We start from the raw sequence: 57,671 nt of genomic DNA on the forward strand, positions 1-57,671 counted from the left end.
GAACGGAACTACAGTGCGCACAGAGATTATGGCCGGTTTGACCACATTTATGGCAATGGCCTATATCCTTTCGGTTAATCCCGGCACTTTGACTGCTTTTGGCCGCATCGATATGGGCTGGTACTCCGTATTTTTGGCTACAGCACTAGCAGCGGGTATTTTCACCATTGCTATGGGCCTGTTCATAAATTTTCCGGTGGCTTTGGCTCCGGGCATGGGACTTAACGCATACTTCGCATCCGTAATCTTGTCTTCCGCAACCTCGGAAAACCCGTTTACTTGGCAAATGGGTCTTACAGCAGTCTTCATTTCCGGTTTGATCTTTATCATCTTGACGATTACCAGAGTACGGCAAATATTGCTCGACGCCATTCCTGACAGCCTGAAGCATGCGATTACAGTAGGTATCGGCTTGTTTATTACCATTATCGGCCTTAAGAACAGCGGCTTGATGACCATCGGCGTTGAAGCCGGCAGCGACATCAAAGCGAACACTTTTACAGATGTACTTTCCTTTGAAACGGTTATTCACATGGGCAGCCTGGAGAATACCAACGTTCAATTGGTAATTATCGGCCTGCTTCTCATTGCCATTTTGATGGTGCTGAAGGTTCGCGGCGCAATCCTGTTCGGTATTCTCGGCACAACGGTTGCCGGTATCCTGATGGGCGCAGTAGATTTCAGCAGTTTGTCCAATCCGCAAACACCTTGGGTTCCTGATTTCACCCAATTGAACTTTATGGAGTTTGACTGGGATGGTATCCTGCACACAGGTATTATCTCGGCCATCGCTACCTTCACCTTTGTAGAGTTGTTTGATACGTTTGGTACGCTGGTAGGTACAGCACAGCGCGCAGGAATTATGGATAACCCTGAAGAAGGCAAAAAACGTGTAGGTAATGCAATGTTCGTAGATGCGGTTGCAGTTGCAGGCGGTGCTGTTCTGGGTACTTCCACTACTACTGCTTATATTGAAAGCGCCGCTGGCGTAGCGGAAGGCGGACGCACAGGTCTTACCGCTGTAACGACCGGATTATGCTTCCTGCTTGCTCTCTTCCTTGCTCCTGTTGTGGCCCTGATCCCGGGTTCGGCTACGGCGGCTGCACTGATCATCGTCGGTGTGCTTATGGCGCAATCGATTCGTAAAATTGATTTTGACGATATGGTTGTGGCCATTCCGGCATTCCTGACCTTTGTAATTATGCCGTTTACTTACAACATCGCTAACGGCATTTCCTTCGGTATCGTTACCTATGTAATTCTTGCTTTTGTGGCTAACCTTGCCGGCAAGAAGAAATACGACATCCACTGGATGATGTGGGTACTCGCTATTCTGATTATCCTTCGCTATGTGCTGATTGGCAGCCAAGGTTAAGCAATTATCCATTCAATATTTGCGGCTCCTTCTATTAGAAGGGGCCGTTTTTTTGATTGCTGAGGATTACCTTAATCTATTTGCCACAGGGAACCGGACTTTTCTTCACCTGGTATTTAGATTATATTGTTGAAGAGGTGGTCAATGACTCCCGACTAAAGTCGCGAGCTTGTAACGACCCAATAGTCCAAACGGCGGTAGACGCCTCCTATCTTTTTTCGCTTGGTGCACGCGTGGTGTTACATTTGTAAGCCAAGGCTTACGCGGGAAGATTGACAGCTCCCCAGCGGCGAAAGCGCTGCTTACGCCGTTTCTTCAGCGATGTACTGGATTCCAAGGCGCTGAAGATTCATGCCGCCAATGCGGTCATCGTTCGATTGATAACGGCAATTTTGGCAGCAAAACAGATGTTTCTTTTTATTGCGGTTTTCTTTGGCCGTGTGCCCGCACATCGGACACATTTGCGAGGTGTATTTGGGATCGACGGCGATCACTTTGGCCCCCCTCAACTGGGCTTTGTACGTGATCATCTGGCGAAGCTGATAAAAGGCCCACGATACCGTTTGATAGCGCTGGTGGATATGCACACGCTCAGTCGCCTGGCGGACGCCTGTTAACTCTTCAAGTACAAACAGCGTGTTTTTGCCGTAAGAATCGACGAGTGCCTTTGATACCGAATGATTAACATCCGACATCCAACGGTTTTCTCGTTGACCGATTTGTTTGAGGCGTCGGCGCGCAGAAGGCGTTTGTTTTTGCTGAAGCTGTTTACGCAGCGCTTTAAAATGAGCACGTTTGTGCTTGGCTTTGCGGCCGTTAAAAAATAATGTTTTTCTTTTCGAATCAAACGTTGTGGCTAAAAAGTTCACTCCTAAATCGACACCGACGACTTCGCGAATGGCGGAAAGTTCCGCTTCCTCAACCTCTTTAGTCATCGGAATATGCAAAAAGAATTTGCCGTGTTTGTAAACGAGCTTCGCGGTGCCAAACGACCATTTCCCGCGAAAGTAGTGTTCCATACCCTTCGTTTCAAACGGCACTTTGATCCGTCCTTCCAACGTATTGACGGAAAATAACCCTTTTACCAGCGAATAATCGCGGTTCCAGACCAGGTCATACTCAGGACGTTTAAACTTGACACGTGTCCAAGGATGCCCGTTGCTTTGATTGGTTTTGTAGCGGGCGATGACGGTTTTCATCACCGATTGGGCCATTTGCGATTTGAGTTCCCAATCTTGACGGAGCACTTCGTAGGTCAGGCGGTGCAGCACAGGCTGCTGAAGCTGATGCGTCAAAAAGACCGTTTCTGACACCGCATTACATCCTGCCCGGTATGCCGAAAAGGTTCGCAACAACTTCTGTTGTTGCTCTTCGGTGGGATTGATTTTAAGTTTTGCAGTTACTGTGAGCTGCATGATTTTCCTCCTTTCTTTACTAAGAATAGTATACTCTTATTTTTCAGTTAAAAAATAAGAGCCTAAGAAAAAAATAGCGATCTCCTCCCATGACTAAAGTCACGGGTCTCCGATCGCTTAAGATGATGAAGTTGTGGAGCAGGTTAAATAGAGGGTATAACTACTGCAGACACAATCCCTGGCCGGTTGTCCTGTTTTTGCTGGGAGCTGCCATTCGTATTCTATACATAGGTTCAATTCCCGGAGGGCTGAATCAGGACGAAGCATCCATTGGGTATGATGCGTATGCCATCCTGCATTATGGAATCGACAGAAACGGGATTCATCTGCCGGTTCACCTGATCTCCTGGGGAAGCGGACAAAATGCGCTCTATGCCTACCTTTCGATGCCGTTTATTCTTCTGTTCGGCTGCTCGGCATGGTTATATTTTATCTTTTTTCTAAAGCTGCCTTTGAATCCAGACATGCGGGAACGGCAGCCATGTTCTTTATCGCCATTAATCCGTGGCATATCATGATGTCAAGATGGGCACTGGAATCCAATCTGTTCCCTACGCTGGTATTGCTCGCTGTGTACAGTTTGCTGAAATCTTTACATTTTCCTAAATGGTCGTATGGCTTTACCGTTCTTGCAGCTCTTTCGCTGTATGCTTATGGGACTGCCTATTTTTTCGTTCCTGTCTTTACCCTGGGCGCCGCTGTTTTTCTACTATATAAAAAAGTACTGAGCCCCCGGACATTCCTATGGAATGCGGTGTTATTTGCGCTACTGGCTCTGCCTATTCTATTATTTATAATAATCAAACATTGGAAACTGTGGGTGCCCATTTCCGGAATTTCCTGACGCTGCTCCTTAGCGGGAGTGACGGCCTGCAATCGAATACGATCTCACCGTATGGGTTTTCTTATCCGATTGCACTGCCTTTTGCCGGTATAGGCCTCATTGTTATGCTGCGCTCCTTGCGGAAAAGCGGACGGACGGCTATCCCCAAGACTCTGGTGCTGCTTTGGATTGCCGCTGCCGTTCTGATGGCTTTGATTACAAATGTAAATGTTAATCGGATTAACATTATTTTTTACCCCATTCTTTTGCTTGTTGTCGAGGGCTTTCTGTGGCTGGGCCGCAAGGTAAAAGCTGCAGGAATCGTCTCAGCTGCTCTATTCAGTGTTTTCTTTGTTCTGTTTACTACGGCTTATTTCCGTGATTATCCTGAAACGATCGGACCGGCCTTTTATGAATCCATCGGTGAGGCGGTACAATATGCTTCTGCAAAGAGCGAAGGGAAGATTTACGTTACAGATCAGGTGAATATGCCTTATATATATGTGCTCTTTTATGAAAAGATCAGCCCTCATGATTTTCTAGAGACGGTCCGTTATAAGAACCCGGGGGCTCCGTTTCAAGAGGTGTCTTCCTTCGGAAGATATGTTTTTGGCCATCCGGGCATAACCTTGGGGGAGAATGCAGCCTACATCTTTTGGAATGGTGATCCCATCCCTGCGGAGAGCAGAAATTATTCGATCACAAGATTTGCCAATTATACTGTGGTTATTCCACATTAGTGAGGTGAGGATTGAGCTATGAAAACAAATAAACCTATAGCCGCAATTATTGTGTTGATGCTGTTTTTATTTATTGTTCCTGTTTCCGGAGCTTTTGCCGAAGGGAATCTTGTGCAGAATCCGGGTTTTGAAGAAGGGGAGGCAGATGCTCCTTCCAGTTGGGCACAGGATGCCTGGATTGCCGGTAACGCCTCAGGACTTATATCCGTACAATCCGAGGAGGTCCATACGGGAAGCAAGGCGGCCGTAATTGAGAACCTCGAACCCAATCACTTGAAATGGGTACAGACTATTGCCGTCCAGCCTGACAGCTATTACAAAATCTCCGGTTGGGTAAAAGTCGTGGGCACCGAGGGCGCGGGAACAGGCGCCAATATCTTCATCGTGGGCATTGCCGGCGGATATCCAAATGCAGTGGATACGGCGGGAGAATGGCAATATCTTGATTTTTTCGGTCAAACCGGACCAGAGCAGAGTGAGCTTGGCATAGGCGCAAGCCTTGGCGGATACTCGAGTCTGATTAAAGGCAAGGCATATTTCGATGATTTGTCGGTAGAACAATTGGACGCCGCACCCGTTGATAAGGACATTATCTCGCTGGACAGCGGGGTAACCAATCAGGAGGGGAGCGCTGATCCTGCAGCTGCGCCACATAAAGTGTCACCCGCCAAGCTGCTGCTGCTGTCGTCGTTGTTCACCATTTTTTTCGCCTTCCTCTATACTAGAGCCTTCCGCAGTCAAGGGTTGTTGAATCAGCCTGCGGTTTTCTATTCAAGAGGGTTATATGTTGTTTTCGGAGCCGCCCTTATCCTGCGGATATGGATTGGATTGACCGCACAGGGATATGAGAATGACATGAATACGTTCATAGCCTGGGGTCAGCGTCTGGTTGATTTGGGTCCGGGGAAATTCTATCAGGAAGGTTATTTTGCCGACTATCCTCCAGGGTATCTATACATATTGTATTTGCTTAGTCTTGTACGGGGCATATTCGGCTTTGCGCATGGATCGGCGGGTGAGACATTGCTCTTCAAGCTGCCTGCCATCCTTTCCGATCTGGTGCTTGGATACTTGATTTATCGAGTAGGCCGTAAGAAATTAGGCTCAGGGCTGGCGTTTGGATTAATGCTGCTCTTCTTATTCAACCCGGCGGTGCTCATTAATTCGGCTGCGTGGGGACAAGCGGATTCCTTCTTTTTGATTTTCCTGCTCCTCAGTATCCGCGGGGCTGTAGACAAGGCTTTTGTGCGATCAGCTATTTGGTTCGCTCTTGCGGTAATAATCAAGCCGCAGGCGCTGATTTTCACACCGGTTCTGCTGTTTGCCTTCTATCATCACCGGGCCTGGAAGCAGCTGGCAGTCGGTGCCCTCTACGGGCTTGGCTTGTTCGTTATGTTGGCCGCTCCATTTTTCTGGAACAACGGCGGGATAAGCGAGATTATTCATCTGTACAAAAACACCTTATCCTCTTATCCGTATTCGTCAGTCAACGCGTTTAACCTTTATGCACTGACGGACCCCTTGTGGTCCTCCCTGGACCTGACATGGCTGGGAATAACCTATCGTATATGGGGCTTTATCTTTATTCTGACGGCGGTAGCGTTGGCAGCACTCTATTCTTTTAAAAGAGACCGCCTGAATCTGTCCAAATCCTACTTTATCGGAATGGTCTTAATTGTGGTTGTGTTTGTGCTGGGAACCAAAATGCATGAGCGTTATCTCTTCCCGGTCCTGATTCTCTGTCTATTCAGTTTTATAGAAAGCAGGGACCGCCGTTTCCTGACCTTGTTCCTGGGATTCAGCTTGACCCAGTATCTCAATGTCGGCTACACGCTGGCCCATCTGAATGCCGGCATTAATCCGGGATCGGATGGAATTGTGCTGACAACGGCCATCGCCAATCTCGGGCTCCTGTTATATATGCTCTGCATTGGATACCATGTGTATATCAAGAAAGTGACGAAGCCTCTTCTCCCGCCGTACACAGCGGCAGAAAAAAGTGCCGGGGATATGAAGATCATAGAAGACATCCGGCCGTTTGCGGAAAGTGGACACGGGTTCCGGCTGAAGCTTCAGCGCAAGGACTGGATATGGATGGCTGCGATCACAGCCGTTTATGCCGCACTGGCTTTATTTCATTTAGGTTCATCCAAATCACCGGAAACACTTTGGGAGCCGGCCACCCACGGCGAGAGCTTTTACGTAGATTTGGGTGAGAGCAAGCCATTGGAGCGCGTGAACCTATTCGGAGGTGTGGGAACAGGCAAGTTTAAGCTGGAATTCGGCCAATCCCCGGATGCGTGGAATAACCAGGTCGATGTAGACGAGGAAGTCGGCAATGTATTCGTGTGGAAAAGCCAACCCCTGAACGTCACTGCCCGCTACGTGAAGCTTACAGTGAATTCACCGGGATTTTCGCTGTATGAGATGGCTTTTTACGAGCAGGGAGGCGGAAGAACTCCGCTTCCGGTTGCCGGTGTGACTCCCGAGCCCGGAGCCGTTCCCAAACACGGAACCCCGGCCCATTTATTTGATGAGCAATCCATGATTCCGGAGTATTCCGGGTTCATGAATGGAACCTATTTCGACGAAATTTATCATGCGCGTACGGCTTATGAGTATGCACACGGCATTGTACCTTACGAGAATACGCATCCACCGCTCGGCAAGCTGCTCATAGCTGTAGGGATGGAGCTTTTCGGTGTAAATCCCTTCGGGTGGCGGATTATCGGCACGCTGTTCGGTATTGCCATGCTGCCGCTTATCTATATGATGGCTTTTCGTTTATTCAGTAAAAGCAGATACGCCGCCCTTGCAGCGGGATTATTCGCACTTGATTTCATGCATTTCACCCAGACCCGGATTTCAACCATAGATGTGTACGGCGTCTTTTTCATCATGTTAATGTTCTACTTCATGCAGCGCTATTTCACACTTAATTTCTACCTCGTTCCCCTAAGGAAAACGCTGGTGCCGCTGTTCTGGTCAGGACTATTCTTCGGCATCGGAGTTGCTTCCAAGTGGATCGTGCTGTATGGTGGTGCAGGGCTGGCGATTATGCTGGCACTGGTATTATTCGAGCGTTATAGGCAGTACCGGGCGGCGGGACGTGTTCTGGCCGAAGGGAAGCTGGGTGATCTGGAACTGAGAAATGCCAGTCAGAAGGCCGTTAAATCCTTTTGGAAGAATACGATTCTTACCTTGTTAAGCTGCATTGTATTCTTTGTGCTAATTCCTATCCTCATATACAGCCTTTCCTTTATTCCGGTCCTGACAGTAACGCCTGAAGGATTTACGGTAAAAGGTTTGATTGATGCCCAGATCAATATGTATGACTATCACAGCCAGCTTGTAGCTACCCATCCTTTTTCTTCATCCTGGTGGCAGTGGCCGTTTATGAAGAGACCTGTCTGGTTCTTTAGTGGCGGAGAAGGCCTCCCGGAGGGTCAGGTGAGCAGTATTGTGACTATGGGCAACCCGCTGATTTGGTGGACAGGGATTTTCACTATGCTGGCTGCTCTATGGCTGACGGTCAAACGCAAGGACAAAAATCTGTACATGATCTGGATTGCCTTCTTCTCACAATACGTGCCCTGGATGCTTGTCCCGCGCGAGACGTTCCTTTACCATTATTTTGCCATGGTGCCGTTTCTGATTCTTGGTATTGTTTATGTGATGAAGCTCCTGGACAGCAGGTCTCCAAAAGCCCGTTTTGTACGTTATATTTTTGTGGCGGCTGCGGCGCTGCTCTTTATCGGATTCTATCCGGTGCTGTCGGGTATGGTGGTCAGAGGGGATTACGTAACGAACATCCTGCGCTGGTTCCCTACCTGGGTTTTTTAAAATTATAAATAGTTAACTATGCTTGAGGAGGAACGTAATGAAGGCCAGATACAGCGTAATTATTCCTATGTTCAATGAGGAAGAAGTTGTTGCCCATACGTACGATCGATTGAAAAAAGTAATGGACGGCTGCGGTGAACCCTATGAGCTTCTATTCGTTAATGATGGGAGCCGTGACCGTACCGTAGAAATCATGCGGGAAATCAGCAGCCGCGACGAGAATGTGAAGCTGATTGATTTCTCCCGTAACTTCGGACATCAGGTAGCTATAACCGCAGGCATGGATTATTCGGAAGGCCAGGCGGTTGTTGTCATTGATGCCGACCTTCAGGACCCGCCGGAGGTAATATTACAGATGATTGCGAAGTGGAAGGAAGGTTATGAGGTCGTGTATGCGAAGCGGCTGAAGCGCCATGGAGAGACTCTTTTCAAAAAAGTGACGGCAAAACTCTTCTACCGGCTTCTAAGCAGCATGACGAGCGTGGATATTCCAACAGATACAGGGGACTTCCGCCTGATTGACCGGAAAGTGTGTAATGTTCTTAGAGGATTAAAGGAGAAAAACCGTTACGTCCGGGGACTGGTGAGCTGGGTGGGCTTCCGCCAGACGGCGGTCGAATACGTGCGTGAGGAGCGTTTTGCCGGGGAGACAAAATATCCGCTAAAAAAAATGATCCGCTTTGCGCTTGACGGAATCACCTCTTTTTCACATAAGCCGCTGAAGATCGCGTCCTATATTGGTTTCTTTCTTTCCTTAACCAGTTTTATTTACCTGTTCTTTGTATTGTTTCAGAGGCTGTTCACATCATGGACCGTTCCGGGCTGGACTTCAATAGTAGGTGTCAATTTGCTATTTAACGGCATTGTGCTTATGCTGCTTGGGATCATTGGTGAATACATCGGCCGGATTTACGACGAATCCAAAGACAGACCGCTCTATATTGTGCGTGAGACGGCGGGGTACCGTAATGGAGAATTTGAGGATGACCGGAAGGACGATATTTATGCCCGATAAAAGCCTCCGCACCGGATTCATTCAATTTCTGAAGTTCAATGCGGTCGGCCTGCTCAACACGCTGATTGATTTTGCTGTATTTACACTGCTGCACTCCATAGGGATGCTCTATCCGGTGGCTCAGGTCATTTCCTACAGTGCAGGTACGGCCAACAGCTTTATTCTTAACAAAAAAGTGACCTTTCGGGATCGGGAACGTGTCAGTCAGGAAGGGTTCGACCGGACGCAGCTGCTGAAATTTATTGCGCTGAATCTGGCCGTGCTGGGAATCTCGCTGCTGCTTATGCGTCTTTTGACAGATCAGCTCGGGGTTCAAGTTTTGATGGCTAAAGTTATGGTTACGTTTATTACAGTAATTATTAACTTCTTCGGAAGCCGGAAATGGGTTTTTTGAAAGGATAGTATGAGCTTATGAATAGAAGGGAGTGCGAATTATGCGTAAGTTTTCCTATCTGCTTATACTTGGCGGTATTTTGATCTTGCTCTATCCGAAGGCTAATGAGTGGTATAACGATTGGCAGCAAAGCCAGCTGTTGAAAGACGCGGAACAGAGCTACAATGATAGTGCAAATCCCACGGCTGATGCTGATCTGGAAAGCAGATATGCCAAGGTTGCTCAGTTGCTTGCGGATGAATCGGCTCTGGACGAGCAAGCCCAGACTGCAGGGGACAGTCCAACCGCAGCCGGGCCGGAAATGGGCGATAACGTTATTGCACTCCTTGAAATTAATAAAATAAACCTGAAGCTGCCTGTGCTGGAGGGGGCTACGAAAGCCAATATGAAGCATGCCGCCGCACATATGCAGGAAACAACCCCCCTCGGTCAGATCGGCAATGCAGCTATAGCTGCACACAGGGCCAGAACGACCGGAAGATTATTCAACAGATTGAATGAAGTAGCCATTGGAGACATTATTACTGTAAAAACAAAGAACCAAGTCTATGAGTACGAGGTTTATGATATTTCAGTGGTGGAGCCAACCGACGTTTCTGTTCTGAACGGCAACAATAAAGATAAGATTCTTACCCTTATAACATGTGATCCGCTCGTAAATCCGACACATCGGCTTATAGTGCATGCCAAATTGTCCTGAAAGATATGATAAATTTGAACTATCATAATTTTAATAATATGAAAATAAATCTATCTACTTTACTATTGAGTAATTGCGAAAATATGGTAATATATTAACTATAAAAGCTAAGCACGATAACGGCAAACCTATTGAAAAGTAGGGACGCAAAGCTAAAGGGCCTTCCCGTAAGGATGGCAGCCAGCTACCGAATGAAGGGCTTTTTTTTGTTTGTTCAAGTCTATTTCTATCAGACTCTACTAAATAGTACAAAGATAGAGCTTATACGATAATAGCAAACCTGACGAAAGTTAGGGACGCAAAGCTAAAGGGCCTTCCCGTAAGGATGGCAGCCAGCTACCGAAAGGAGTTTTATCCTTGAAAAAGGTTTATTTTATGTTATTAACGCTATTTGTAGTGGCCACTTCTGTTCAGGTGACTACAGCAGATGCTGCAACTACCGATTCCAGTTGGTTGAATACCTCGAAGCTTACGGAGGGTGTAATCGGAATTGAATACGAAGTGCCGAAAGACAAACGCACCAAGCTGATGATTACTAAGGACAATAATAGCTACACCTATAATCTGTTCTCTTCTCAACAAAATGAACGTTTTCCACTTCAACAAGGAAATGGTTCCTATAAGGTTACTGTTCTTGAGAACACTACGGGTAACAAATACAGAACGGTCTACTCTGCAATGGTACAGTTGTCCTTAAGCAACACTAATGTTGTATATCTGAATTCCGTTCAGAATATTAAATGGAGTTCCTCGGATAAAGCCATTCAAAGAGCTCAACTGCTGACACAAGGAAAGAAAACAGATGAAGAGAAAGTGAAAGCCATCTATAACTACATCGTTAAGAACGTGCAGTATGATTATGGTTTAGCGAGTTCAGTATCCAGTGATTACATCCCTAATATAGATAATACTCTTACGGACAAAAAAGGTATTTGTTACGATTATTCCTCCTTATTTGCCGCAATGCTTCGCAGTGTAGATATTCCAACCAAACTGGTTATGGGGAACACGAGCTATGTCAGTCAGTATCATGCCTGGAATGAAGTGCTGTTGAATGGCAAATGGGTAACCATTGACACGACTGTAGACGCTGGATTGATCAAGAACAAGAAAACTGCAACGCTGATCAAAAGCTCGAATAAATACACGACTGCTAAAGTTTATTAATACTTGTTGAAATTTAACTCAATTAATGGACAACCTGCTTAATAATTAAGCAGGTTGTTTTTATTTTGCTGATAGGGTTGCTTTTACCCCTGAGGATGGGGTATTATAAGTAAGCGTTGTTGGAGAAGAAATAAGCGAAGTGATTAGCGAAATAAGTTATTTCGAAAAAAAAGCTTGCACTCCTCAATACAATGTGATATATTATAAGAGTTGCTGGTGAGGCATTAATGACCGACAACGAGAACTTGATCTTTGAAAACTGAACAACGAGTGAGTGGGATTTTATGAAAGTGAAATCCAAAAATGAGAATGTAAATTCTCGTCAGATGTTTCAAAATGAGCTATCGCTCTTTCTAAATACCAATTTGGAGAGTTTGATCCTGGCTCAGGACGAACGCTGGCGGCATGCCTAATACATGCAAGTCGAGCGGAGTTTTATTGGGAGCTTGCTTTCAATAGGATTTAGCGGCGGACGGGTGAGTAACACGTAGGCAACCTGCCCCTTAGCCTGGGATAACTACCGGAAACGGTAGCTAATACCGGATAATTTCTTTGTTCTCCTGAAGAGAGAATGAAAGACGGAGCAATCTGTCACTGAGGGATGGGCCTGCGGCGCATTAGCTAGTTGGTGAGGTAACGGCTCACCAAGGCGACGATGCGTAGCCGACCTGAGAGGGTGAACGGCCACACTGGGACTGAGACACGGCCCAGACTCCTACGGGAGGCAGCAGTAGGGAATCTTCCGCAATGGGCGAAAGCCTGACGGAGCAATGCCGCGTGAGTGATGAAGGTTTTCGGATCGTAAAGCTCTGTTGCCAGGGAAGAACGTCTCATAGAGTAACTGCTATGAGAGTGACGGTACCTGAGAAGAAAGCCCCGGCTAACTACGTGCCAGCAGCCGCGGTAATACGTAGGGGGCAAGCGTTGTCCGGAATTATTGGGCGTAAAGCGCGCGCAGGCGGCTATTTAAGTCTGGTGTTTAAACCTTGGGCTCAACCTGAGGTCGCACTGGAAACTGGGTGGCTTGAGTACAGAAGAGGAAAGTGGAATTCCACGTGTAGCGGTGAAATGCGTAGATATGTGGAGGAACACCAGTGGCGAAGGCGACTTTCTGGGCTGTAACTGACGCTGAGGCGCGAAAGCGTGGGGAGCAAACAGGATTAGATACCCTGGTAGTCCACGCCGTAAACGATGAGTGCTAGGTGTTAGGGGTTTCGATACCCTTGGTGCCGAAGTTAACACAGTAAGCACTCCGCCTGGGGAGTACGGTCGCAAGACTGAAACTCAAAGGAATTGACGGGGACCCGCACAAGCAGTGGAGTATGTGGTTTAATTCGAAGCAACGCGAAGAACCTTACCAGGTCTTGACATCTGGGTGAAAACACTAGAGATAGTGTCCCTCTTCGGAGCACCCAAGACAGGTGGTGCATGGTTGTCGTCAGCTCGTGTCGTGAGATGTTGGGTTAAGTCCCGCAACGAGCGCAACCCTTAACTTTAGTTGCCAGCAGGTAAGGCTGGGCACTCTAGAGTGACTGCCGGTGACAAACCGGAGGAAGGTGGGGATGACGTCAAATCATCATGCCCCTTATGACCTGGGCTACACACGTACTACAATGGCCGGTACAACGGGAAGCGAAACCGCGAGGTGGAGCCAATCCCAGCAAAGCCGGTCTCAGTTCGGATTGCAGGCTGCAACTCGCCTGCATGAAGTCGGAATTGCTAGTAATCGCGGATCAGCATGCCGCGGTGAATACGTTCCCGGGTCTTGTACACACCGCCCGTCACACCACGAGAGTTTACAACACCCGAAGTCGGTGGGGTAACCCGCAAGGGAGCCAGCCGCCGAAGGTGGGGTAGATGATTGGGGTGAAGTCGTAACAAGGTAGCCGTATCGGAAGGTGCGGCTGGATCACCTCCTTTCTATGGAGAATCGTCACCTGCAATGGTGACATTCAAATCTGGAAGCGTAAGCTTCTATAAGAACCTTAGGTTCGAACACTCACTCGTTGCTCAGTTTTGAGAGTTTAAGCTCTCAAATGCAAGAAACTTGATCCTTGAAAACTGGATACCGAAACGAATTTGCGTTTTAGAACATCTTTTAGCTAAAGCTTGTGTCAAGCAATTGATCAAGTTTAAAACTATTAGTGGTCAACTATTTTCCCTAGCGGGAAAAAGTTTGGTTAAGCTAATAAGAGCACACGGAGGATGCCTAGGCGCCAGGAGCCGACGAAGGACGTGGCGAACAACGAAACTGCCTCGGGGAGCTGTAAGCAAGCTTTGATCCGGGGGTGTCCGAATGGGGAAACCCAGCTGTGGTAATTCGCAGTTACTTCTCTCTGAACACATAGGAGAGATAGAGGCAGACCAGGGGAACTGAAACATCTAAGTACCCTGAGGAAGAGAAAACAATAGTGATTCCGTCAGTAGCGGCGAGCGAACGCGGAACAGCCTAAACTTGGGCGATTTATCGCCTGGGGGTTGTGGGACGTCTCCCATGGAGTTACAAAGGAATTCAGTAGGTGAAGAGGTCTGGAAAGGCCCGCGATAGAGGTAAAAGCCCTGTAACCTAAACTGTGTTCTCTCCGAGACGGATCCCGAGTAGTGCGGGGCACGTGAAACCCCGTATGAATCCAGCAGGACCATCTGCTAAGGCTAAATACTACCTGGCGACCGATAGTGAAACAGTACCGTGAGGGAAAGGTGAAAAGCACCCCGGAAGGGGAGTGAAATAGAACCTGAAACCGTGTGCTTACAAAAAGTCAGAGCCCGATCTATGGGTGATGGCGTGCCTTTTGTAGAATGAACCGGCGAGTTACGTTTAACATGCAAGGTTAAGGTGAGAAGCCGGAGCCGCAGCGAAAGCGAGTCTGAATAGGGCGACATAGTATGTGGACGTAGACCCGAAACCGTGTGATCTACCCCTGTCCAGGGTGAAGGTGCGGTAACACGCACTGGAGGCCCGAACCCACGCATGTTGAAAAATGCGGGGATGAGGTGGGGGTAGCGGAGAAATTCCAATCGAACTCGGAGATAGCTGGTTCTCCCCGAAATAGCTTTAGGGCTAGCCTCGGCATCAGAGTAATGGAGGTAGAGCACTGATTGGTTGCGGGGCCCGCAAGGGTTACCAAGATCAGTCAAACTCCGAATGCCATCTACTTATTGCCGGGAGTCAGACAGTGAGTGCTAAGATCCATTGTCAAAAGGGAAACAGCCCAGACCATCAGCTAAGGTCCCCAAGTGTGTGTTAAGTGGGAAAGGATGTGGAGTTGCACAGACAACCAGGATGTTGGCTTAGAAGCAGCCACCATTGAAAGAGTGCGTAATAGCTCACTGGTCGAGTGACTCTGCGCCGAAAATGTAACGGGGCTAAACACACCACCGAAGCTATGGCTAGATACGGTTGTATCTGGGGTAGGGGAGCGTTGTGTATACGTTGAAGGTGTACCGTAAGGAGCGCTGGAGAGTACACAAGTGAGAATGCCGGTATGAGTAACGAAAAGATCAGTGAGAATCTGATCCGCCGAAAGCCCAAGGTTTCCTGAGGAAGGCTCGTCCGCTCAGGGTAAGTCGGGACCTAAGGCGAGGCCGAAAGGCGTAGTCGAAGGACAACAGTTTGAAATTACTGTACCACCGTAATCCGCTATGAGCGATGGGGTGACGCAGGAGGGTAGTGACGCGGACTGATGGATGTCCGTCTAAGCAGTGAGGCTGATGTGTAGGCAAATCCGCACATCATTAAGGCTGGGCTGTGATGGGGAGCGAAAATTACAGTAGCGAAGGTCATGATCTCACACTGCCAAGAAAAGCCTCTAGCCAGGAGAAGGTGCCCGTACCGCAAACCGACACAGGTAGGCGAGAAGAGAATTCTAAGGCGCGCGGAAGAACTCTCGTTAAGGAACTCGGCAAAATGACCCCGTAACTTCGGGAGAAGGGGTGCCCCGGTAGTGTGAATAGCACGAGGGGGCCGCAGTGAAAAGGCCCAAGCGACTGTTTAGCAAAAACACAGGTCTGTGCGAAGCCGCAAGGCGAAGTATACGGGCTGACGCCTGCCCGGTGCTGGAAGGTTAAGGGGAGCGGTTAGGAGCAATCCGAAGCTGTGAACCGAAGCCCCAGTAAACGGCGGCCGTAACTATAACGGTCCTAAGGTAGCGAAATTCCTTGTCAGGTAAATTCTGACCCGCACGAATGGCGTAACGACTTGGGCGCTGTCTCAACGAGAGATCCGGTGAAATTTTAATACCTGTGAAGATGCAGGTTACCCGCGACAAGACGGAAAGACCCCATGGAGCTTTACTGCAGCTTGATATTGAATTTGGGTACGATCTGTACAGGATAGGTGGGAGCCAGGGAAGCAGGAGCGCAAGCTTCTGCAGAGGCGACGTTGGGATACCACCCTGATCGTATCTAGGTTCTAACCTGGCACCCTAAGCGGGTGCGGGGACCGTGTCAGGCGGGCAGTTTGACTGGGGCGGTCGCCTCCTAAAGAGTAACGGAGGCGTTCCAAGGTTCCCTCAGAATGGTTGGAAATCATTCGAAGAGTGCAAAGGCATAAGGGAGCTTGACTGCGAGACCAACAAGTCGAGCAGGGACGAAAGTCGGACTTAGTGATCCGGTGGTACCGCATGGAAGGGCCATCGCTCAACGGATAAAAGCTACCCTGGGGATAACAGGCTTATCTCCCCCAAGAGTCCACATCGACGGGGAGGTTTGGCACCTCGATGTCGGCTCATCGCATCCTGGGGCTGAAGTAGGTCCCAAGGGTTGGGCTGTTCGCCCATTAAAGCGGTACGCGAGCTGGGTTCAGAACGTCGTGAGACAGTTCGGTCCCTATCTGTCGTGGGCGCAGGAAATTTGAGAGGAGCTGTCCTTAGTACGAGAGGACCGGGATGGACGTACCGCTGGTGCATCAGTTGTTCCGCCAGGAGCATGGCTGAGTAGCTACGTACGGACGGGATAAGCGCTGAAAGCATCTAAGCGTGAAGCCCCCCTCAAGATGAGATTTCCCAAGTCAGTAAGACCCCTTGAAGACGACGAGGTAGATAGGTTGGAGGTGGAAGTGCAGCAATGCATGGAGCTGACCAATACTAATCGGTCGAGGGCTTATCCAATATCTATAACGCAGATTTGTTTCGGATTCAGTTTTCAGGGAGTCAAATTCCTGAAGTAGCTATAAGCTGCATGTCTTTTCTAGTGTTGGTTATTTTCCTGGAGAAATTCGGGGAGTGATACGACCGGAAAAAACCTGTTTGGTGGCGATAGCGGAGGGGTTCCACGCGTACCCATCCCGAACACGACCGTTAAGACCTCCAGCGCCGATGGTACTTGGACCGAAGGGTCCTGGGAGAGTAGGACGTTGCCAAGCACATGAGAGCCACTGTTGATTCATTTGACAGTGGCTTTTTTGTGTATACTAAATACGCGGGGAATTGTGGATAAGTCTTGGAAAACAGAGCTTACCTAAAACTTACTAACATGTGGATAAAAATTTAAATTGCAAAGCACTCCCCAGAACATGTGGATAGAGCAGATATTTTTGTGGATACGCAGTCAAGGCTAATCAAATTAAAGATCTTAAGGGGGATAATAGAATGGACGACAAGACTCATCTTATATGGACGGAAGATCATAAAGTTCATGCCAGCGATACAGATTACCGTTCACAGGGTAAACTGTCTTTTATCCTGGATATAATGCAGCGTGCGGCCGATTCGGCTGTTACCAGTCTGGGATTTAGTCTGGAGCAAATGATGCAAGCCGATATGGGCTGGATGATGATTACGTTGGATCTGGAATTTAGCCGTTCTCCGCGTCAAAACGATATTCTCAGTCTCCGAACATGGAGTAAGGGAACCAAAGGCGCACTTTGGCAGCGGGATTACAGGATATTTGACAGCAGTAGCACAGAAATCGGGGCAGCAAGATCGATATGGGCATTGGTGGATATTACGAAAAGGAAGATTTTGCGGCCCAATGCTTTGCCTGGAAACGTGGAACATTACACTGGGGATTCCGTGGGATTGATGCCAGATAAAGTTACCATTCCTCTGGAAGTTTCTTTAAATGAAGCCTATCGGTATGAGGTAAGATACAGTGGATTGGATAATAACGGACATTTGAACAATGCACGTTACGGAGACCTATGCTGCGATGTCTTACCGTTAGCGGAATTCGAAGGCAAGAACTTACGACGATTCAGAATCACTTATCTGCAGGAAGCCACATATGGAGACGAAATGGTGGTATCGTCTTCAGCCATGACAGAAGAAGGGATATACATACGCGGGGAAGGTAACGGTATTGTCTATTTCGAAGCCTGCCTGCAACTAGAAACGGAATGATATTTAAAGTAAAAGAGTCTGTATGAATGGGGCGGGTGATTTTGTGGCGGTGCAACAGCAAGCGGGTCAGGTAAAAGCGGTTGAAACCTCAGAGAGTAAGGGAAGCAGCCGTTTCTTCTTTTTGGTTATTGTCTTTCTGTTCTGGTTCTCTTCATATATTTATGTTCCGGTGCTTTCGCCTTATGTGGAGCATTTGGGAGCCTCGTATATTATGGTGGGCATGGTGCTCGGCGTTTATGGACTCATGCAAATATTATTTCGTTTGCCTATCGGTATCGGCTCGGATTATATCAACCGGCGGCGGCCGTTTATTTTTCTGGGTCTGATCGCCAGCGGGGTGAGCTCTTTCCTTTTTATGTGGGGCTTACAGCCGGGGTGGGCGCTGGCCGCTCGTGCCGTATCCGGAATTGCCGCTTCTGCATGGGTGGTGTACTCGGTGATGTTCGCGGGGTATTTTCCAAAAGAGGAAGCGGGAAGAGCAATGGGTATGCTGCAGTTCACTACAGTAATCGCACAGCTCACGAGCATGATGATCAGCGGTTATATGGTGGAACACTGGGGCTGGAGTGCACCTTTTTTTATCGGAGGAATCGTTGCCTTTGGGGCACTGTTGCTTGCCCTGCGCCTGCCTGAACAAAGACCCGGGAAACGCGAGAGTGCGATACAGATTAAGGATCTTACCGCTGTAATGAAGGAACCGCTGCTGGTACGGGTATCGCTGCTGTCTGTGCTCGCACACTGTGTACTATTTATTACGATGTTCGGTTATACCCCGAATCAGGCGCTGAATATCGGCGCAAGCAAAGAAAGTCTCGGCTGGCTTACGCTGGCCTTTATGGTTCCCCATGCGGTTGCGACGCTGTATGGATCGCGTTTTTTTGGAAAACTGCTGGGGGATCGGGGGACGCTTATTCTTGGTTTTGCCGGGAGTGCGTTGTTCACGCTGCTTATTCCGTCGATGACGACTCTTGGCGCGTTATGTGCGACACAGCTGGGAAACGGCTTTATGCAGGGATTGATTTTTCCGCTGCTTCTGGGTAAATCGGTATCGGGTGTGGCTCCTTTTAAACGGGCGACGGCCATGGGCTTCTACCAGGCGGTATACGCGATAGGGATGTCGGGCGGACCGTTTGTGGCGGGCTGGATGAGCTCTGTATACGGCTTGACAGGTGGCTTTTGGCTGGGAGGAATCGCGGCTGCACTCGCTGCTGTTTTGTCGTGGTTTTGGATAAAGGATCCGAATAAATAATACGGGATGTAAGCGTGAATAAGGGTCATCTAATGTAAGGATAATTGGTTTTTTGCCAGAAAAGGTAATATAATATGAAGTAGATGGGATGCAAGGAGGAGGGGCCGGAAGGAATGGTCAAGGTTGTGATGCTATGGTTCGTGGTTACCAATATTATCGGGTATGTGGTCATGTCCGAGGACAAGAACAAAGCCCGAAGAAGGCGGGAACGTGTGCCGGAGAAGACACTGTTTGTGCTGGCGGCCATGGGCGGGGCGCTGGGTGTGCTGATCGCCATGTACCGCAAGCGCCACAAGACGAGGCATACATCCTTCAGGATCGGAATTCCGCTGCTGCTGCTGCTGAATGTCCTGCTCTACAGCTATTTCTTAAGATGATGGCCCTTATAATTATTATTGCAAGACAAAACCAAAAAAGAGGTGGCGTATATGTTATTCTCTAAAATTTTGCTCGCCTATGACGGTTCTAAGGCTTCCAATCAGGCATTGGAGCGCGCGATCGAGCTGGCTAAGGTAACGCCGGATTCTACGCTTCATGTCGTACACGCATTTGAATTCCCACGGTTTTTTATCGGGGAAGCTCTCGCGCCTCTGCCGGCTTCAGTGAACAAGGACTACTATGATTTGGCAGTGCAGACGACGGAGGAAGTGAAAGGCCGTTTGAAGGCTGAAGGGCTTAATGCTGAAGTAGAGCTTCTGCAGGGTTCGCCTGCTGAGGTTATTTTAAAATATGCCAAGCAGCAAGATGTGGATGTAATTGTTATCGGCAGCCGGGGACTCGGCGGGATTCGTGAGTTTGTTCTGGGCAGCGTAAGTCATAACGTAGTGCAGAGTGCCCGTATTCCGGTGCTGGTTGTGAAATAGTATAGATTATTTAGAAGAGGGACGCTGACGGCGTTCCCTTTTTTTCTTTAGAGAGGGCTTGGTCAATATAATCGAACTGCGCAGATCAAACTTTTTCGTCCGGTTATAAGGCATTATTAAGAATTTGAAGGTGCCAAAAAGCGAACATTTTATAGAGAGTATTTGACAATGTTCGTGTTTAAGTTGACATGGAGTGTAGGGCATTGTTAAACTAAAGCTATGAGCAGCTCGTATAAAACCGGGGATAAGGCCCGGAAGTTTCTACCCGGGAACCGTAAATTTCCGGACTACGAGGAGATAGGATGAACAATTGCGACAGCGCCGCCCGGGAATCGGGTTGTAGAACTGTTCGCTTTTCCGCGCTTGATCCGCCGGGTTAACCGGTATGAGTGCAGGCTCTCTCCTAATTCCTTAGTAGTCCGATCCTCCCGCAGCAGAATGCGTCTGGAAATCGGGCTTTTTTTGTCGGATTTAGGGAAAACTAAGCGAGTGGATATAAGCTAGAACGATTAAAATATAAATTCAGTGAACAGAAGGTAGGTCGAATCATGTCTGTGCAGGTGGCTGTCATCATGGGCAGTAAATCGGATTGGGAAACGATGGAGCATGCTTGTGCGGTGCTGGAGGAGCTGGGCTTATCCTATGAGAAAAAGGTAGTATCCGCACATCGTACACCGGATCTCATGTTCCGCTATGCGGAGGAAGCGGCGGGCCGGGGCATCCGTGTTATTATCGCAGGAGCGGGCGGGGCAGCGCATTTGCCGGGTATGGTGGCAGCGAAGACGATTTTGCCGGTTATCGGTGTGCCTGTACAATCAAAGGCGCTGAACGGCCTGGATTCGCTGCTCTCCATCGTGCAAATGCCGGGAGGCATTCCGGTGGCAACCGTGGCGATTGGCCGCGCTGGGGCCGTCAATGCGGGCCTGCTGGCCGCGCAGATCATCGGGGCCTTTGATCCTGAGGTGCAGAGCCGGGTGCAGCAGCGGCGTGATGCGACCCGCGATGAAGTGCTGGAAAGCAGCGACAGCCTATGAGCCGGGAGGAGCTGAAGCTGGCCGGGGACACACCCCGGACACTGGCGCCCGGTTCGACGATCGGCATGCTGGGCGGCGGTCAGCTCGGGCGCATGATGGCGCAGGCCGGCAGCGCCATGGGCTACCGCTTCGTGGCGCTGGACCCCGCGCCGGATGCGCCCTGCGGGCAGGTGGCGCCGCAGATCATCGCGGCGTACAACGACCGGGACGCAGCGCGGCAGCTTGCACAGCGCTCGGACGTCATCACGTACGAGTTCGAGAACGTCGACGCGGGCGTAGCCGCCCTGCTGGCGGAGGAATCGTACGTGCCGCAGGGCAGCGCGCTGCTGTATACGACGCAGCATCGGCTGCGCGAGAAAGCCGCCATCCGGGCGGCGGGCGTCCCGGTCGCCCCGTACCGGAAGGTGGGCAGCCTTGCGGAGCTTGAGGGCGCGGCTGCCGAGCTGGGGCTGCCCTGCGTGCTGAAGACAGCCACAGGGGGCTATGACGGCAAGGGACAAGCCGTCATCCGGCAAGCGGAAGAGCTGGAAGCAGCCTTCCGGCAGCTGGTGCCGGATTCATCGGCTGTTATTTTGCCCGAGCTGGTGCTTGAGAAATTCATTTCTTTTCAATGTGAAATATCTGTCATTGCCGCAAGGAGTGCATCCGGGGAGGTTAAGAGCTTCCCTCCGGCGGAGAACATTCATGTGAATAATATTTTACATCTATCGATTGTCCCCGCCCGGGTGCCGGAGGAGATACAGCAAAGAGCGTGCCGGTTGGCCGAGACTTTGATAGACGGGCTTAACGCTGTTGGGCTTTTGGCGGTGGAAATGTTTGTTACGGAGGATGGAGAGCTGTTCGTCAATGAGCTGGCACCCCGTCCGCACAACTCGGGTCATTATACGATGGACGCCTGCGTCACCTCGCAGTTCGAGCAGCATGTGCGGGCCATCTGCAATTTGCCTCTGGGCGATACCTCGCTGCTGACCCCCGTGGTCATGGTGAATGTTCTGGGGCAGCATCTGGATGGAGCCGTTGAGCGCTTCTGTAGAGCAGATGAAGAAGCAAACAGGCTGGGTATTGCACCCAAGCTTCATATATATGGCAAGACTGAGAGCAAAACAGGCCGCAAAATGGGCCATATCAACCTGCTGTGCAAGGATACCGGAGACGGATTGTCCTGGGTAGAGCAAACTAACCTTTGGAGGAACTGACAAACCATGATTGAACGTTACAGCAGACCTGAGATGCGGGCCATTTGGACCGAAGAAAATAAATTCAACGCGTGGCTCGAAGTTGAACTTTGTGCGTGCGAAGCGTGGGCGGAGCTGGGAGTCATCCCGCAGGAAGACGCCGCCAAGCTGCGCAAGGATGCCAAATTCGATATCGCGCGCATTGATGAGATTGAGCAGGAAACGCGCCATGATGTGATCGCTTTTACCCGTGCGGTTTCAGAGAGCCTTGGAGCAGAACGCAAATGGGTGCATTACGGACTTACTTCCACAGACGTGGTAGATACGGCGCTTGGATACCTGCTTCGTCAGGCGAATGAGATTCTGGAGAAGGACATTGTCAACTTTATTGAAATTTTAAAAGATAAAGCAGTAGCGTACAAAGATACTCCGATGATGGGCCGGACACATGGCGTGCATGCCGAGCCAACGACTTTTGGACTGAAAATGGCCCTGTGGTACGAGGAAATGAAACGGAATCTGGAGCGTTTCCGTCATGCTGCGAACGGCGTGCAGTTTGGTAAAATCTCCGGCGCGGTCGGCACTTACGCCAACATCGACCCATTCGTGGAAGAGTTCGTGTGCCGCAAGCTGGGTACAAGCCCTGCTCCGATTTCTACACAGACACTGCAGCGTGACCGTCACGCCGAATATATGGCAGCACTTGCTTTGGTCGCCACTTCGCTGGACAAGTTCGCCACAGAGATCCGCGCCCTGCAAAAGAGCGAGATCCGCGAGGTGGAAGAAGCTTTTGCCAAGGGACAAAAAGGCTCGTCTGCTATGCCCCATAAACGTAACCCGATCGGCTGTGAGAACATTTCCGGCCTGTCGCGCGTCATTCGCGGCCACATGGTGACGGCCTATGAGAACGTCCCGCTGTGGCATGAACGAGATATTTCGCACTCTTCAGTGGAACGGATTATCCTGCCGGATGCGACCATGCTGCTCAACTATATGCTGAACCGTTTCGGCAACATTGTGAAGAACCTGACGGTATTCCCGGAAAATATGAAGCGCAACATGAACCGCACGTTCGGCGTGCCGTTCTCCGGACGAATCCTGACCAAGCTGATCGACAAAGGCCTTAGCCGTGAGCAAGCCTACGATACCGTCCAGCCGCGCGCCATGCAGGCTTGGGAGGAGCAAATCCAGTTCCGTGACATCGTTGATGCTACACCTGAAATTACTAACGTGCTCAGCGCGGAAGAGATCGAGGACGCGTTCAATCCTTCCTGGCACCTGAAGCATGTGGATACTATTTTCCGTAAGCTGGAACTTATCTAAAAAATGGGTAAGTAATTGGTGAAGTAAGGAAAGCGATAAAAGATAAGCGGAGAGTAGCGGAAAGGGCGGAATTGTTCTGGAGAAGCGTCAATTGAAAGGTTGGAATAGGGGTTTTTGGTAAAAGAGAAACGAAGAGAAATTTTGGAACTGGAGAAGCGTTAGCGTTCGCCTTTATCCTCGGATTTCAACCGATAAAATCGGTTCAATTAAAGAAATCTGAGGATAACAGCGATCGGAAGTCCAAATATTTCTCGCAGTGGCCCAAATAACCAAGAGCTTATTACAATCTTCATCTCCGCTAAAAAGAATAATCCGCACTTGGAGCGGCTTTTACGCAGAAATTAATAGAGATCATTAGTTCAAGGGAGGAAAGGTCATGACATCACCGGCAGTATCCACAGCCGTGGAACTCATCAATGCGCCGCTTCTTTATAAAGGTAAGGTTCGTGAGCTTTACGATTTGGGGGAACATGTACTGATCGTGGTCACGGATCGGATATCCGCATTCGATTATGTACTGGAACCGGCAGTCCCGGAGAAGGGGAATGTGCTTAACCGGCTGAGCGCTTTTTGGTTCGGACAGACGAAGGATTTGATAGAGAATCATGTGGTGCATATCGATGTGGATCAGCTCGGAGACGTCGTTGTAGACAGGGAAGCTCTTAAGAACCGTGTTATGGTCGTACGCAAAGCTGAGCGGATTGATATTGAATGCGTTGTGCGCGGCTGTATAACTGGCGGCGGCTGGCGGCAATATGAAGAGACAGGCAGTGTAAATGGCATTAAGCTTCCTGTAGACTTGCGCAAAAACGCGCTGCTGTCACAGCCGATCTTTACCCCGGCGGCTAAAAACGATGTAGGCCATGATGAGGATATCCCGTTTGAGAAGATGCAGGAGCTGATCGGTGCGGAGCTTGCGCTGGAGCTGAAGGAGAAAAGCCTGAAGCTGTTCGCTTTTGCCAGAGAATACTGCGCCGAGCGGGGCATCATTCTTGCGGACTGCAAATTCGAGTTCGGTCTGCTGGACGGCAAGGTGATTCTGATCGACGAGATTTTTACGCCGGATGCTTCACGCTTCTGGGCCAAGGACAAATACGCTCTCGACATCGAGATTGACAGCATGGATAAGGAGCCGGTTCGGACCTACCTTTCTGCATCGGATTGGGATAAAAATAGCACGCCCCACCCGCTGCCCCTTGAGGTAGTAGAGGAAACCACACGCCGGTATCTGGACATTTATCATCGCCTTACCGGTAAGTCTTTGTAACTCAACTCACATGCTATTTTGATCTTAATTGCAGTTTGTTCAGCTATTGAGGTCAGAAAAGTCGTTAATTGGACTTTAAGTGTATTTTGTACAACTAAAACCGAGCAGGGAGCTGTTTTCGGCTGATTCGCGGGAATATAGCTGCACGGAATACAACTAAATCAAAATTGCTGCAAAAACGGGAGTTTTAGTTGCACTTTGTGCAGCTAAACGGCATTTATTCGTTAACCGGCATTTTACCAAATAGAGTGTCCGCTCACGGGCAGGAATTTAAGCGTATGCTTTCAAAATGAGCTTTTGTAACAGTGGTTTCAGGAAGGTATGCTCATAAAACTTTTTAGGAGGAACTACAAACGTATGTTAAAAGCGACAGTGTATGTAACGATTAAAAAAAGCGTGCTCGATCCCCAGGGTGTAGCGGTTCAAGGGGCGCTGCATTCGGTAGGCTTTCAGGAAGTCGAAAGCTTGCGCATCGGCAAGTATATGGAGATGACTTTGGATACGGACAACCGCGCTGAAGCGGAAGGACGCCTTAAGGAAATGTGTGAAAAGCTGCTGGCCAACACGGTGATCGAGGATTACCGATACGAATTGGAGGACTAAACATCATGAAATTTGCTGTACTTGTCTTTCCCGGCTCCAACTGTGATATTGACTGCTACAAGGCGGTAGAGGACAGCCTCGGCGAACCGGTTGATTATGTGTGGCACACGGCGACGGACTTGTCTGCGTATGATTGCATTCTGGTTCCAGGCGGTTTCTCCTATGGAGATTATCTGCGCTGCGGGGCGATTTCCCAATTTGCTCCGGTGATGGCTGAGGTTGCCAAAGCGGCTGAACAGGGCAAATTCGTGCTCGGTATCTGCAACGGCTTCCAGATTTTGACTGAAGCAGGATTGCTGCCAGGCGCACTCCGCCGCAACATGTCGATGAAGTTCCGCTGCCATGATACAGTACTTAAGGTAGTTAATAATGAGACTCCGTTTACAACCGATTATGCCAAGGGTGAAGAGATTGTCATTCCAATCGCCCACGGTGAGGGCAACTATTATTGTGATGAAGAGACTTTAGCAGAACTGCAAGCCAACAATCAGATCGTGTTCACATACAGCGACAATCCTAACGGCTCTGTGGCCGATATTGCGGGTGTCAGCAACGTACAGGGCAACGTAGTCGGCATGATGCCTCACCCGGAGCGTGCGGTTAACAGTCTGCTCGGCTCGGAAGACGGCAAGCGGATGTTTACATCCATACTGAAGACATGGAGGGATCGTCATGGCGCAGCAAGTATCCGTTAAGGAACCGACCGCAGATCAAATCGCGGAGCAAAAAATCTACAGCCAATTCGGCGTGTCGGACAGCGAATACGAGCTGATCACGTCGTTCATGGGACGGCGGCCGAACTATACGGAAATCGGCGTATTTAGTGTCATGTGGTCCGAGCATTGTGCTTACAAGAATTCGAAGCCGCTGCTGCGGCGTTTCCCGGTCACCGGGCCGCGTGTCCTGATGGGACCTGGCGAAGGTGCGGGTATTGTAGATATTGGTGACAACCAAGCGGTTGTTTTCAAAATAGAGAGCCACAACCATCCGTCGGCGGTTGAGCCATATCAAGGTGCAGCAACAGGCGTGGGCGGTATCATTCGTGATATTTTCTCCATGGGAGCAAGACCTGTAGCACTGCTTAATTCCCTGCGTTTCGGGAAGCTTGAGAGCGACCGGGTAAAATATTTGTTCGAGCATGTAGTGTCCGGTATCGCGGGGTATGGTAACTGTATCGGGATTCCAACCGTGGGCGGCGAAATCATGTTCGATGACAGCTATGACGGCAATCCGCTCGTCAATGCTATGTGCATCGGCTTGATCGATCATGATAAAATTCAGCGCGGTGTCGCTAAAGGGGTAGGCAATCCGGTCTTTTACGTAGGACCACCTACCGGACGTGATGGCATTCACGGCGCGACTTTTGCCTCGGTAGAACTGAGTGAAGAAACCGAAGCTAAACGGTCCGCCGTTCAGGTGGGCGATCCTTTTATGGAGAAGCTCGTTATGGAATCCTGCCTGGAGCTGATCGACAGCGGCATCGTAGTGGGTATTCAGGATATGGGCGCAGCAGGTCTGACCTGTTCCAGTGCCGAGATGGCCAGCAAGGCGGGCAATGGACTGGAGCTGTATCTGGACCAGGTGCCGCAGCGTGAAGATGGAATGACCCCTTACGAAATGATGCTCTCTGAATCCCAAGAGCGGATGCTCTTCGTAGTAGAGCCTAAGGATGAGGCGCAGGCCCAGGAGATTTTTGACCGCTGGGGTGTCATTTGCTGCAAAGTAGGCAAGGTGACGGATGACGGACGCCTGAAGCTGTTCCATCACGGTGAGGTTGTCGGCGATATGCCGGTAAATGCGCTGGTGGATGAGTGTCCGGTGTATGACAAGCCATCTGCAGTTCCAGCTTACTATGAAGAAAATGCAGGGGTAGATACGCTGCGTTATGAGGAAGTTACGGATCTGGGCGGCGCGCTTCGTACTGTTCTCGGTTCCCCAACCGTAGCCAGCAAGGCATGGGTCTATAACCAGTACGACTACATGGTTCGCACCAGCACAGCAGTTCGTCCGGGTTCGGATGCGGCGGTGGTTACGATCCAGGGTACACGAAAAGGTCTCGCGATGACAACGGACTGCAACGGCCGTTATGTCTACCTTGACCCTGAAGTCGGCGGACGTATTGCGGTCAGCGAAGCGGCACGCAACATTGTCTGCTCCGGTGCACAGCCGTTGGCGATTACGGATAACCTGAACTTTGGCAGCCCGGAGAAGCCGGATATTTTCTGGCAAATGGAACGTGCGGTGGACGGTATGGCCGAAGCCTGCCGCGTGCTGGATACGCCTGTTATCGGCGGGAATGTCAGTCTTTATAATGAAAATGCCTCCGGCGCGATCTATCCGACACCGGTTGTCGGCATGGTAGGTCTTGTGGAAGATACGGATCATATTACGACCCAGGCCTTCAAGCAAGAGGGCGATGCCATCCTGCTGCTTGGCGTGACGAAGGCAGAGCTGGGCGGCAGTGAATTCCAATATGCCGTGCATGGGGTAACGGAAGGACGTCCTCCGGCTTTGGATCTGGCAACAGAACGGAAGCTTTTGGACGCTGTTCTTGCTTCCATCCAAGGCGGTCTCGTACGCTCGGCGCATGACCTGTCCGAAGGCGGGCTGGCAGCAGCGCTGGCGGAAAGCTGTATAAGTGGCGGTGTGGGTGCGGATGTAGAGCTTTCTGCGAACGGACTGCGCCCTGATGTGGCATTGTTCAGCGAGAGCCAATCCCGTATTGTGCTGACAGCAGCACCAGATCGGGCAGAAGAGTTGAAAGCAGCTATGGTTGCCGCTGGCGTGCCGGTGGAAATCATCGGAACCGTAGGCGGAGACAGACTGCGGGTGAATCTGGACGGCGCGGCCGTTTTGGATGAGCCTGTAGCAGAATTAAAATTCATTTGGGAGGATGCCATTCCATGTCTTATGAAATAAAGACCGGGAACAAGCAGGCGGCCCCCCTCCTGTGGACCGGCGACTTTTACAACGAAGGAACGGGCTCGGGAGATATTTTTGATACGTTAAAAGAAGAATGCGGTGTCTTCGGGGTCTTCGGACACCCGGAGGCTGCTTCTATGTCTTATTATGGTTTGCACGCCCTGCAGCATCGTGGAGAAGAAAGCGCGGGTATCTGTGTTGCAGACGGACGCGATTTCAACTACCACCGCGGCATGGGTCTGGTCAAGGAAGTATTCGATAAAGACAAAATCGCCTCCCTGATCGGAGATATGTCCATCGGACATGTGCGCTACTCCACCAGCGGTGACAGCAGATTAACCAATGCGCAGCCGCTTGTGTTCAAATACCGTGACGGCGATCTGGCGATAGCCACGAACGGCAATATTGTTAACGAGCCATTGATCCGTAAGCAACTGGAGCAAAGCGGCTCGATTTTCCAGACAACAAGCGATACCGAGGTGCTTGCGCATCTGATTGCGCGTTCACCGAAGGATTTTGTCGAAGCGGCCAAGGATGCGCTGCGTCAACTGGTTGGGGGCTTCGCTTTTCTGCTGATGACAAATGACAAGCTGCTGGTCGCATCCGATTCACACGGTCTGCGTCCAATCGTTATGGGACGTGTCGGCGAAGCTTATGTATTTGCTTCGGAGTCCTGTGCGCTGGAGACTATTGGCGCAGAGTTTGTGCGCGATATTGAGCCGGGCGAGCTGCTCGTGCTGGATAAAGACGGTCTGCTGGAGGACCGGTTCACCGAACCGCAGCGCAAGGCGCTGTGTGCGATGGAGTATATCTACTTCGCGCGTCCCGACAGTGATCTGAACGGCTCCAACCTGCACTCCGCCCGCAAGCGGATGGGCAGCCGGATGGCGCTTGAGGCTTTTGTCGATGCTGACATTGTAACCGGCGTGCCGGATTCCAGTATTTCGGCGGCCATCGGGTATGCGGAGCAGACAGGCATTCCTTACGAGCTTGGACTAATCAAGAACAAGTACACGGGCCGGACGTTCATCCAGCCAAGCCAGGAGCTGCGCGAGCAGGGTGTGAAGATGAAGCTGAGCGCCGTGCGCCGCGTGGTTGAAGGCCAGCGTGTCGTTATGATCGACGATTCCATTGTGCGAGGCACGACTTCGCGCCGGATCGTCAATCTGCTGCGTGAGGCCGGAGCTGTAGAGGTGCACGTGCGGATTACCTCGCCGCCATTCAAGAATCCTTGCTTCTACGGCATCGATACGCCGGACCGCCGCGAATTAATCGCCTCTTACCAAACGATAGAGGAAATGCGAATAGAGATCAACGCCGATTCTTTGGCTTTTCTGTCACCGGAAGGATTAATCGGCTCTATCGGCGGCAATAACAGCGGCGATTACAAAGGCGGACTATGCCTGTCCTGCTTTGATAATGATTACCCGACCCAGGTTGATTTTGGCGGGGAAGAGAAGGATGGCTGCAGCTGTTAAGCAGCTATCATTATCCCGTCTAGGTCTGTTATCTTTCCTCGCGTCGGGTGATCCCGGAGGGCTCCGCCCTCCGGCCACCCAGAGCCTGGGTTTAAGGTTTTGGGGTTTAAGGTCTTGGGGTTTAAGGTTTTGGGGCTAAGGTACCTGTTTTTTAGGTTCCTTGTTGTATGTGTTGGTATTGCGCTGTTAGGGGGAGAGGCCGCCGGCGAAGCCGCGGCCGAGGGGTTGCTGCCTTGGGGCAAGCGCGAATTGCGGCTTGCAGTTGGTTTGACCTGGTGGTTGCGGGAGTCATGGAGAGGAATTTTGGAACTGGAGAAGCGCCAGCGTTCGCCTTTATGCTCGAATTTCAACCGCATAGCGGTAATAAATTCAGGAAATTCGAGCATAACAGCGATCGGAAGTCCAACATTTATCGTAATGACTCCCCCTAAACCACCATCAATCCACCGCACCCCCGCAAACGCGCAAAAATTATAAATGTGAGGTGTCCAATAGTGTCGGAAGCTTATAAAAATGCCGGAGTGGATATTGCGGCTGGAAACGAAGCGGTAGAACGCATGAAGAAGCACGTGAAGCGCACCTATCGTCCGGAGGTAATGACAGAGCTGGGCGGATTCGGAGCGCTGTTCGGTCTCAATAAGGACAAGTATGAGGAGCCGGTGCTGGTATCGGGAACCGATGGCGTGGGCACCAAGCTGAAAATCGCATTCGCGGCTGACCGCCACGACACGATTGGTATCGATGCGGTGGCCATGTGCGTGAACGACATTGTCGTACAAGGCGCGGAGCCGCTGTTTTTTCTTGATTATCTGGCCTGCGACAAGGTCGTGCCGGAGAAAATCGAGGCTATTGTAGCCGGAATTGCAGAGGGCTGCCACCAGGCAGGATGCGCGCTGATCGGTGGCGAGACAGCGGAAATGCCGGGCATGTATTCGGCGGGCGAGTATGATATCGCCGGGTTTACGGTTGGCGTAGCCGACAAAGCTAAGCTGGTCACCGGAGCGAACATTGCACCGGGGGATATGGTAATTGGCCTTGCTTCCAGTGGTGTTCACAGCAACGGCTTCTCGCTGGTGCGCAAGCTTTTGCTGGAGGAAGATGGTTATGAACTGAACGATGTGGTGCCTGAACTTGGAGCCCCGCTTGTAGATGTGCTGCTTGCACCAACCAAGATTTATGTAAAGCCGCTGCTGGCACTGCTGGAGCAGCTTCCTGTGAAGGGGATGGCTCATATTACCGGCGGCGGGTTCATCGAGAACATCCCGCGTGTGCTGCCGGAGGGTGTCGATGTGGAGATCAATTACGGCTCATGGCCGATTTTGCCGATCTTCGGTTTGCTCCAAAATAAAGGAAACGTAAGCAACCGTGATATGTTTACCACCTTTAACATGGGAATCGGTCTTGTGCTGGTGGTGGATGCTGCTGATGGAGAGCGTGCGCTAGAGCTGCTGAAAGCTGGCGGGGAAGAGGCATATCTGATCGGCAAAGTGACGGAAGGGGAACGCAAGGTTACCTTTACTGGAGCTGAAGTGTGATGCAGTGGAGTCGAATCGCTGTTTTTGCCTCCGGGCAGGGCAGTAATTTCGCTGCACTGGTGGAAGCGCAGAGAGCGGGCCGGCTTGGCCCCGGAAGCATTGATCTGCTTGTATCCGACAAGCCGGAAGCGCCTGTGGCGCAGCGTGCGGAGGAAGCGGGGATCTCTACCCTCCTGCTGAGGCCGAAGGATTTTGCAAGCCGTGAGCTCTATGAAGCAGAAATTGTGGCCGAGCTGCAGCGCCGGGAAATAGGGCTGATTGTGCTGGCTGGTTATATGCGGCTCATTACACCGGTGCTGTTGACGCCATACGCCGGACGGATTATCAACATTCACCCCTCGCTTCTGCCGGCTTTTGCGGGCAAGGATGCGATTGGCCAAGCGCTGGACTATGGGGTGAAGCTGACGGGAGTGACGGTGCATTTTGTCGACGGAGGCATGGATACCGGTCCGGTAATTGCACAGCGCAGCGTTGTTGTCGAAGACAATGACACTGCCGGTTCCCTGGCGGAACGAATTCACATGGTGGAGTACGGGCTGTATCCCGAAGTGGTCGGCGCATTGGCTTCCGGAAGGATTGAGCTGGACGGCAGAAAGACGATTATTCGACATTCGTAAAACAGTCCCGGCCATTTCCGATATTTCTCGGGAAATATTGCACAGGCGTCTACAGATGTCGCATGATCAGGACTGGAAAATCTCCATCTATATCGATCATTTTGACCAAAAAGTCAGAATCGGGCTGGATTAACGGGAACATTTCCAACTCGAGAGTTATATTTCAAACAATTAGGCTTCACCACAATAAACCGCAAGTATCCCGGAGGAGGACAATTCAAAGTGAGTATCAAAAGAGCGCTGGTCAGCGTATCGGATAAACAGGGAATCGTGGATTTTTGCCGCGAGCTGTCTGCATTGGGCGTAGAAATCATCTCCACAGGCGGAACAAGCACACTTCTGGCAAAAGAAGGCGTGCCGGTCATCGGTATTTCCGATGTGACAGGCTTTCCGGAAATTATGGACGGACGCGTCAAAACGCTGCATCCCGCTGTACACAGCGGACTGCTGGCAGTTCGTGACAACGAGGAGCACACACGGCAAATGACGGAGCTGGGATTGGACTATATCGACCTTGTCGTGGTTAACTTGTACCCGTTCGCGGAGACGATCGCCAAACCGGATGTATCGTACGAGGAAGCCATTGAGAACATTGATATCGGCGGACCGACGATGCTTCGTTCTGCTGCGAAAAACCACGCGTTCGTGAGTGTGGTCGTGGATGCTAACGACTATTCTGCAGTGCTTGAAGAAGTACGCGCAGGAGGGGATACCACCCTTGAAACCCGCAAACGGCTTGCGGCAAAAGTATTCCGTCATACGGCGGCATACGACGCCCTCATTTCCGATTATTTGGCTAACGTTACCGGCGAGCCCTTGCCGGAGCGCTATACGGTGACTTACGAGAAAATCCAGGATCTCCGCTATGGCGAGAATCCGCATCAAAAGGCTGCTTTTTACCGCAAGCCGCTGGCTGCTCAAGACACGCTGACGGCTGCTGAGCAGCTGCACGGCAAAGAGCTGTCTTACAACAACATCAATGATGCCAACGCGGCGCTGCAAATCGTCAAGGAATTTGAAGAACCGGCTGTGGTGGCAGTCAAGCATATGAATCCTTGCGGCGTAGGTGTAGGCGCCAGCGTGTATGAAGCTTACCAAAAAGCTTATAACGCTGATCCAACCTCAATCTTCGGGGGTATTGTAGCGGCAAACCGGATCGTCGATGCCGATACAGCTAATCTGTTGAAAGATATTTTCCTGGAAATCGTGCTCGCACCGGGCTTCACGGAGGAAGCGCTGGAAATTCTGACGAAGAAGAAGAATATCCGGTTGCTCAAAATCGGCAATCTCAGTGCGGCATCAGCGCGTCAAAGCAGCTTTGTGGTCACCTCCATTGATGGCGGCATGGTCGTACAGGAAAGCGATGTGCATTCCGTGAATCCGGAGGAGCTACAGGTGGTAACAGACCGCAAGCCGACGGAGGAGGAGCTGAAGCAGCTGCTCTTCGGCTGGAAGGTTGTTAAGCATGTGAAGTCTAACGCCATTGTGCTTGCTGCAGAGGATATGACGGTGGGAGTGGGTGCGGGCCAAATGAACCGGGTCGGCGCAGCCAAAATCGCCATTGAACAGGCTGGAGACAAGGCGAAGGGGGCAGTTCTTGCGTCGGATGCATTTTTCCCGATGGGCGATACGCTTGAAATGGCTGCTAAGGCAGGCATCACGGCTGTTATTCAGCCGGGCGGCTCCATTAAGGACGAAGAATCAATCAAGGTTGCTAATGAGTATGGCATTGCTATGGTCTTCACCGGCGTCCGCCATTTTAAACACTAGAACGCTGGGAGGATCTTATTCTTATGGATATTTTAGTGGTTGGCGGCGGCGGCCGGGAGCATGCGATTATCTGGAGCCTGTCCAAAAGCGCCAAAGCAGGTAAAATCTATTGCGCACCCGGCAACGCCGGGATTGCGACGCTTGCGGAATGCGTGCCGATCGGTGTATTCGAGTTCGACCGGTTAACGGCTTTTGCGAAGGAGAAGCAGGTTGGCCTTGTCGTAATCGGGCCGGATGATCCGCTGGCGGCGGGCATTGTGGATGCTTTTGAAGAGCAGGGCATCCCTGTGTTCGGGCCGCGCCGCAATGCGGCTGAGATCGAAGGCAGCAAAACCTTTATGAAGGATCTGCTGCACAAATACAATATTCCGACAGCAGCTTATCAGAAATTCAGCAACTATGAAGCGGCTCTTTCCTACTTGTGTGAACAGCCGCTGCCCATCGTCATCAAGGCGGACGGTCTGGCAGCTGGCAAAGGCGTTACGGTAGCCTATTCGCGTGAAGAAGCAGAGCAGGCATTGCGTGATATTATGGTAGCCAAGGTGTTCGGAGATGCCGGCTCACAGGTTGTCATTGAGGAGTTCCTGGCGGGACAGGAAATGTCGATTCTGGCCTTTGTGGACGGGGAGACCGTGCGTCCGATGGCCGCCGCCCAGGATCATAAGCCTGTGTTTGATGGTGACAAAGGACCTAATACAGGCGGAATGGGTACGTATTCCCCGCTGCCGCATATCGACGATTCCATTATTCATGAAGCGGTGGAGACGATTATTATCCCGACTGCGAAGGCCATGGTGGCCGAAGGCCGGCCTTTCAGCGGCGTGCTGTTCGCCGGATTGATGATTTCCCCGGACGGAAAGCCCAAAACGATTGAGTTCAATGCCCGCTTCGGCGATCCGGAGACTCAGGTGGTACTTCCGAGACTGAAAAGCGATCTGCTGGAGATATTCCTGGCTGTAGTAGAGGGAAGACTGGCAGATATCGATATCCAGTGGAGCGACGAGGCGGCTGTGTGCGTGGTGCTGGCTTCGGGAGGTTATCCCGGCCCATATCCCAAAGGCGTACCTATTTCCGGCCTTACAGAGAGTGAGGATGAACTCATCTTCCACGCAGGAACGGCGCGTGATGAGAAGGGCCAATGGATTACGAACGGCGGACGGGTGCTCGGTGTGGTTGGAATGGGCAGGAATATCGCCGAAGCGCGGTCTGCCGCCTATGACAGTGCTGCCGGTATTACTTTTGCAGGAAAGCAGAATCGGAGTGACATTGCTGCGAAAGCTCTGGTGTAAGGACAAAGAACCGGAATTTTTTTAGTATTAAGTCCTAAAAAGGGACTGACAAGTAGTATAAGAAGTGTTATACTACAAAACGTACGGGGGAAAATGTGCGGATATATACAGATAAAAGGCCTTTCCGATCATGGAAAGGCCTTTTTAAAGATTTTAGAAGGCTTTCGATGTCCCTGCAAAGGTCCTGCGGTGCGTTGAAGTATTACGGTTAGTCATAGATTTAAGGGGGAATAAGTTTTGTTAAAGGTCGGAAGAAATGATTTATGCCCATGCGGAAGCGGGAAAAAATATAAAAAATGCTGCCTCGGCAAGGAATCTTCCATGATGGAATCTTTGCTGCGGCTTGTAACTGCTGAGGAAGCTGCAGCCCATGAGTCAGAGATCTATGAAGAAGTTATAACTGAACCGGCAGCGCCGCAAAGTGCGGAGCGTTCCGAAGGCAAGCTTACATTGGCCAAGCTTAGAAAAATGGTTTCCAAGGACATGAATTGGGACAGCCCGGCGCATGAGCAGCTGGCGCTGCATCTTATAGAGAGCATGAGATATGCATATGAGAAGGAGCTTATTGCTGAGGCACTGCGGCTCTGGAACGGTTATTCACTCCATGCCAAGCCTGCTGTGAAGAAAATGGGCTCCTACTGCGCGGCAATCGAGTACTTGCTGTCTGAAGAATACGGATTCCTCATTACGCAGACCGATCTGGCACAGAAATATGAAGTAACGACAGCAACCGTATCGCGCAATTTCAAGGAACTTCTTGGCTATGTAGAGCAGCATGGAATGGGCGATGAGCAGGCTGAGCTTCTCTCCATAATCACTGGGTCAGGCAGCGCCAAGGAGAAGGAACAGCAGCTCTTGCTTAAAGCGGGAGAGGAAGCTTCCCCTAAGCGGCGTGTTCAACTGGCTGAAGCGGTACTGGAGATTTATCCTGACAGCTCCGATGCCTACCTGATTCTGGCCGAAGAGGCAGAGAATGAGCATGAAGCACGGGCTTTTCTGAAGGCTGGTATGGACGCCGGAGAGCGTGAGCTGGGCGATTCCTTTTTTGAACAGAATAAGGGGTATTTCTGGGGACTTACCGAGACCCGGCCTTATATCCGAATTTGCAAAAGCTATGCAGAGTCCTGCTGGTTTGGCGGTAATGGCGATGAAGCGGCTAAAACCCTTGAGCACATTCTGGAGCTTAACCCTGGCGATAATACAGGCGCGCGCTACCTGCTGGCGGCAGTGTATTTGTATACCAACCGCCTGAATGATGCGGACCGCCTGCTGAAAAAGTACGGCAAGGATGATGCTGCGGCTGCTTTTGCCTATGACCGGATTGTGCTGGAATACAAACGGAACGGAATTACCTCCCAGCTAAAAATGCTGTACCGTGTTGCGCGGAACGTGAACAAGCATGTGCCGGACTACCTTCTGGGCGGAAAAAGGCTGCCACACAACCTGCCTGATTTCATCGGTATGGGCGATACCAACGAAGCTGTCGAGTACGTGATTATGCATTCACGCCTATGGGCGAGTCTGCCGGATCTGCTGAAGTGGATGCTTAAGCAATAATAGGTCACACCCGTAAATATACAAGGTGTAGGAGATTTTTCTCCTGCGCCTTTTTGCTTATCCTTTTTTGGGAGGAAATCTAACATGATATAACATTCACCTTTACTGGTTCCGATAAAATAAGAAGAGAAGCGGCTTTTTACAGAAAAAAAGTATATTTAATAGTGTGTTTTTCTGAAAAAACCTGGCATAGACACAGTTAATTCACATGTCGAAGTGAAACATTAAAGGGATAAAGGCATATTTTGCAGAAATAAGTCGAAAATGAACGAAAATTTTCATGGTAACGCATTTTGTTGCCTATATTTTATTAAAGGCGGGGACCCCTATGACACAAGGAAAGTTTGACAAAGAGAAGATGAAGTCCGAACTCAGGTCGAGGCTTCAGAAGATGATGCAATCCATTAAGGAGTTCCGGCCGCAGAAGGCTGTCCATTCCATTTCCAATATGGGTATTCGCGGCAAGCTGTTTTTGTCCGTAATTTTGTCTGTAGTTTTTATTTTTATGGTAGTATCCATTGTTATTTACAGCAATGCCAAGAAGATCATCATTGAAGATTTGAACAGTTCTCTGACGTATGAGAAGGGGCAGATTGCTACTAAGGTTCATCAGCTGCTTCAACCTGCTTCCGATAGTGTGGAGCTGCTGAACGCCAATGCCTATGTCCGCGATTTTATCACAGGGGTAAGCTCCGCGGAGACGGTTAAGACTTCCTCCGGCTATAGCGAACTGATTCGAACACTGAATTTGATCAAGAATAATAATAAGAATTTGCTTAATGTGTACATAGGTATTGATTCCGTCAACAAGGTGATCACCCAGGATGAGTTCGAGCCTCCGGCTGACTACAATATGAAAGAACGCAGCTGGTATGCAATTACGGCCCAGAATAAACGCCTCACGGTAACAGATCCTTATATTGATGCGGGTTCAGGCAAAATGGTTGTCAGTCTCAGCGCACCGATTCTGGATGATAGCGGTAAGCTGATCGGCGTCGCGAGTGCGGATATTTCAACCGAGGAGATTACGCAGGCGCTCAGCGCCTTTAACTACAAAGGCAGCGGGTTTGCAACACTGATTGATAAGACGGGAACGTTTATCTATCACCCGAACAGTGATTATGTTTTGCTGCAAAAGATGAGTGATCTCGGTGAAGACTGGAAGGCTATCGGAGAAACCATGGTGCAATGGGGCAATAATGTAGTCAAAACGGATTTGGACGGTCATTCCAACTATGTATCCTATGCCCCTGCGGTGGATAATCAGTGGGCGATTGCACTTATTGTGCCTGCCGGAGATGCGGAAAGTTCGCTGAGATTGTTCCAGACTATTTTTGTAATCTCAATTTTGGCCTCTATTATCATTATGGGTGTCCTCCTGTACTTTTTATCCAACAGCATATTGAAGCAGATACCCATTCTAACGGAATCCTTCCGTACGGCAATGACCGGTGATCTGTCGGTACGGGCGAAGGTGACGTCCAAGGGAGAAATTGCTGTACTGGCTGAAGGCTTCAACGATATGATATCTTCACAGCAGAATCTAATCAGAGAGATTATGACTAATTCAAACAGTATTTCAGGTTCGGTGGAAAATACGGAGAAAAATGTGTTCGCACTCGACGAAAGTATTACCGATGTATCTGCAACTACTGAAGAATTGTCGGCAGGCATGGAGCAGACGGCGGCTTCCATGCAGGAGATGAATGCCAGTACGATCGAAATCGAGAATGCGATAGAAAGCATTGCCAGGAAAGCACAGGAAGGCGCTCAATCCGCCAGGGAGATTAACGAGCGTGCTGAACGTCTCAAAGAAGGCGCCATTCAATCCCGGCAGCAGGCGGATGAAATGTACGGGCAGAGCGAAGCGAAGCTGCGCGGTGCGATTGAGCAGTCGAAGTCTATAGCCAAGATCACTGCATTGTCAGGGGCGATTCTGGACATTGCCTCTCAGACGAATCTGTTGTCGCTGAACGCTTCCATTGAAGCGGCCCGGGCCGGGGAAGCCGGCAGAGGCTTTGCGGTGGTTGCTGACGAAATCCGCAAACTGGCCGAGAACTCGCGTGATACCGTATCCGAAATCCAGGAGGTGACGAAGTCGGTTGTCGGGGCTGTCGCGAACCTGGTGGAGGGTGCGGAAAGCATTCTGCGGTTCGTGGACCGGCAAGTGCTTAAAGATTACGATGCGATGCAGGAAACCGGCCGCCAATACAGCGAGGATGCCAAATATGTAGATGATTTAGTAACAGATTTCAGCGCGACATCAGAGGAACTTCTGGCATCCATTCAAAATATGCTGAACGCGATTAGCGAGACAACCATTGCCACGAGCGAGGGAGCGGAAGGTGCAGGCAGCATTGCCGTTAAGGCAGAGCATATTATCAAACAGTCCGGCAGTATCGTAACAGAGATGGAAGAAATCAAAAGCAGTACGGCTAAGCTGCTGGAGACGGTATCCCGGTTTAAAGCTTAGAATTAAAGAGTCCTATACAGCCGGTCCTGGGCATTGCAAGCTGCCATGGCCGGTTTTTGTGTTGAACTGAGATGGCAAGCTTGAAAAAATGCCCCCGGAAGAGTATGTTACAAGAAGCGAAAATAAACACAGTGAGGCGAGAGTTCATGAGAGAAGGCGAAGACCGGATTGTAGGGATGGAAGATATTGTACGTGCGCATCATATGCTGCGGGAGGTTATAGTCCGGACTCCGCTACAGCGGGACGCGGTGCTGTCGGCCAAGTACAATTGCAATGTATATTTGAAGCGTGAAGACCTGCAGATCGTTCGTTCATTCAAAATACGCGGCGCTTATCATATGATTCGCAGCCTGTCCGCAGAGGACCGGGAGAAAGGAATTGTCTGCGCAAGTGCAGGAAATCATGCACAAGGTGTAGCTTACTCATGCAAGGCACTTGGAATTAACGGTAAAGTCTATATGCCAAGCACCACACCGAACCAGAAAGTGAAGCAGGTACGGCGATTTGGCGGGGAGTATGTTGAGGTTATTCTAAAAGGTGATACCTTCGATGACGCCTACGAGGAAGCGCTGCAGGCTTGCATTGATCATGGCATGACGCTGATTCATCCGTTTGATGAGGCCAAAATCATCGCCGGAAACGGCACGATTGCAATGGAGGTCATGGAAAGCCTCGATAATCCGGCCGATTACGTATTTGTAACGATTGGCGGAGGCGGTCTGGCGGCCGGGGTGGCCACTTATGTGAAAACAGTGAGTCCTTCGACAAAGGTGATTGGTGTGGAGCCGCTGGGCGCGGCCTCCATGAGTGAAGCGCTGCGGCGCGGAGAAGTGGTTACGCTTGAGGAAATCAACAAATTTGTGGATGGCGCAGCGGTAAAACGCGTTGGCGGACTCACCTTCGATATTTGCTCACGACATCTGGATGACGTTGTCAAAGTACCGGAGGGCAAGGCCTGCACAACAATTCTCGAGCTGTATAACGAGAATGCGATTGTTGTGGAACCCGCAGGCGCTCTGCCGATAGCGGCACTGGACATGTACCGGGAGCAGATTGCCGGCAAAACGGTCGTCTGCATCGTCAGCGGCGGCAATAACGATATTGACCGGATGCAGGAGATCAAGGAACGGTCGCTCATTTATGAAGGCCTGAAGCATTACTTCATGGTCAACTTCCCGCAGCGGGCGGGCGCTTTGCGTGAATTCCTCTCCGATGTGCTTGGACCCGATGATGATATCACCCGATTCGAATACACGAAGAAGAACGACAAGGAGAACGGCCCCGCTCTGGTGGGCATCGAGCTGCTCTCCAAGGAAGCGTACGCTCCGCTTATCGAACGGATGGAGCAGAAAGGCGTAAGTTATCTGGAGATTAACAAGGATCTGAACTTGTTCAATATGCTTATTTAGTTTCTACTTTTTCATAAAAAAGAATTTTAGTCCGAGCATTCCGGCGCAGAATATGGACAGACTGGCCCCGGTTGATAGCGGGATGAGCGGAAATAGGCGGCTCAGGTACAAACCGGCAAATACAATGACCACAGCAATACCAATATAGATGCCGAGAGCCTTGAATTCGAATTTCCCGATTTGGGGAGCGTCCGTGTCGGACAAGGATGACAGCCATCTCATGATCAACTCAATGAGTACAATGGATCCCGCGCCAACCGCAATTAGCGTGAACAGACTGATCTGGCCGAACATACCGGGTGATCCGGTGCTCCATTGTGAGATTAGTCCGGCTATGGCCAGGAGACCAAATAAGCAGGTGAGCGCTGTCCAAGGGATCATGAGGTAGTAATTGAGTTTACTGCGGACAGGAGGTGCAGGTGCATTCTCCATAACTTCCTTGAAATAACCAGCCGGATCGTCACCGAAGATTTGCTTTGCATTCTTGCCTTTTTTTTGCGCCTGCAGCAGCTGTTGTGCCGCTTCCAGCAGAAGCTCTTCGGCCCGCAGAGAGTCGACACGGCTTGCCCGCATGGATATAATTATATCTTCCATATAAGACCTGTTGAACGGTGTCATTTGCTCCCGCAGGATGTTGTTTTCCTTAATCATATCTTTTACTTTCATAGTGTAAGAGTAAACCTCCAGTATCGTTAATCAAATATTACAGTCTTTATACGAGTATACGGTTGCCTGACAGACCTGTGCAAGGACAAGCTCTGCTAATGCATAAACTTGCCTGAAAAGTGAACACTAAAAGGAGAGTGTCACAAATTAGCAGCAGCTATCAGAGAGGCAGGATCCATCATGGAGTATGAGGGAAAGGGTACATTCGCCGGTGACGGCTTCACTCCTGATTTCGCCGAAGGCGATCCCGTTGAGGAACCCGGCAGTTCAGTTGAGGAGTCCGACGCTACAGAAGGCATGAACGAATCGGGGTTATGGGAATGTGCTCCCGGGAGTCCGGAAGAGTGGCTGAAGGAATGGGAAGGCAGACAGAAGACACATGAAATGTTTCATAGAAGCTACGATTAGGTTCAGTGCAGGAAGATGACCTCTTTTGTTCCATGTGAACGAAAGGGGTCTTTTGTATTGACAATAATCGTTATAAACATATAAGATGAGAATATAATCCTTACTAATTTAATCGGAATAATTATAATTTTAAGCAAGGGGGAATCGGCAATGGAACGGGCAATTGTAATTCGGCACAACCATGAAGAGCTGACAGCAAGCATACATTATCCGGCAAAAGATAAAGGATCATCGGGGCGCTGCAAAGACCGCGTGCCTTTAGCTGTAATTTGCCACGGCTTTGTGGGCAGCCGGATCGGTGTGGACCGTATCTTTGTTAAAGCTGCACGCGAGCTGGCCCAGGATGGATATATGGTCATCCGTTTTGATTATGCGGGCTGCGGAGAGAGCACAGGTAACTATGGCAGCGAGGATATGGAGTCTATGATCGCCCAGACCAAGGCGGTGCTGGACTACGGACTCAGTGCCGGAGATGTGGATCCCACCCGTGTGACGCTTATCGGTCACAGTTTGGGCGGCGCGGTTGCCTTGTTGACAGGAGTCCGGGACCGGCGTGTGAAGAATCTCGTGCTGTGGTCTGCCGTAGGCTATCCCTTCAATGATATCGTCAAAATTGTGGGGCGGGAGGCGTACGACACAGCGGTGAAGAGTGGCTCGGCTGACCATGCGGGTTACGCCTTTACACCTGTCTATTTCAATTCCCTGGCTGCATTCCAGCCGTTCCAGGAAGCCGGTAAATTTAGCGGCGATGTGCTGGTTGTTCACGGAACTTCCGATGACGTTATTCCAGTGGATTATGCTTTTCTGTATCAGAAGCTGTTCTGGACCCGTCTTGAGGGACGATGCGACAAAGAAATCATCTTTCAGGGCGATCATACCTTCTCTTCAGGGGTGGCGCAAGAGCAGGTGCTCAAGCGGACAAGGGAATGGATGAACCACCAGGAGCATCTGCAGCAGGAGTGGCAAAATTGGATGATTTAAAGGCCTGTCCTCCACTCGCAATAATGGAAAAGAAACGGTAAAATATAGATGCAGGCCATAAAATGGGTTATGGAGGTTGGCACCCTATGAAATTACCGTCTTTTTTTATCGCGCATGGTTCCCCGCTGCTTGCCCTAGAGGATAACGAATATACCCGTTTTCTTACGAGGCTTGGTCAAGATCTTCCATCGCCCCGCGGTATTGTTGTATTCTCTGCTCATTGGGATAGCCCACAGCAGCTGGTTTCGGTGGATGGACAGCATGAGGCACTGCATGATTTCTACGGATTTCCTGATGAAATGTACAGACTGACCTATCCGGCGCCGGGTGATCCTCTTCTTAGCCGCAGGATTTGCGAAATGTTCAAGCACAATAATCTTGCTCACCAACCTGTGCTTGGGCGGGGACTGGATCATGGAGTTTGGGTTATTTTGAGTAAAATGTTCCCGGACGCCGATATTCCGGTTGTGGCTTTATCCGTTGACTCGCTCCGTTCCCCCAAAGAGCAGTATGAGATCGGGCGCATGTTATCCCCGCTGCGGGACGAAGGCATATTGTTCATTGGCAGCGGCGGACTAGTTCACAACTTGAGGCTGCTGAGTGAAAAGGATCAGCCCGAGGAGTGGGCACTGGACTTCGATGCATGGATTGCAAAGGCCTTGGAGGCATGGGATTTATCCGCTCTGTTCGCCTACGATAAGAAAGCCCCGCATGTCCGTGAAGCGGTCCCTTCTTACGGTAGAGAACATTTCGTACCGCTCTTCTATGCCATGGGGACAGCGGATGAAGGAAGACGGGCGCAGCTTATGATTCAGGCCTATCAATACGGAACACTGAGTCTGAACTGCTGGATGCTGGATTAACTTGATGATACAGGGTATGGCCGGAATTTCAGAGGCCATACCCTTTTTTAGTACTGTAATCAAGACAAAAGGGACAGGCTGTGATTAAATGGAAACAAGTGCAAAACCAATAAAGGAGGAACAATCCGTTTATGAATTTGACCCGCTATTCTTCCCGCCTGCTTCCCGGCATTCTTCTTGCGGCGACGCTGCTCACCGCTTGCTCATCCGGGGATGCAAGCGATAATACCGCTCCAACAATAGAACCTTCTGCAGCTCCCTTGCCGGTGGTTTCTCCACTGCAGACACCACCCATTGAAGCTTTCGCAGGGATTGTATCTGGCTTGACAGGCCTGCCGGTAACCGAAGCCATTCTCCCCAGGCCTTTAGCTGTCATGATTAACAATGCGCCTGCCGCCCGGCCCCAGTCGGGCGTGAGTGAAGCCGATATTTTATATGAAGTGCTCGCTGAAGGCGGGATTACGCGGTTGATCGGTATTTTTCAAAGTCATACAGGAGTCGTAAAGATCGGACCAATCCGCAGTATCCGGCCATATCTGATAGATATTGGTGAAAGCTACAGCGGGGTGACCGTGCATGCCGGCGGCAGTCAGGCTGCCTATGCTATTTTGCAGAAGGACAAGAAAGAGGATATGGACGAGATCGGGAATGCGGGAGCCTATTTCTGGCGTGACAAGAACCGGAAGGCGCCCCATAATCTATACAGCAATGCGGCCAAGCTGCGGGAAGGGGCGGACAAGCTGGGTTATTCAGATCGTACTGAAGTTCCGGCCTACCTGTTCACCAATCCGGATTATATGCCGCTGGGCGGGGAGGCTGCTTCCGAATTCAGCGTTAATTTTCAACTCAAAAGCTATAAGCTTGACTATAAATATGATCCTGAGCGGCGGACATACCTGAGATGGGTAAACGGAAAGCCTCATCTGGATCTGAACAACAACGAACCGGTAGAGGCTGCAAATGTAATCGTAATGGGTGCAGATCATAAGGTGCTTGATGATATAGGCAGACTCCAGATCGATGTGGAATTGGGCGGGGAGGCGCTGCTCTTTGAGCGCGGTCAGGTAATCAAGGGCAGATGGGTTCGTAAGCCGAATGATATCATCCGGTTTGTCAAGGACGGGGAAGAAGCGCCATTATATCCGGGCGTGACACATTTTCTGATCGTGCCGAATACGCCTTCCTTCAGCAGCCATGTCACGTACGGTCAAGCTCAAAGTTCAACCTAGGGAATAAGAAAACGGTGAAAAGTAAACAGTATCTTCATGGAAAAAGCATAGTGTAAATAAGTTCCAATATTTCCATCGTTTATGGATTATTTTCGAAGAAGATGCAGATTTATGTTAACGCAGTGTAAAAAAGTTCGCTTCTTTTGCTTCTATCCCTCTATCGGATATGTTAAGATAACAAAGGTTGTCATTCATTTTCATGCGGTTTACATATGGATGAGCCTGTGTTTTCAAGGTAACTTTACGTAAAGGGGTTTAAATGGATGAAGTTAAGAAAAAAGGACATTTTTTTTGAGACGCTCGAGAATATGGCGGATACGATTGTCCAGGCTGCGGACTACTTCGCTCAGAATATTACCACTCTCAAAGACAATGTGGAGAAATTTGCCGGAGAGATGAAGAAGTACGAATCGCAATGCGATTCTTACACGCACACGATTATTAAAGAATTGAACAAAACATTCATTACGCCACTCGAACGTGACGATATAATGGATCTTACTACAAGCATGGACGATGTTATTGACGGCTTGGAGTCTTCAGCCTCACGTTTCTATATGTATAATCTGCTCGAACCGGACGAGTATATTGTACAGTTTGCAGAAATCCTGCGTCAGTCCGCCTATGAAATTCAGAAGGCCATTCATCTGCTGTCCCATAAGAAGCTGCTGGCTATTCGCGAATATACAATCCGTCTGAATGATCTGGAGAACCAAGGGGATGAAGTGCTGCGTATTTGTACGAAAGCATTGTTCGAACAAGTGAAGGACCCTATTGAGCTGATCAAGCGCAAAGAGCTTTACGAGCGGCTGGAGACAACCACGGATAAATGTGAAGACGTAGCCAACATGCTGGAATCGATCATCATGCGCAACTCATAAGGGGCTCTATAAATATGGATACATCATTATTCGTGCTTGGACTTGTCATATTTCTCGCGCTTGCGTTTGATTTCATCAACGGCTTTCATGACACAGCTAACGCAATCGCTACCTCTGTCTCTACGCGGGCACTAACCCCGCGGACAGCTATCGTATTGGCAGCATCCATGAACTTTATTGGAGCTTTGCTCTTTACTGGCGTAGCTAAAAAAATCGGCGGAAGCATAACCGATCCGGCCAAGCTGGATAACGGAATTCAGATCGTTATTGCGACTTTGATAGCTGCGATTATCTGGAATCTGGTTACGTGGTGGTTCGGTATTCCTTCTTCCTCCTCCCATGCACTGATCGGTTCTTTGGCTGGTGCCGTGTATATTGGAGCGGGATCGGATCATATTAAATGGAGCGGTTTCATCGAAATCGTGGAAGGACTTATTCTTTCTCCGCTGCTTGCATTTGCTATCGGTTATATCGTCATGATGATTCTGAAATGGATATTCGCCAAACGCAGCCCGCATACAGTTAATAAAGGCTTCCGTTCCATGCAGATCATCACCGCTGCTTTTCAATCCTTTACCCACGGTACGAACGACGCCCAGAAGGCGATGGGGATTATCACCTTTGCACTCGTTACTTCCGGTAATTTGGATTCGATGGAGGTTCCCCTGTGGGTTAAAATTTCCGCAGCTACAGCTATGGCACTGGGTACTTCAATCGGCGGCTGGAAGATTATCAAGACCATGGGTACCAAGATTTTTAAAATCGAGCCGATCAACGGCTTCGCCGCGGATATTTCTGCAGCTTCCGTTATTTTCTCGGCAACGATGCTGCATTTGCCGGTAAGTACGACCCATGCCATCACCTCCGCGATTCTCGGTGTAGGCTCGGCTAAACGTTTCTCCGCCGTTAAATGGGGCGTGGCCGGACGTATCGTCATAACCTGGTTTATTACGATTCCGATCAGCGCAGTGCTCGCAGGATTAATTTTTAAAATCTTTTTTTAAAATAACCCAGTGAGAGTCTGGTCGATCCCATCGACCGGGCTTTTTATTATACAGCTATGCAAGAGAGGAATGTCACAAAAAGTCACAAGAACGTGATAAAAAACGTTAATCAGAGAGAAAAGAAAATGAAATATCTCACCTTTTGAAAAGAAAATGTTACTCTTGATTAATGTTTAACATAGTATTATGTAGTTTTTTATAGTCTTTAAAGTAAAGTGTGTTTTAAGTGTTACTATAGTTAACAGAGCCGAAGAAGAGAATATCAAGAGTTGATTTACATATTTGTAGTGAAGGAGGCCTGGCGTTGATCGACTTTCATCAGGTAGAGAAGCATTATGGACATTTCCATGTACTCAAAAGCATAGATCTGCACGTTCAGGAAGGGGAAGTGGTTGTCGTTGTTGGTCCGTCCGGCTCCGGCAAAAGCACGATGCTTCGTTGCATAAACCGCCTGGAGACGATTACGAGCGGTGGACTGACGGTTAACAGTATAGCTGTCAATGACCGCAAAACGGATATTAATAAGCTGCGTAAGGATATAGGTATGGTATTCCAGCATTTTAATTTATACCCTCATAAAAAAGTAATCGACAATATTACGCTGGCGCCTATTAAGGTGCTTGGCCTATCCAAAGAGGAAGCCGAGAAAACAGCGATGTATTACTTGGAGAAGGTGGGCATAGCTGAAAAAGCCAACGCTTATCCATCCCAGCTATCCGGTGGACAGCAGCAGCGGGTGGCCATTGCCCGGGGACTTGCCATGAAACCTAAAATCATGCTGTTCGATGAGCCAACATCGGCACTTGATCCGGAAATGGTCGGTGAAGTACTTGATGTTATGCGTGCGCTGGCCCGTGAAGGAATGACGATGGTTGTGGTTACCCACGAGATGGGCTTTGCCCGCGAGGTAGCTGACCGTGTAATATTCATGGATCAGGGGCAGATTGTAGAAGAGGCGGAGCCGGAGCAATTTTTCGCAAGTCCGCGTGAAGAACGCACACGTACTTTTCTTAGCCGTGTATTAAGTCATTAAAAAATAGATAGGAATCAGGGGAGGAAGAAAAATGAAAATGTCCAAATTGGGAAAGCTGTTGAGTGTTATGATGGTTGTTGCTTTGTTCGTTCTTGCAGGCTGTGGTAACAATAAGGCAGATAATACTGCCGCTAACGGCAACACTGCTGCAGCAGGGGAGTCGGAAGCTATCGCCAAGATTAAAGAACGCGGTAAACTGGTAGTCGGTGTTAAGTTCGACACCAAGCTGTTCGGATTGAAGGACCCAGGCACAGGTAATGTGGAAGGCTTCGATATCGACATCTCCAAAGCCATCGCCAAGCATATCCTGGGTGATGAGAATGCGATTGAACTGAAAGAAGTAACCTCCAAGACTCGGATTCCTATGCTGAATAATGGTGAAATTGATATGGTTGTTGCAACAATGACCATTACAGAAGAGCGCAAGAAGGAAGTTGATTTCTCCGACGTATACTTCCAGGCCGGACAATCGCTGCTGGTGAAGAAGGGCAGCCCGATTACAGGGATTCAGGATGTAACCAAAGATACAGTAGTGCTTGGTTCCAAGGGTGCAACCTCGATCAAGAATATCAAAGAAAAAGTTGAAGGCATCACCGTGCTTGAGTTCGATAACTACCAGGATGCATTCAGCGCCCTGAAAGCAGGCAAAGGCGAGGCTCTAACCACTGATGATGCCATCCTGTACGGTATGGCTGCACAGGATCCTGGTTATGAGGTTGTCGGTGAACCGTTTACCGATGAGCCATACGGTATAGCGATGCAAAAAGGCAACGCTGACGTAGTTAAGGCTGTTAACGACACGCTGGCTGAACTGAAAGCGAACGGCGAATATGATGCCATCTACAAAAAATGGATCGGTAAAGATCTGGCGAAGTAAATCATGAAGTCATAAAGCTTGTTATAAGGCAGCAGCGAAAGGATGGAACGGGGGAACCCGCCTGCCATCCTTTCGTGTTTGTCTGTAGTGAATTAATAAATGAACGGAACGCTTCTTATTTTTAGGCAAGGGTAGGTGACATCTATGGATTTCTCGATATTGACTGGTCATTTCAGCTCCTACATGGAAGGCTTCTATAACACTTTGCTTTCCAGTGTAATCGCCCTGATTGGCAGTTTCCTGCTTGGCTCGCTTATCGCCGTATTCCGCATCTCTTCCGTGAGAGGGCTGCGCTGGTTCGGGACAGGATTCGTTGAGTTTGTTCGTAACATTCCGCTGCTGCTCGTTGTATATATTTTTTATTACGGTCCTTCGGCTATAGGTCTTTCATTGGAAGGTTTCACAGCGGGTACCATTGGTTTGGCCGTATATACCTCGGCATTTATCGCGGAAGCGATCCGTGCAGGAATTATGGCTGTTCCCAAGGGTCAAACCGAGGCCGCGCGTTCATCCGGTCTGAACTATATTCAGACGATGCTTCATATTATTTTGCCGCAGGCGATCAAGCTGGTGATTCCTCCGCTGGGCAATCAATTCATTAACCTGATTAAGAACTCATCAGTGCTGACGCTTGTCGCTGGCCTGGATCTGATGTATTTCGCGGATATTGTCTCCACGGAGACTTACCGCACGTTCGACACTTATATTTTCGTGGCGCTGTTTTATCTGGCTCTGACGCTGCCGCTTAGCTATGGCATCAGAGTGTGGGAGCGCAGGCTGCAGCGTAAATATTAAGCGAATACTTTTGGGAGGAGGGATTATATGGATTTTGCAGGTGCATACTCCGCTGAGAATTTGAAGTTTTTACTGGATGGACTCTATATTACGCTTATTGTGGCTTTTGCGGCCATTGTGCTGAGCTTTGTGCTTGGTTGTGTAATTGGTGTGATCCGGTATGCGAAGGTTCCTGTGCTTTCACCGATTATGTTTGTGCTTGTAGAGCTGATCCGTAACTTGCCGCTCTTGCTGATCATATTCTTCATCCGTTTCGCGCTTCCGGAGGTCGGCATTAAAATGGGTCTGATTACGGCGGCCATTGCGGGACTGACGATCTTTGAAGCGGCGATGATTGCAGAAATTGTTCGCGGGGGATTAACCTCGGTTGATAAAGGTCAAATTGAAGCCGCACGTTCATCCGGACTCAGCAGCTTTCAGACCCTTTGGCATATCGTGCTTCCGCAAGGGCTGCGGCGTATGGTTCCCCCTTTGGTGAGCCAGTTCATTTCTTTGCTGAAGGATACTTCGCTAGCGGTAGTCATCTCATTGCCCGAGCTAATGCATAATGCGGGAATTGTTATCGGACACGGTTATACGTACACGATTCCGACCCTGCTGCTCGTTGCATTGATCTATTTTACAGTAAATTTCATGCTGTCGCTTGTATCCAAACGTTTGGAGAGCAAAGGCGCGTGACCCCAGTATACTTATTCGTTTGAAAATACCTCGTAGTATGATAGTATAATTGTCAACCTCTCTAGGCAGGAGCAGTTGATGATGGGACAATCTCTGATTAAACATAAATATATACAGATTCTGATGGTGTCGGCGGTAACGGCTGTAGCGGGTGAGTTCAAGATCAACCCGTTCGACGGCGACATTTTTAGAATAGGCCTGGGCAGCAGTGCATTTCTGCTGTTTTTGCTTTTATTGAGGCATCTCCCCTATATAGCTACCGGTATTGCTACCGGGGTGGTCGTCCTGCTGTTTCGCACCGTTATGGATATGGCCGCAGGCAACGGGATGGCGGTTGAACAAATCCTCGGCAGGCATTGCTCGGCGATGGTTTATTATATTGTTTTTGCACTGGGCATGAGGCTGATCAAGACGTGGCTGGACACCTTTCATCCGCTCGTGCTCGGCGGCGTGGCGGCGTTTATTGATCTGATGTCAAATGAAATGGAGCTGCTGACCCGCCTGGTTGTGCTCGGAACGAGCTCTTTTCAGCTGAATGAATGGACGTATTTAATGGCAATCGCTATGCTGCGCACCTATTTCACTACGGGGATCTACAGCAGTATTTCCGTCAACCAGATGCGCATCGTCCAGAAGGAGCAGAAACGGCGGATCGAGCAAATGCTCGGATTCGGTTCGGGACTGTACGGTGAAGTTTTTTATTTGAAAAAGTCCATCGGTACCCTTGAGAATGTAACCTTGAACAGTTACGATCTGTACCGCAGCCTTAAGGAAGAGGGGCTTCAGCCGCCTCATACCCGTCAGGTACTGGACATTACACAGCAAATTCATGAGGTGAAGAAGGATTCACAGCGTATTTTGGCGGGCCTGGTTAAGCTTGTGGATCGTGAAGTTACGGGCGATATGCCGCTGTCCGGCATCATCCTCTTTACGGTGAAGAGCAATGCGAAGTACGCTGAAATGCTGGGTAAAAGAATCGACTTCAGCCATCATATATCCTCGGATTATACCACTGCCCATTACATACCTCTGCTGACGCTGCTGAACAATTTGACCGCCAATGCGGTGGAAGCCATTAAAGAACAAGGAACCGTGTCCCTCGGGGTCTATGAAAAGGGAGAAATCACCGTATTCTCTGTTACCGACAGCGGCGGCGGAGTGAAGGAACGCGATCGGGATCTATTATTTGAGCCGGGCTTTACGACCAAATTCGACGAAGAGGGCGTAGCGGCGACAGGTATCGGGCTTTCGCATGTGCGGGATATTGTCGATATTTTTCAGGGCGAAATTACAGTCGGTGCGGCTCCTCATACGGGTGGGGCTATGTTTCAGATCAAAATTCCTACAGCAAAGCTGCAAAAGGGGGAATAGAGCATGCCGCTTTCGTTCTGTATCGTGGATGATGATGGAAGTGCCAGAAGGATGCTGCAATATATAATCGAAGACAGCGGTCTTGGTGAAGTGGTGGGGATGGCGGAAGGCGGGCAGGACGGTGTGGCCCTAATCTTGAGTGAAAGTCCGGATATCGTGCTGATGGATTTACTCATGCCTGATCAGGATGGGATTGAGACGATTAATTCGCTTCAGGCTCAGGGCTGCAAGTCCAAGTTCGTGATGATCTCCCAGATCGAAAATGGGGACATGGTGGGGCGCGCGTACCGGAGCGGGATCGAGTTCTTTATCCGCAAGCCGATTAACCGGTTTGAAGTGGAAGCAGTCCTGCACAAAGTAAATGAGCGTTATGCCATCAACCGCTATCTCGACGAGATCAAGTCCAGTCTGGAAAAGCTGGAAGGGCTGCAGTTCGGCTCTCCTCCGCTGCCGCTAGCCAAACGAACCGTCCGGGAGATTTTGCAGCCGATCCTGATGAATATGGGGATGATTGGTGAAAGCGGCAGCCGTGACCTTATTGCGATTATGGAGATCTTATCAGGCAGAGAAGATAACGGCAGCCTCCCGCCGCTTAAAGAAATGTACGAGATGGTAGCTGCGACCTACAAAGAAAGTGCAAGTGATATTGCCAAGGAGAGCAAAGCGATCGAACAACGCCTGCGGCGTGCCCTATCGGCAGGTCTTTCAAATCTCGCATCAATCGGGCTGACGGATTACGGCAATCCGAAGTTCGAGCATTACGCGCCGCTCTATTTCGATTTCGAGGATGTACGTCTGAAGATGAAGGAAATTGAACAAGGCAGGGAAACCGCCAAGGTGAAGGTGAATATTAAGAAGTTTCTTCAGGTGCTGTATTTGGAGCTGCAGGAGGGAATGGGCCGTTAGACAATGAGACCTCCGGAGCCGCTGAATGCGGGCTGGCGGTTATTTTTTTGGGAAAAGAAGAAAGCGCTTGTGATTTGGGATAAGCCCTGTCCATGCTGTACAATAGACGCAGTAGCACAAGAAATGACGGAGGAACTTTATATGATACGTACACTTGCAGTAACGCATGAGGGAGAAGTTCTGACAGAATTGCCGCTTCAGGAGATTCACCTTGCGGATTACGCCTGGATCTGGGCCGATTTTGCTTCGCCTACGCCTGCGGAAACGCTGCTGCTTGACCAATATTTTCACTTCCATCCGTTGGCGATTGAAGATTGTATGCATCTGCTTCAGCGGCCAAAGCTGGATTATTATAAGGATGTGCAGTTTTTTGTGCTGCATGCGCTGAATGAACACACGCTGGAAGCGGAAGAGGTGGACCTGTTCCTGAGCAAAAATTTTCTGGTTTCCTATCACCACCAGGAGAAGTCGGAAATGGACGAAGCATGGGAACAGGTCATGCGTCAAATCCATAGCCGGAAAGGGTGGTCGGGCGGGCCTATGGCTGCTGCGTATACGGTGATGGACAAGCTGGTCGATACGTATTTCCCGAGCCTGTACAGTATTGAAGATGAGCTTGCCGATCTGGAAAGCCGGGGCAGCAACGAATCGGTGGAAGAATTGATGAAGCAGGTGTTTGATGTGCGCGGCCGCCTGCTGAAGCTGCGTCGGACCATCGTGCCGATGCGGGATCTCTTGTACCGGATTGTGAACTCGCAGCATGTGCAGAATAACGGGGAGGAGCGGGTGTATTTCGGTGACATTTATGATCACCTGCTGAAGCTGACCGATATGATTGAGGCGGACCGCGAAATGACTGCCGACCTGCGCGACAGCTATATCTCGCTTAATTCCAACCGGATGAACTCGATTATGAAAACACTGACGGTAATCACCACGGTTTTTATGCCGCTGACGCTTATCGCCGGGATTTATGGTATGAATTTCCGCGTACTGCCGGAGCTGGATTGGGAGTATGGTTATTTCGGCGTGCTGCTGTTTATGCTGCTGCTTGGCGGCGGAATGATCCTGTGGTTTCGGAGAAGCGGGTGGTTTAAGTAAAACAGCGCCGCTTATTTGCGGCGCCGTTTACGGGAGACCGGTGCTGAGCGCCGGCGATTGGGGGATGAGGATTTGCGGCGCTGAGCAGGGCGTCTTTTTTTACGCCGGTTAGGGCTGTAAAGGGCCGCATCCTCTTCTGCTGCAAGCGCTCCATTCGCCAAGCCCTTGGCTTTGCCGAACCCGCCCATAACGAGCTTTACCATGGGAGCCATCTGCTGAAAGCCTTGCATCACCTTCTGCACCTTGCCCATGGAATTCACGATGCCGTCGATGCCGCCCATCCGGTCTATGATGCCTTTAATCTGCTCCATGTTGGCCAGATTCCCGAGTCCGCCCAGTCCACCGAGACCGCCGAGACCGCCGAGCAGGCCCCCGGCTTTGGAGGTCGCAGCTTCCGTGACGGGTACCGCCAGTGCAGTTTCGGTAACTTCAGCTGCTCCATAGGGCGGGAAAAGACCGCTGGGTCCAGGGCCCGGAACCTGCACATAGGGGCTGATGCCGGGATAGGGCGATGTATAAGGTTCAGCCAGTGAACGCTGGCTGCGGCGGGAATGATTATAGTAATGATCAGGCATAATATCACATTCCTTTGTCAGTGGTTTGCTATACTGTATGTCATGGGCGAACATAACGTATAGACGAATGCCCGGGTTTTCAGGGTAGGAGCGGAAAAGGGCGGATGCCCATAAAGAATGGACGGAAGTGAAAAAACCGTGTCCAGGCTTGATTTTCGGCGCTTTTGTAGTACGATAGGAAAGTCGGTTGATGTTAACATAGGGAGGAAGGTTGTTAGCTTGTTTGTGCGCATGGAATGGACATTTGTCCGTGATTTTCGGACTTTACTGCGTGAATCCGTTAATGCTTGAAAAAAGCGCTCCAGTGCAATATAGTAGAGGCAGATAGCCACTTTCATTTTATGCTTCCGATGCAGTTTTGGACGAAGCCAAATCAGAGATGCTAATGCTGACAGAACTTTTAGGGGATGATTAACTTATGCAGCTTAAGAAGCTAAATGATAAAAGTATCGATCAATTATTCGAAGCCATTTTAACTTTAAAAGATATGGAAGAATGCTATGTGTTTTTTGATGACCTATGTACGGTGAATGAGATTCAATCCCTCTCGCAGCGCCTGGAAGTAGCCCGTATGCTGGGCAAAGGCTCCACGTATAACCAGATTGAAGCAGAAACAGGGGCAAGCACGGCTACGATTTCCCGGGTGAAGCGCTGCCTGAACTATGGCAATGACGGATACAAAATGACGCTTGAGCGTCTGGGACGATAGCATGAAGCCGGGCATACTCATCATCAGTCATGGCTCACGTGACGGTGCTTGGGTAAGGATTGTAGAGGAAGCCGTAAGCGGTTTACCGCTCTGTGAAGAGATTCCCGTGGCGGTTTCTTTTTTGGAACTCGTAGAGGGCCGTTTAATACAAGATGGAATCAATAAGCTGGAACATGGAGGGGTCACAGATATTCTGGTGATCCCCTTGTTTGTTTCCTCGGGAAGCACGCATGTCGATGAGATAGAATATGCGCTGGGTGCAAAGGCGGAACCCGAACGGGAGACGGATCTGGAGCTTTTCACGGTAAAAGCGCGTGTCCATTATGGTTACCCTGTCGACGATGATCCGGACATTGCCGTGATGATCTGGGACAAACTCCGTGAGATGTCGAAAGACCCGGCACGGGAGACGATTCTCCTGGTTGGTCATGGAAGTGTGCACGATGGCTTCCGGCAGCGCTGGCAGAAAGGGATTGGCTCGCTCGCTAATCGTGTGCGTGAGGTGAGTGGTGTTGCTGCTGCCGATTACGCCCTGCTCAATCCGGATAGTGTTCGGGACAAGGTAGAGTACTGGAGCGGGAAGGGGCATGATGTGCTGGTGGCACCGCTCTTTTTGAGTGAAGGGTACTTCACCAAGGTGGTGATTCCCCGGAAGCTCAAGGGATTAACCTACCGGTATTCCGGCAAAACCCTGCTGCCTCATCCGCTGCTTCCGCACTGGATCGGGAATCAGGTGGAGCTGCTCCTAAGACGTGTAAGGGGCGAGGGGCAGGCAGGCTTGGAGCAGAAGAAATAACCGGAGACTGCGGACGTTTAATACGGAAATGATAGCGGACCGCTGTGTACATTACGGCGGCTCCCGCATACACATATATATGGTGGTTTGGGTGCTGAATGAGGATGGTATTCTAGCTGCCGCTGGGACAAAAAAGGCTCTTTTGCCGCTGACATTGCTTGTAGGGTCCGGAATTGGTTATAATCATAAGGTTATCAATACTAAAAAACAGGTGGCGTTCCGGTAATGAAAACTGCGAGATTGATTTATAATCCCACTTCTGGACGGGAAGAAATGAAGAAGCGGCTCGCCGATATTTTGGACCGGCTGGATATTGGAGGCATTGAGGCCTCCTGCCATGCAACGACCGGAGAAGGCGATGCTACGGCAGCTGCGGTAGATGCGATCGAACGCGGATACGATCTGATCATTGCGGCGGGCGGCGACGGCACTCTGAACGAGGTTATCAACGGGATGGCGGAGAAGCCTAACCTTCCCCCCCTCGGCGTATTGCCTCTTGGGACTACTAATGACTTTGCGCGGGCGATGGGAATTCCGAAGAACTGGGAGGATTCCTGTGACCTGATTCTGCGCCAGGAGTCGCGTCTGATTGACCTCGGCAAAGCCAATGACCGTTATTTCATTAATATCGCCGGCGGCGGAAGCCTGACCGAACTGACATATGAAGTACCAAGCAGGCTTAAGACCATGATGGGACAGCTTGCTTATTATTTAAAAGGCATCGAGAAAATGGCCAGCCTGTCTCCGACGGAGCTGATCATCCGCGCGAACGGACAGGAGCTCATTCATGATGAGTTCATGCTGTTCCTTATCGCCAATACGAATTCCGTCGGAGGCTTCGAGAAGCTTGCTCCCGACGCTCGTATCGACGACGGCCTCTTTGACGTCATTGCGCTCAAGAAATGCAACCTCGCCGAATTCATCCGCCTGGTTAGCCTGGCGATCCGCGGCGAACATCTGCAGGACAAGAAGGTTGTCTACTTCCGCACAGATGCGATGGAAGTAACCTCTCCCGGTTATGTCCAGTTGAACCTGGATGGCGAGCTGGGCGGCACCCTGCCCGGCCAGTTCCGAATCCTGCCGCAGCATTTGCGGATATTTGCCCAGAATACGTGAGGTGTAAGTGAGCGGATGTGTTTGAGTGGGTGGAGATGAGTGGATGGAATTCGGAGTGGATGAAAATGAGTAGAAGTAATGTAGATAAATATGAGTTGATGAAAATGAGTAGAAGTAATGTAGATAAATATGAGTTGATGAGTTCGAGCGGTGACGATGAATGAATGGAATTTGAGTCAATGAAGATGAGTAGATGTAATTAGAGTAGATGGAAAGTATGGAGTGTGAGGAAGAAAGTAATAGTACTGGAAGGTTGGAGTGCGTGCCAGATGCCGATGTATGGAGAATTCAGGTGCGGGTTCATTTAACGGGAAATTCCCCCTCTAATGAGGCGGAAAAACCTGTTTTGAACGATTTAATGGGAAATACTACCGTTAATTCTATGGATTTGCCTCCCATACCTCGAAATAGCGGTACTTTTTCCCTTTAATCTCTTCTCATACCTTGATAGATAAAATTAACTGGAGGAATTCCCTCTAATTAAACAATGAGATAGGAAAGAAGTGAATTTTAACTAATGAGTAGACACCGCAGCGGCCGCAATACCAGCCGCCGGGACGGCACGGCGCCTGTCGCCGGACTGCCTGTAAACAAAAATGACGAGGTTATGCTGGACATCATCGGCATGACGCATGAAGGCGAAGGGGTAGGCCGCGTGGAGGGCTATACCCTTTTTGTGCAGGGAGCCCTTCCCGGAGAGAAAGTCCGGGCTAAGGTTCTAAAGACAAAGAAACAGTATGGCTACGCCAAGCTGCTGCAAATCGTGGAGGCAAGCAGCGATCGCATCGGGCCGCCCTGCCCCATTTACGACCAATGCGGCGGCTGTCAGCTGCAGCATATGGACTATTCCGCCCAATTGGCGTGGAAACGGCAGTTAGTGGTGGACAACCTGGAGCGGATCGGGAAGCTGACGGTGGCGGGGAATAGTGCGGGGCTTAGTGTTGAGCGAGACGGTGGGGAAATCGAAGGGGGAATCGAAGGGCAAATCGAGGAGCAAATCGAAGGGCAAGAAGCCGGGCAAAACAGTGGGCGAAATGACGAACAAAACGGCGGGCAAAGCAGTAAGTCAAGCTACCGCACAAATGACGGGATTCTTGTCCGTCCTACCCTCGGGATGGCCGAGCCTTGGCGCTACCGGAATAAGGCTCAAGTGCCAATTGGCGTAACAGATGGTGGACTCGTCGGAGGCTTTTACGCACGCGGAAGCCACCGTATTGTGGACATGGAGACCTGCCTGATCCAGCATGAGCATAACGATGCAGTCGTAGCCGCCGTGAAGAGCATCGGCAGCCAGCTCGGCATCTCCGC

47 protein-coding genes, 3 rRNA genes and 3 riboswitches (2 of these 53 cut by a window edge) are annotated in these 57,671 nt (G+C 50.1%); of the genes, 47 read left to right on the forward strand and 3 right to left on the reverse strand.

All coding sequences use genetic code 11. The annotated features are described in order from the left end of the window. Positions 1 to 1,375, forward strand: the 3' portion of a protein-coding gene (locus PaeBR_RS02835) for an NCS2 family permease (RefSeq protein WP_410513407.1). The gene continues 26 nt to the left of window position 1, outside the view; only the last 1,375 of its 1,401 coding nucleotides appear in the window; its start codon lies off the left edge, out of view; it ends in the stop codon at positions 1,373 to 1,375. Positions 1,376 to 1,677: 302 nt separating this feature from the next. Here the strand turns inward: PaeBR_RS02835 and PaeBR_RS02840 are convergent, their stop codons facing one another. Next, complete coding sequence (locus PaeBR_RS02840; protein ID WP_410513408.1) at positions 1,678 to 2,790, reverse strand: RNA-guided endonuclease TnpB family protein; 1,113 nt, start codon at positions 2,788 to 2,790, stop codon at positions 1,678 to 1,680. A gap of 89 nt (positions 2,791 to 2,879) precedes the next feature. On the opposite strand from PaeBR_RS02840, the gene PaeBR_RS02845 reads away from it, so the two are divergent. The 29 genes from PaeBR_RS02845 to ilvA all read left to right on the forward strand — a co-directional run bounded on the left by PaeBR_RS02845 (position 2,880) and on the right by ilvA (position 40,374). Continuing rightward, complete coding sequence (locus PaeBR_RS02845) at positions 2,880 to 3,308, forward strand: hypothetical protein (RefSeq protein ID WP_410513409.1); 429 nt, start codon at positions 2,880 to 2,882, stop codon at positions 3,306 to 3,308. Positions 3,309 to 3,534: 226 nt separating this feature from the next. After that, positions 3,535 to 4,353, forward strand: a complete 819-nt coding sequence (locus tag PaeBR_RS02850; RefSeq protein ID WP_410513410.1) for a hypothetical protein — start codon at positions 3,535 to 3,537, stop codon at positions 4,351 to 4,353. A gap of 18 nt (positions 4,354 to 4,371) precedes the next feature. Then, on the forward strand, positions 4,372 to 8,196 hold the full coding sequence (locus PaeBR_RS02855) for a glycosyltransferase family 39 protein (protein ID WP_410513411.1): 3,825 nt from the start codon (positions 4,372 to 4,374) through the stop codon (positions 8,194 to 8,196). A 37-nt stretch (positions 8,197 to 8,233) separates the two neighbouring features. Then, positions 8,234 to 9,211: a glycosyltransferase family 2 protein gene (locus PaeBR_RS02860; protein ID WP_410513412.1), complete on the forward strand. Its 978-nt coding sequence runs from the start codon at positions 8,234 to 8,236 to the stop codon at positions 9,209 to 9,211. Beyond that, a complete protein-coding gene (locus PaeBR_RS02865; RefSeq protein WP_410513413.1) occupies positions 9,201 to 9,605 on the forward strand; it encodes a GtrA family protein in 405 nt (134 codons plus the stop codon). Before PaeBR_RS02860 ends, PaeBR_RS02865 begins: the two co-directional genes overlap by 11 nt. 40 nt (positions 9,606 to 9,645) lie before the next feature. Further along, complete coding sequence (locus PaeBR_RS02870; protein WP_410513414.1) at positions 9,646 to 10,305, forward strand: class D sortase; 660 nt, start codon at positions 9,646 to 9,648, stop codon at positions 10,303 to 10,305. Positions 10,306 to 10,416: 111 nt separating this feature from the next. Then, positions 10,417 to 10,497: riboswitch (cyclic di-GMP riboswitch) on the forward strand. A gap of 71 nt (positions 10,498 to 10,568) precedes the next feature. Next, positions 10,569 to 10,649, forward strand: a riboswitch (cyclic di-GMP riboswitch). A gap of 13 nt (positions 10,650 to 10,662) precedes the next feature. Beyond that, positions 10,663 to 11,472 carry a transglutaminase-like domain-containing protein gene (locus PaeBR_RS02875; RefSeq protein WP_410513415.1) on the forward strand — a complete coding sequence of 270 codons (810 nt, stop codon included), beginning with the start codon at positions 10,663 to 10,665 and terminating at the stop codon, positions 11,470 to 11,472. A gap of 362 nt (positions 11,473 to 11,834) precedes the next feature. Then, a 16S ribosomal RNA gene (locus tag PaeBR_RS02880) occupies positions 11,835 to 13,392 on the forward strand. A 258-nt stretch (positions 13,393 to 13,650) separates the two neighbouring features. Next, positions 13,651 to 16,580 (forward strand): 23S ribosomal RNA (locus PaeBR_RS02885). A gap of 137 nt (positions 16,581 to 16,717) precedes the next feature. Beyond that, positions 16,718 to 16,834, forward strand: a 5S ribosomal RNA gene (gene rrf / locus PaeBR_RS02890). The 16S, 23S and 5S rRNA genes sit together here, the layout of an rRNA operon. Positions 16,835 to 17,060: 226 nt before the next feature. Beyond that, positions 17,061 to 17,810 carry an acyl-[acyl-carrier-protein] thioesterase gene (locus PaeBR_RS02895; RefSeq protein WP_410513416.1) on the forward strand — a complete coding sequence of 250 codons (750 nt, stop codon included), beginning with the start codon at positions 17,061 to 17,063 and terminating at the stop codon, positions 17,808 to 17,810. A gap of 43 nt (positions 17,811 to 17,853) precedes the next feature. Then, positions 17,854 to 19,059 (forward strand): MFS transporter, encoded by a 1,206-nt coding sequence (locus PaeBR_RS02900; protein ID WP_410513417.1) that lies wholly within the window; start codon positions 17,854 to 17,856, stop codon positions 19,057 to 19,059. Positions 19,060 to 19,172: 113 nt separating this feature from the next. Next, positions 19,173 to 19,436, forward strand: coding sequence for a DUF1294 domain-containing protein (locus PaeBR_RS02905; RefSeq protein WP_410513418.1), 264 nt, complete (start codon positions 19,173 to 19,175; stop codon positions 19,434 to 19,436). 51 nt (positions 19,437 to 19,487) lie between these two features. Beyond that, entirely contained in the window at positions 19,488 to 19,922 is a 435-nt protein-coding gene (locus PaeBR_RS02910; RefSeq protein ID WP_410513419.1) for a universal stress protein, read from the forward strand. Between the two features lie 208 nt (positions 19,923 to 20,130). After that, positions 20,131 to 20,232: riboswitch (purine riboswitch) on the forward strand. Positions 20,233 to 20,470: 238 nt separating this feature from the next. Further along, positions 20,471 to 20,956, forward strand: coding sequence for a 5-(carboxyamino)imidazole ribonucleotide mutase (gene purE, locus PaeBR_RS02915; RefSeq protein WP_410513420.1), 486 nt, complete (start codon positions 20,471 to 20,473; stop codon positions 20,954 to 20,956). After that, positions 20,953 to 22,152 (forward strand): 5-(carboxyamino)imidazole ribonucleotide synthase, encoded by a 1,200-nt coding sequence (gene purK / locus PaeBR_RS02920; protein ID WP_410513421.1) that lies wholly within the window; start codon positions 20,953 to 20,955, stop codon positions 22,150 to 22,152. The genes purE and purK overlap by 4 nt, the downstream gene beginning before the upstream one ends. A gap of 6 nt (positions 22,153 to 22,158) precedes the next feature. Further along, complete coding sequence (gene purB / locus PaeBR_RS02925) at positions 22,159 to 23,454, forward strand: adenylosuccinate lyase (RefSeq protein WP_410513422.1); 1,296 nt, start codon at positions 22,159 to 22,161, stop codon at positions 23,452 to 23,454. A 376-nt stretch (positions 23,455 to 23,830) separates the two neighbouring features. Continuing rightward, positions 23,831 to 24,721: a phosphoribosylaminoimidazolesuccinocarboxamide synthase gene (locus PaeBR_RS02930; protein ID WP_410513423.1), complete on the forward strand. Its 891-nt coding sequence runs from the start codon at positions 23,831 to 23,833 to the stop codon at positions 24,719 to 24,721. 357 nt (positions 24,722 to 25,078) lie between these two features. After that, positions 25,079 to 25,324, forward strand: a complete 246-nt coding sequence (gene purS / locus PaeBR_RS02935; RefSeq protein ID WP_410513424.1) for a phosphoribosylformylglycinamidine synthase subunit PurS — start codon at positions 25,079 to 25,081, stop codon at positions 25,322 to 25,324. Between the two features lie 5 nt (positions 25,325 to 25,329). After that, the gene (purQ, locus tag PaeBR_RS02940) at positions 25,330 to 26,019 is read left to right on the forward strand and encodes a phosphoribosylformylglycinamidine synthase subunit PurQ (protein WP_410513425.1); all 690 of its coding nucleotides are present in this window, start codon (positions 25,330 to 25,332) and stop codon (positions 26,017 to 26,019) included. Beyond that, a complete protein-coding gene (gene purL, locus PaeBR_RS02945; RefSeq protein ID WP_410513426.1) occupies positions 25,997 to 28,243 on the forward strand; it encodes a phosphoribosylformylglycinamidine synthase subunit PurL in 2,247 nt (748 codons plus the stop codon). The genes purQ and purL overlap by 23 nt, the downstream gene beginning before the upstream one ends. Then, on the forward strand, positions 28,228 to 29,724 hold the full coding sequence (gene purF / locus PaeBR_RS02950; RefSeq protein WP_410513427.1) for an amidophosphoribosyltransferase: 1,497 nt from the start codon (positions 28,228 to 28,230) through the stop codon (positions 29,722 to 29,724). The genes purL and purF overlap by 16 nt, the downstream gene beginning before the upstream one ends. Before the next feature lie 494 nt (positions 29,725 to 30,218). Further along, positions 30,219 to 31,259, forward strand: a complete 1,041-nt coding sequence (gene purM / locus PaeBR_RS02955; protein WP_410513428.1) for a phosphoribosylformylglycinamidine cyclo-ligase — start codon at positions 30,219 to 30,221, stop codon at positions 31,257 to 31,259. Next, positions 31,259 to 31,876, forward strand: a complete 618-nt coding sequence (gene purN, locus PaeBR_RS02960; protein WP_410513429.1) for a phosphoribosylglycinamide formyltransferase — start codon at positions 31,259 to 31,261, stop codon at positions 31,874 to 31,876. The genes purM and purN overlap by 1 nt, the downstream gene beginning before the upstream one ends. 222 nt (positions 31,877 to 32,098) lie before the next feature. Beyond that, a complete protein-coding gene (gene purH / locus PaeBR_RS02965; protein ID WP_410513430.1) occupies positions 32,099 to 33,646 on the forward strand; it encodes a bifunctional phosphoribosylaminoimidazolecarboxamide formyltransferase/IMP cyclohydrolase in 1,548 nt (515 codons plus the stop codon). 23 nt (positions 33,647 to 33,669) lie between these two features. Continuing rightward, positions 33,670 to 34,935: a phosphoribosylamine--glycine ligase gene (gene purD / locus PaeBR_RS02970; protein WP_410513431.1), complete on the forward strand. Its 1,266-nt coding sequence runs from the start codon at positions 33,670 to 33,672 to the stop codon at positions 34,933 to 34,935. A gap of 237 nt (positions 34,936 to 35,172) precedes the next feature. Next, positions 35,173 to 36,492, forward strand: a complete 1,320-nt coding sequence (locus tag PaeBR_RS02975; RefSeq protein WP_410513432.1) for an SEC-C metal-binding domain-containing protein — start codon at positions 35,173 to 35,175, stop codon at positions 36,490 to 36,492. A gap of 328 nt (positions 36,493 to 36,820) precedes the next feature. Next, positions 36,821 to 38,965, forward strand: a complete 2,145-nt coding sequence (locus PaeBR_RS02980) for a methyl-accepting chemotaxis protein (RefSeq protein ID WP_410513433.1) — start codon at positions 36,821 to 36,823, stop codon at positions 38,963 to 38,965. A gap of 146 nt (positions 38,966 to 39,111) precedes the next feature. Further along, on the forward strand, positions 39,112 to 40,374 hold the full coding sequence (gene ilvA, locus PaeBR_RS02985; protein WP_410513434.1) for a threonine ammonia-lyase IlvA: 1,263 nt from the start codon (positions 39,112 to 39,114) through the stop codon (positions 40,372 to 40,374). Positions 40,375 to 40,377: 3 nt separating this feature from the next. Here the strand turns inward: ilvA and PaeBR_RS02990 are convergent, their stop codons facing one another. Continuing rightward, positions 40,378 to 41,040: a DUF1129 family protein gene (locus PaeBR_RS02990; RefSeq protein WP_410513435.1), complete on the reverse strand. Its 663-nt coding sequence runs from the start codon at positions 41,038 to 41,040 to the stop codon at positions 40,378 to 40,380. 180 nt (positions 41,041 to 41,220) lie between these two features. Between PaeBR_RS02990 and PaeBR_RS02995 the strand changes: the two genes are divergently transcribed. The 13 genes from PaeBR_RS02995 (at position 41,221) to corA (ending at position 53,167) form a co-directional block, all read left to right on the forward strand. Further along, positions 41,221 to 41,448, forward strand: a complete 228-nt coding sequence (locus PaeBR_RS02995) for a hypothetical protein (RefSeq protein WP_410513436.1) — start codon at positions 41,221 to 41,223, stop codon at positions 41,446 to 41,448. A 150-nt stretch (positions 41,449 to 41,598) separates the two neighbouring features. Further along, the gene (locus PaeBR_RS03000) at positions 41,599 to 42,429 is read left to right on the forward strand and encodes an alpha/beta hydrolase family protein (RefSeq protein ID WP_410513437.1); all 831 of its coding nucleotides are present in this window, start codon (positions 41,599 to 41,601) and stop codon (positions 42,427 to 42,429) included. 86 nt (positions 42,430 to 42,515) lie between these two features. Then, positions 42,516 to 43,292, forward strand: a complete 777-nt coding sequence (locus tag PaeBR_RS03005) for a DODA-type extradiol aromatic ring-opening family dioxygenase (protein ID WP_410513438.1) — start codon at positions 42,516 to 42,518, stop codon at positions 43,290 to 43,292. 131 nt (positions 43,293 to 43,423) lie between these two features. Then, on the forward strand, positions 43,424 to 44,521 hold the full coding sequence (locus PaeBR_RS03010; RefSeq protein ID WP_410513439.1) for a DUF3048 domain-containing protein: 1,098 nt from the start codon (positions 43,424 to 43,426) through the stop codon (positions 44,519 to 44,521). 263 nt (positions 44,522 to 44,784) lie between these two features. Then, entirely contained in the window at positions 44,785 to 45,402 is a 618-nt protein-coding gene (locus PaeBR_RS03015) for a DUF47 domain-containing protein (RefSeq protein ID WP_410513440.1), read from the forward strand. A 14-nt stretch (positions 45,403 to 45,416) separates the two neighbouring features. Next, the gene (locus PaeBR_RS03020) at positions 45,417 to 46,406 is read left to right on the forward strand and encodes an anion permease (protein ID WP_410513441.1); all 990 of its coding nucleotides are present in this window, start codon (positions 45,417 to 45,419) and stop codon (positions 46,404 to 46,406) included. A 304-nt stretch (positions 46,407 to 46,710) separates the two neighbouring features. Next, positions 46,711 to 47,439, forward strand: coding sequence for an amino acid ABC transporter ATP-binding protein (locus PaeBR_RS03025; protein WP_410513442.1), 729 nt, complete (start codon positions 46,711 to 46,713; stop codon positions 47,437 to 47,439). A 31-nt stretch (positions 47,440 to 47,470) separates the two neighbouring features. Next, the gene (locus PaeBR_RS03030; protein WP_410513443.1) at positions 47,471 to 48,316 is read left to right on the forward strand and encodes a glutamate ABC transporter substrate-binding protein; all 846 of its coding nucleotides are present in this window, start codon (positions 47,471 to 47,473) and stop codon (positions 48,314 to 48,316) included. Positions 48,317 to 48,460: 144 nt separating this feature from the next. Continuing rightward, on the forward strand, positions 48,461 to 49,111 hold the full coding sequence (locus PaeBR_RS03035; RefSeq protein ID WP_410513444.1) for an amino acid ABC transporter permease: 651 nt from the start codon (positions 48,461 to 48,463) through the stop codon (positions 49,109 to 49,111). Between the two features lie 27 nt (positions 49,112 to 49,138). Then, entirely contained in the window at positions 49,139 to 49,789 is a 651-nt protein-coding gene (locus tag PaeBR_RS03040) for an amino acid ABC transporter permease (protein ID WP_410513445.1), read from the forward strand. 81 nt (positions 49,790 to 49,870) lie between these two features. Beyond that, on the forward strand, positions 49,871 to 51,160 hold the full coding sequence (locus tag PaeBR_RS03045; RefSeq protein ID WP_410513446.1) for an ATP-binding protein: 1,290 nt from the start codon (positions 49,871 to 49,873) through the stop codon (positions 51,158 to 51,160). A 3-nt stretch (positions 51,161 to 51,163) separates the two neighbouring features. Beyond that, complete coding sequence (locus tag PaeBR_RS03050) at positions 51,164 to 52,066, forward strand: response regulator (RefSeq protein WP_410513447.1); 903 nt, start codon at positions 51,164 to 51,166, stop codon at positions 52,064 to 52,066. Between the two features lie 141 nt (positions 52,067 to 52,207). Beyond that, the gene (gene corA / locus PaeBR_RS03055) at positions 52,208 to 53,167 is read left to right on the forward strand and encodes a magnesium/cobalt transporter CorA (protein ID WP_410513448.1); all 960 of its coding nucleotides are present in this window, start codon (positions 52,208 to 52,210) and stop codon (positions 53,165 to 53,167) included. Positions 53,168 to 53,178: 11 nt separating this feature from the next. Here corA and PaeBR_RS03060 read toward each other — a convergent pair whose 3' ends face one another. Then, the gene (locus PaeBR_RS03060) at positions 53,179 to 53,742 is read right to left on the reverse strand and encodes a tyrosine protein kinase (protein ID WP_410513449.1); all 564 of its coding nucleotides are present in this window, start codon (positions 53,740 to 53,742) and stop codon (positions 53,179 to 53,181) included. Positions 53,743 to 54,160: 418 nt separating this feature from the next. On the opposite strand from PaeBR_RS03060, the gene PaeBR_RS03065 reads away from it, so the two are divergent. From PaeBR_RS03065 to rlmD, 4 genes are all read left to right on the forward strand, one after another. Further along, positions 54,161 to 54,451: a YerC/YecD family TrpR-related protein gene (locus tag PaeBR_RS03065; protein WP_410513450.1), complete on the forward strand. Its 291-nt coding sequence runs from the start codon at positions 54,161 to 54,163 to the stop codon at positions 54,449 to 54,451. 1 nt (position 54,452) lies between these two features. Continuing rightward, positions 54,453 to 55,247, forward strand: a complete 795-nt coding sequence (locus PaeBR_RS03070; protein ID WP_410513451.1) for a sirohydrochlorin chelatase — start codon at positions 54,453 to 54,455, stop codon at positions 55,245 to 55,247. Between the two features lie 225 nt (positions 55,248 to 55,472). Beyond that, a complete protein-coding gene (locus PaeBR_RS03075) occupies positions 55,473 to 56,363 on the forward strand; it encodes a diacylglycerol kinase (protein ID WP_410513452.1) in 891 nt (296 codons plus the stop codon). A 517-nt stretch (positions 56,364 to 56,880) separates the two neighbouring features. Continuing rightward, positions 56,881 to 57,671, forward strand: partial view of a 23S rRNA (uracil(1939)-C(5))-methyltransferase RlmD gene (rlmD, locus tag PaeBR_RS03080; RefSeq protein ID WP_410513453.1) — the 5' portion only. Its footprint extends 808 nt past the window's final position; the window shows 791 of its 1,599 coding nt (coding positions 1-791); it begins with the start codon at positions 56,881 to 56,883; the stop codon falls past the right edge of the window.

Origin of the sequence: Paenibacillus sp. BR2-3, assembly GCF_046529485.1 — a bacterium.
In the GTDB taxonomy this organism is placed as follows: domain Bacteria; phylum Bacillota; class Bacilli; order Paenibacillales; family Paenibacillaceae; genus Paenibacillus_AQ.

Excerpts from the sequence above, each read along its gene's own strand:
- PaeBR_RS02840 (WP_410513408.1), bottom strand. The coding sequence starts at position 2,790 with ATGCAGCTCACAGTAACTGCAAAACTTAAAATCAATCCCACCGAAGAG.
- PaeBR_RS02845 (WP_410513409.1), top strand. The coding sequence starts at position 2,880 with ATGACTAAAGTCACGGGTCTCCGATCGCTTAAGATGATGAAGTTGTGG.
- PaeBR_RS02850 (WP_410513410.1), top strand. The coding sequence starts at position 3,535 with ATGGAATGCGGTGTTATTTGCGCTACTGGCTCTGCCTATTCTATTATT.
- PaeBR_RS02855 (WP_410513411.1), top strand. The coding sequence starts at position 4,372 with ATGAAAACAAATAAACCTATAGCCGCAATTATTGTGTTGATGCTGTTT.
- PaeBR_RS02860 (WP_410513412.1), top strand. The coding sequence starts at position 8,234 with ATGAAGGCCAGATACAGCGTAATTATTCCTATGTTCAATGAGGAAGAA.
- PaeBR_RS02865 (WP_410513413.1), top strand. The coding sequence starts at position 9,201 with ATGCCCGATAAAAGCCTCCGCACCGGATTCATTCAATTTCTGAAGTTC.
- PaeBR_RS02870 (WP_410513414.1), top strand. The coding sequence starts at position 9,646 with ATGCGTAAGTTTTCCTATCTGCTTATACTTGGCGGTATTTTGATCTTG.
- PaeBR_RS02895 (WP_410513416.1), top strand. The coding sequence starts at position 17,061 with ATGGACGACAAGACTCATCTTATATGGACGGAAGATCATAAAGTTCAT.
- PaeBR_RS02905 (WP_410513418.1), top strand. The coding sequence starts at position 19,173 with ATGGTCAAGGTTGTGATGCTATGGTTCGTGGTTACCAATATTATCGGG.
- PaeBR_RS02910 (WP_410513419.1), top strand. The coding sequence starts at position 19,488 with ATGTTATTCTCTAAAATTTTGCTCGCCTATGACGGTTCTAAGGCTTCC.
- purE (WP_410513420.1), top strand. The coding sequence starts at position 20,471 with ATGTCTGTGCAGGTGGCTGTCATCATGGGCAGTAAATCGGATTGGGAA.
- purK (WP_410513421.1), top strand. The coding sequence starts at position 20,953 with ATGAGCCGGGAGGAGCTGAAGCTGGCCGGGGACACACCCCGGACACTG.
- purB (WP_410513422.1), top strand. The coding sequence starts at position 22,159 with ATGATTGAACGTTACAGCAGACCTGAGATGCGGGCCATTTGGACCGAA.
- PaeBR_RS02930 (WP_410513423.1), top strand. The coding sequence starts at position 23,831 with ATGACATCACCGGCAGTATCCACAGCCGTGGAACTCATCAATGCGCCG.
- purS (WP_410513424.1), top strand. The coding sequence starts at position 25,079 with ATGTTAAAAGCGACAGTGTATGTAACGATTAAAAAAAGCGTGCTCGAT.
- purQ (WP_410513425.1), top strand. The coding sequence starts at position 25,330 with ATGAAATTTGCTGTACTTGTCTTTCCCGGCTCCAACTGTGATATTGAC.
- purL (WP_410513426.1), top strand. The coding sequence starts at position 25,997 with ATGGCGCAGCAAGTATCCGTTAAGGAACCGACCGCAGATCAAATCGCG.
- purF (WP_410513427.1), top strand. The coding sequence starts at position 28,228 with ATGTCTTATGAAATAAAGACCGGGAACAAGCAGGCGGCCCCCCTCCTG.
- purN (WP_410513429.1), top strand. The coding sequence starts at position 31,259 with ATGCAGTGGAGTCGAATCGCTGTTTTTGCCTCCGGGCAGGGCAGTAAT.
- purD (WP_410513431.1), top strand. The coding sequence starts at position 33,670 with ATGGATATTTTAGTGGTTGGCGGCGGCGGCCGGGAGCATGCGATTATC.
- PaeBR_RS02980 (WP_410513433.1), top strand. The coding sequence starts at position 36,821 with ATGACACAAGGAAAGTTTGACAAAGAGAAGATGAAGTCCGAACTCAGG.
- ilvA (WP_410513434.1), top strand. The coding sequence starts at position 39,112 with ATGAGAGAAGGCGAAGACCGGATTGTAGGGATGGAAGATATTGTACGT.
- PaeBR_RS02990 (WP_410513435.1), bottom strand. The coding sequence starts at position 41,040 with ATGAAAGTAAAAGATATGATTAAGGAAAACAACATCCTGCGGGAGCAA.
- PaeBR_RS02995 (WP_410513436.1), top strand. The coding sequence starts at position 41,221 with ATGGAGTATGAGGGAAAGGGTACATTCGCCGGTGACGGCTTCACTCCT.
- PaeBR_RS03000 (WP_410513437.1), top strand. The coding sequence starts at position 41,599 with ATGGAACGGGCAATTGTAATTCGGCACAACCATGAAGAGCTGACAGCA.
- PaeBR_RS03005 (WP_410513438.1), top strand. The coding sequence starts at position 42,516 with ATGAAATTACCGTCTTTTTTTATCGCGCATGGTTCCCCGCTGCTTGCC.
- PaeBR_RS03010 (WP_410513439.1), top strand. The coding sequence starts at position 43,424 with ATGAATTTGACCCGCTATTCTTCCCGCCTGCTTCCCGGCATTCTTCTT.
- PaeBR_RS03015 (WP_410513440.1), top strand. The coding sequence starts at position 44,785 with ATGAAGTTAAGAAAAAAGGACATTTTTTTTGAGACGCTCGAGAATATG.
- PaeBR_RS03020 (WP_410513441.1), top strand. The coding sequence starts at position 45,417 with ATGGATACATCATTATTCGTGCTTGGACTTGTCATATTTCTCGCGCTT.
- PaeBR_RS03030 (WP_410513443.1), top strand. The coding sequence starts at position 47,471 with ATGAAAATGTCCAAATTGGGAAAGCTGTTGAGTGTTATGATGGTTGTT.
- PaeBR_RS03035 (WP_410513444.1), top strand. The coding sequence starts at position 48,461 with ATGGATTTCTCGATATTGACTGGTCATTTCAGCTCCTACATGGAAGGC.
- PaeBR_RS03040 (WP_410513445.1), top strand. The coding sequence starts at position 49,139 with ATGGATTTTGCAGGTGCATACTCCGCTGAGAATTTGAAGTTTTTACTG.
- PaeBR_RS03045 (WP_410513446.1), top strand. The coding sequence starts at position 49,871 with ATGGGACAATCTCTGATTAAACATAAATATATACAGATTCTGATGGTG.
- PaeBR_RS03050 (WP_410513447.1), top strand. The coding sequence starts at position 51,164 with ATGCCGCTTTCGTTCTGTATCGTGGATGATGATGGAAGTGCCAGAAGG.
- corA (WP_410513448.1), top strand. The coding sequence starts at position 52,208 with ATGATACGTACACTTGCAGTAACGCATGAGGGAGAAGTTCTGACAGAA.
- PaeBR_RS03060 (WP_410513449.1), bottom strand. The coding sequence starts at position 53,742 with ATGCCTGATCATTACTATAATCATTCCCGCCGCAGCCAGCGTTCACTG.
- PaeBR_RS03065 (WP_410513450.1), top strand. The coding sequence starts at position 54,161 with ATGCAGCTTAAGAAGCTAAATGATAAAAGTATCGATCAATTATTCGAA.
- PaeBR_RS03070 (WP_410513451.1), top strand. The coding sequence starts at position 54,453 with ATGAAGCCGGGCATACTCATCATCAGTCATGGCTCACGTGACGGTGCT.
- PaeBR_RS03075 (WP_410513452.1), top strand. The coding sequence starts at position 55,473 with ATGAAAACTGCGAGATTGATTTATAATCCCACTTCTGGACGGGAAGAA.